The organism is Clostridium frigidicarnis (assembly GCF_900111985.1).
GTDB classification, from domain to species: domain Bacteria; phylum Bacillota; class Clostridia; order Clostridiales; family Clostridiaceae; genus Clostridium_Z; species Clostridium_Z frigidicarnis.
In genome coordinates this window covers 1-57671 of the sequence record NZ_FOKI01000017.1, presented here as the reverse complement: position 1 = coordinate 57671, position 57671 = coordinate 1, and the positions used below count along the sequence as shown (strand labels likewise).

Genomic DNA, 57671 nt, shown 5'->3' with positions numbered 1-57671 from the left:
TTAGAGCATAATTTATAGCTATTTCAGTTTTTCCACTTCCAAAGTGTCCTGCAAAAATCCTTATTCTACTCATAAATTACTCCTTCCAACAAATGTAATTTTTTTAGTATTTACAGTTTAATTATATATCATACTCACTGCTTTTTGAAAGGTAAAATATCATATTTTTTTAATTATTTAATTAACTTTTTTAACGCTTCTATATTAAAATTTTAATAAACTGTGAAAACGTTTTTTATTTCACAATCTATTGCGACAAATTCTCTTAAATCTTCTGAAATATCTATGTTTTTTTATATAAGAAAAACCGTATTTAAGATTTTTTTATTTCTTAAATACGGTTAATAATTTTAATTATTTATATTCTCTTGCAGTCTCTTCTCCATTAAGAACTCTTAAAGCACCTTCTGCTAATGCAAGAAGTTCATCTTCTCCTGGATATACAACAACATCGCTGATAAATTTAACTCTTTCAGTTATGTAATTTACCATAGCTTTAGAATATGCAATTCCACCAGTTAGGATTATAGCATCAACCTTTCCTGCAAGTACTGCTGCTGCTTTACCAATCTCTTTTGCAGTTTGATATCCCATTGCTTCAAATATTAATTTACACTCTTTATCTCCTTCAAGTGCCTTATCTCCAACTTCCTTAGCATTATTAGTGTTTAAGTATGCTACAAAGCCACCTTTTCCATTTATCAATTTCTTAATTTGATCATGAGTGTACTTTCCACTAAAACAAAGTTTAACTAAATCTCCTGCTGGTATTCCACCTGATCTTTCTGGTGAAAAAGGACCATCTCCATCTAGAGCATTATTTACATCAACAATCTTTCCATTTTCATGAGCTCCAACTGAAACTCCCCCACCCATATGTGCTACTATAACATTTATATCTTCATATTTTTTTCCATTTTCCTTAGCATATCTTTTAGCAACAGCTTTTTGATTCAATGCATGAAATATGCTTTTCCTTTCAATCTCAGGCATACCTGATATTCTTGCAACATCAGTCATTTCATCAACAACTACTGGATCTACTATAAATGCTGGTATATTAAGTTCCTTTCCTATTTCATTAGCTATTATTCCACCTAAGTTAGATGCATGTTGTCCTTGAACACCAACTTTTAAATCTTCTAACATTGTTTCATTAACAGCATATGTTCCACCTTCAATAGGTTTTAAAAGACCACCTCTACCAACTATTGCATTTAATTCCTTTATATCAAAATTCTTTTCTTTTAAAACATTTAATATAACTTCTTTTCTAAAAGAAAACTGATCGAAGATACTTTCATATTTTTCAATTTCCTCAGATGAATGTCTTAAAGTTTCAACTAATACAGGATTTTCATCTTCATAAACACCTATTTTTGTAGATGTTGAACCTGGGTTTATTATTAACAGTTTAAAGCTCATTTTTTAATCCCCCTATTTTATATATTATTTGCAGTTAGCTACTAATGCAGCTAAAGCTATTGAATTAACTTTTGTTTGGAAACTATCTGCTCTAGATGTTACTATAACTGGAGCTTTAGTTCCAACTAACAATCCACCATTATTTGAATTAGTAGTATACGTTAATGTTTTGTACATAACGTTTGCAGCATCTATATTTGGAAGCAACATTATGTCAGCTTTACCTGCAACTGGTCCAGATATTTTTTTATGAGCTGCAGCTTCCTCTGATAATGCATTATCTAATGCTAAAGGTCCATCAACTATACATCCTTTTATTTGTCCTCTTTCATTCATTTTTGAAAGCATAGCTGCATCTAATGTTGACGGCATATCCGGATTTACAACTTCAACTGCACATATAGGTGCTACCTTAGGACAATCTATTCCAACAGCTTTTGCAACAGAAACTGAATTATTCAATATCTCAATTTTTGCTTTTAAATCTGGATACATATTAAAAGCAGCATCTGTCATAAATATTAATCTATCTATTCCTGGAATTTCAAATACACCAACATGAGACATTAGTTTTCCAGCTCTTAATCCAACCTCTTTGTTTAAAACAGCTCTTAAAAAATTAGCTGTATCAACTAAGCCCTTCATTACCATGTCTGCTTTTCCTTGTGATACAAGTTCTACAGCTTTTAATGCAGCTTTACGTGCATCAGCTTCATGAATTATCTCATAGCCTGATAAGTCCATATCTATTTTAGCTGCTATTTCTTTTATCTCTTTTTCATCCCCAACAAGAATAGCATCAGCAATCCCATTCTTTTTACACTCCATTATTGCATGTAATACAGGCTCATCTTGAGCAACTGCTACAGCTACCTTTTTCATTTCAAATGATTTAACCTTTTTTAATACTTCTTCAAAATTTTTAACCATTAATTTGCACCTCGTCTTCATAGATTTTTGCATTTTCTTTTCCATTAACACATCTTAAGGCTCCTTGTGCTAAAGCTAGCATTTCATCTTCTCCTGGTACTAATTGGATTGGTGCTATAAAACCAATCCTTTCACTTACCCAAGAAGTGAGCCTTTTATTGTAAGCTAATCCCCCAGTTAAGATTATTGCATCTATTTCTCCATTCAGAACTGTTGCCATAGCCCCAATTTCTTTTGATATTTGATAGGCCATTGATTTTAATATTAACTCAGCCTTTATATCACCATTATTTATCATTTCATCTACTTTTCTGCCATCATTTGTACCTAAATAGCCAACTAGCCCTGCTTGTCCTAGTATAAGTTTCTTCATTTCTATTTGGTTATATCTATTACTAAAACACATATTAACTAAATCTCCAGCTGGTAATCCACCAGCTCTTTCTGGTGAAAATGGGCCATCTTCATTTGCATCATTAGTATCTATGATTCTTCCATTTTTAACAGGTGAAATTGATATTCCTCCTCCAAGATGGGCAACCACATATGATGAGTTGTAAAAGTCTTTGTTTAATTCTACACAAATTCTTCTTGTAACAGCTTTTATATTCAAAGCATGTACTAAGGATCTTCTAGGTATTTGAGGAAGTCCTGATATTCTAGCAACATCTTCTAATTCATCTACAGCAACCGGATCTACTATAAATGCTGGTATATTTAATTTTCCAGCAATTTCTTTAGATATAATTCCGCCTAAATTAGATGCATGCTGTCCTTGGTATCCTATCTTTAAATCTTCTATCATCTTATCCGTAACTTTATATGTTCCTCCTGGCATAGGTCTTAAAAGCCCACCTCTCCCAACTATAGCTGAAAGATCTTCTTTTCTTATGTTTTGAGTTTCCAACCACTCTAAAACGACCCTAGCTCTCATGTCCTTTTGTTCATATATAGTCTCGTAATTTTTGATTTCATCTGGACTATGAGATAGATTTTCCACAGCAATGCACTCTTCATTTTTGAAAAGGGCTATTTTTGTAGATGTTGATCCTGGATTAATAGCTAAAATATAATAACTTTTCATTTACTAAAGCTCCTCCAAAATTAATTAGATAATATAATTAGCTTCCCAGAAACTCTGAAAAGCTAACTTGATATAAGGTTCCTATTACATTTTAACAAAAATTTCAATGGAAACGGTTATTTTCAGAAAATTCATTATTTTTTTCTAAATTCTTGCATTATTTTTTCTGCAACTTTAATACCATCAACTGCTGCTGATATTATTCCTCCTGCAAAACCTGCTCCCTCACCAGCTGGATATAACCCTTTTAAACTAATACTTTGGAGCATATCATCTCTTTCAATTCGCACTGGTGCAGATGTTCTTGTTTCTATTCCTGTCATTACGCCATCCATAAATCCTTTTATTTTTCTATCAAAATCTACGAATCCTTCCTTTAATGTTTCTGAAACATATGAAGGAAGACATTGCCTCATATCTTTAAATTCATACCCTGGCCTATATGTTGGTTCTATATTTTTAATAGATTTAGTTATATTGTCATTAAGAAAATCTCTTATTAACTGTACTGGTGCTTTATAGTTTCCACCACCTAATTTATAAGCTAGAGATTCATAATGTCTTTGAAACTCCATACCACTTAAAGGATGATTTCCATCAAAATCATCTGGTCCTACTGTAACTACTACAGCTGAGTTTGAATTTTTTAGATTTCTATTATAATAACTCATTCCATTTGTAACTAATCTTTTTTCTTCTGATGCAGCTGCTACAACTTCCCCACCTGGGCACATACAAAAGCTATATACTGATCTACCTAAATTTTTAGATGTATATGATAATCTGTAATCTGATGCTCTAAGTCTTGGATGCTTAGAAAATTTTCCATATTGATTTTCATCCATCATTTCCTGAAGATGCTCTACTCTAACACCTATAGCAAATGGCTTTGATATCATCTGAACTTTATTTTCATATAACATTTCATAAGTATCTCTTGAACTATGACCTATTGCTAATACAAGAGCCTCACAAGGAATTTCATCATCATTTACTATTATGGATTTTATACTTCCATCTTTATCTTTTATATCATTAAGAGTAGAAGTAAATCTAACCTCTCCTCCTAATGATATTATTTCTTCTCTTATATTTTTTACAACATCTTTTAATATATCAGTTCCTATATGTGGTTTTCCTTTATATATTATTTCTTTTGGTGCTCCCGCATTTACTAATTCTTTTAATACAAAATCACATCTTTTATCTTTTATTCTCGTCGTAAGTTTTCCATCTGAAAAAGTTCCTGCTCCACCTTCTCCAAATTGAACATTAGAGTTTAAATCTAATATTCCTGTTTTCCAAAAATTTTCAACTGATTTTGTTCTTTCTTCAACATTTTGGCCTCTTTCTATAACTATAGGTTTATACCCATTTCTAGCTAATGTTAAAGCCGCAAACATCCCTGCTGGACCAAATCCTACCACTAATGGTCTATGATTTGGTACTCTACTACCAAACTTAAATTCATCCATGTCAGCATGTTCTTCTAGCCTTACATCTTTATCATTTAACTTGTTTACTATATATTTTTCTCTATTGCAATATACTTCTACACAATAGTTAAACTTTATTGAGTTTTTCTTTCTTGCATCTATAGACTCTTTTAATATCTTAATATCTATTATTTCATCATTAGACACTTTAAGTTTTTTGCATACTTTATCACGTAAATATTCCGTGTTTTCTTCTATATTTTCTTCTATACTTAATGTAATATTGTTTACTCTTATGGACATTAACATTCCTCCATGTTATTTTTTAGTAATTTTCACTTTTATTTTTTCTGGTGTAAATTTCACTAGGCTCGCGCCCTCCTTAACAGTAACTTTTGGTGATACTTCATGATCACCTTCTTCAAGATTTGTTAAATCTATTTCAGATACTATATCCTCTTCTTTTATTGACTTTAAAACTTCACTTTTTCCTTTTAAGGTTACCGTCAAAGTATCAACTTCTAATGTTGCATTAAATCCCTCTTTTAATCCTTTTACTTGTATTTTGCTTTGTACATCTTGTTGTTGTAATTCTTCTGTTGCAGCCTTATCCGTTGTAACCTTAATGCTTACAGTATCGGAACCATTTAATACCCTAATGTTATCTGGTATTTTAAGTTTTGCAACGAAGTCTTTGTTAGTAGTTATTTTTGATAAATCTATTGGTTCTGTGTCAATTGATGATATATTTTTTAAAACTGAATCATCACCTGTTATTTCTATTTTGCTAGGATTCGCTTCAATAGATTTTAATACTAATGAAATTCCAACTTCACCAGTTGTTTTAACATTAACATCAACTATTTTACTTTTTCTGATTGGTATAACAACATTTATACTTGATGGTTTTATATTAACATCTTTAACAGTTCTTCCAGCTTGATCTACAGCTATAAGAGGAAGTGTTAACTCTGTATCCTTTGCTACATCCTTAGCCTCACCTCTTGCTACAACTTCATTTACCATATTAACTAGCTGAGCTGGGCCAGAAACTATTGCATTAGCCTGATCAGTAACAGCTGGTGATACATAGTATCCCTGTTTCGTTCTAGTATCTACATCAATGTTAATAGGTACACTTTTCTCTATTAAATCATCTAAAATTATATTTACTTTTAACATTTCAGGTGTTCTTAATACATTTACATTGTTTGGAGATTGTATTACTTCAACCGGAAGATTATTATCTCCTTTTTTCAATGCATAAGTACTTAAATCAATAACTAATTTAAATTGATCAGATTTTGCCCTGTATACATCTGATGCTGACCCTTCAATAGACAATGTTACTTTAAAAGTTTGCCCTGGAGTCATTGATAATTTATATTGAGACAATACATCTGCATTTAATATTTCAATTGGTACATCAGTAACCTTAGTTGTAACTGTAGGATTTTCAACATTTGAAATATATAACCACAATCCAAAGGAGCATATAAGACATGCTATTTTTATTAAGATGTCTTTTTTCTGTTTTTTGTTATCCATTTCTTTATTCTCTCCTTTGCTGTAATCTTTTTACTATCCTTTTGACTTTTAATAAGTTTCAAAAGTTCAAGTTTTAATTCTTCTTTTGTAAAATTTCTTCTTAATTTACCATTTACAGCTAATGAAACAGTACCTGTTTCTTCTGAAACAACTATTATTAATGCATCTGACACTTCTGAAAGTCCCATTGCAGCTCTATGCCTAGTTCCAAGTTTTTTATTTATACTAGTATTTGAAGTCAATGGCAAAACACATCCTGATGCAATAATTCTATCATTTCTAATTATTGTTGCTCCATCATGAAGAGGTGTATTTACAACAAATATGTTACCAAGCAATGCTGAACTTACTACTGCATCTAATTTAGTACCATTTGATATTACCTCACCTAATCCCGTGTTTTGTTCTATTGCTAATAATACCCCTGTTTTAGTTTCTGCTAAATCTTCTATGGCTATGACAATTTCGCTTACAACATCCTCTATTGCATTATCATCAGCTAAAATATGCTTATCTAAAAAAGCAGATCTTCCTAAGTGTTCTAGTGCTCTTCTTATCTCTGGTTGGAAAATTATAATTATAGATAATACTCCTATTGTTATTGTTTTATTTAAAATTGCATACACCATTCGTAATTCTAATAAATAACTAATCGGAATAAGTGCAATTATAAATAAAATTCCCTTTAATAGTTGTTCAGCTCTAGTTTCCTTTATAAGAACATATCCCTTATAAAATATGTAAGCAACAACTAAAATATCTAAGACCGATAGTAAAGAAATATTCTTAACACTATTTGCAACGATTTCCCAAATCTCCATTTTAGTCACCTCTCAACCCTCTATATATCTATTATTAATTATACACCAGTTAATAATAGTTTAGTATAAGTTTAAATCCTTTAAATTTAAAATTTATTTAAAACCTAGTCATTTTCTGCATTGTCCTAAAATATATTTTAAGTATATAAGGTTAGTTCTCTAAAGAGACATACCTTTAAAATAAATCAAATATTTTGATTAGGCGGTGATACTTTGAAAAAACTATGTTTGAATTTATTTTTAAGCTTTGTAATTTGTTTATGTTCTGTTTCTGTGCATACTATGTTAATTCCAGATAAGCATTACGATTCATTGAATAAAAATTCTTCTTTAATTGAAGTAGCTAAAAATATAAATTCAACAAACAAAAAAATACTTACATTAACTGATATTTCATTATCTAATGAAACTCTTAAGTCTACTCTTCCAAATACAGTGGAAGAGCTTCAATCCATTAAAGATTCATTAGATAGCTCTGATGAAATTATCTCTAACAAAACAAATTTACTTGATGGTATTAGTAACAATATTCTTTTTTACAACCAACTTTTAGCTATACTAAATAATCCTAAGGGTACAGATGTCTCAAATAGTTTAGAGTCATTAATGTCCTATGGTGAAACAACTTCTAATTGCTATAAAACTCTGTCTCCTATAAATATATCATTCGCAGATAATGGTAAAATATTTATGAAAAATTTTGAAACTGGTATATATCGAGAGATTTCTACACTTCAAGCTAAGAGTAGCAACATAAAAAATAATAAAGAGTTCCTAAACATATTTGAAAATACTACTTCAAATTTCTTTAAAACCAATAAAAATTATATTGCCTTAATTGAAAAATGCAGAACTAATCATTTAGAGTTTAAAGAAGTTCTAAACGATTTAGACAAGACTTCTAAAGTTGTAGATTCCTTAGGTATGGAGTTATATAGTATTACTGCACCTAGTGATGGTTCTGATGTTTTTTCATCATTTAGCAAACTAGTAGATTCTTATAGTTTATACTTAAAATCTACTAGACAGGCTCTTTATTCTGAAATGTTTGCACCAAAGTCCCTAGCTTCTAATGATATAGATGAATTATATTCTACAGCTAAAGATGAGTATGAAAAACTGGAATCATCTATAAAAACTTTCTCTGAGTTGTTTAATAACTACAAAGATACCATAGGTAATTAGATTATTTTATGATATTATGCATTAATTCGTTTATTATGGGAACAATAACTTCATGAAAATTTTACATAAGGAGGCCTTTTATGCGTAAATACTCCATAATTGTTCCCATTCTTATATTTATGTTTTTTAACATTATGACTGATACAGCATTAGGAATGGAGAACTATTCAATAGGATCTATGATTCTTTTAGAACCTGAAGGAGAATATATTAAAGATGACGGTGAAAACTTATATAAAGAGGATAGTGACGTTGTTCAGGTTTTTAGCACTGGAAATAATTCAATTCCATTAACTAAAAATGACATATATTTAATGGCTCAAATAGTTCATGCTGAAAGTAAAGGTGAGCCCTACACCGGAAAAGTTGCTGTTGCTTCTGTGATTTTAAACAGAGTTACAGATCCTGCCTTTCCAAAATCTATTGAGGGTGTTATAAAACAAAGGAATGCATTTTCATGCGTTATTAATGGCAATATTACTGCTACTCCAGATTCAGATTCTGAAAAAGCTGTTATGGATGCATTATCTGGTTCAGACCCAACTAACAGGGCTGTATTCTTTTATAACCCTGAAATAGCCACATCTTCATGGATGAAAGATATAGGAAAAACTAATGTTACTACTATTGGAAATCATGTGTTTTTCCAAGTAAAAAAATAAGGAGTGGATTAATCCACTCCTTATTTTTTTATGCTATCTAAATACGATGCACAACTTAAAGATGCTATATTACCTTCACCAGCAGCTTTTATATATTGATATGGCTTACCAATACAATCTCCTGCTGCAAAACATCCAGGTAAATTAGTTTTCATCAATCTATCTACTTTTATATGGTCATCTTCAATTTGTAGTCCTGGAACCAACTGTGCTGGAGATATGCTATCCTTTAAAACAAAAACCCCATCCGTAGTAATCTCCTTTGTTGTCAGAATTAGTTTTGTAACCAATTCATCTCCAACTATCTCTACTGGTTTTCCTTTTATTATTTCAATGTTTTCATTTAATTCATATTCTCCATTGTACATTGGCACATAATATATTTTAGAAGCTACCTCTGAAAGAAAATTTGTTTCTTCCTCTGATTCTTTGTTGTATCCTATGACTGTTACTATTTTATCATGGTATAATGGTGCATCACATGTAGCACAATAGCCTACTCCCCTGCCTAAAAATTCTTCTTCACCCTTTATAGGCTTGGTATACTCTATTCCAGTAGCTAAAATGATAGATTTAGCTTCATACATTTTTTCATTAACCATTAAAACATAATAGTCTCCCATGGCATATATACTATTTATTCTTTCGTGTGTTATTTCTATACCCATGGAATCTATATGGTTTTGAAAACTTTCTTTCAATCCAAGTCCATCTATATTATAAAGTCCTAAATAGTTATTTACCTTAGGAGCTTTAACAACCTTGCTACTTAAATCTTTGTTTCCAAAAATAATAAAATCTTTCTTTCTTATTTTCGCATTTAATGCTGCTGAAAGCCCTGCTGGGCCACTGCCTACTATTGCTATATCATATCTTTTATTCACCATGAACGCTCCTCTTTAATCAAGGTTTTTACTATTATTAAATGTGTTTCTTTATAAACTGTTCTATTTCAGCTTTAGGTCTAAATCCAACTATTTTATCAACTACCTCTCCATTTTTAAATAATAGTAAAGTTGGTATACTTGCTATTCTAAATTGTTGAGATACAGCTGGATTATGATCTACATTTACTTTTCCAAATTTAACGTCTTTTAACTCTTTTGATAATTCATCAAGAACTGGAGATAGCATTTTACATGGTCCACACCAAGTAGCCCAAAAATCCACTAGTGTTACTCCATCTGATATTTCTTGATTTAGAGATGAATCATTTATTTCCTTCATTCTTATTACCTCCAAATACCCCTTATGGGTATATATTTTATTATAATTTTAGTATATTATCTTGTTTTAGTCAACTATTATAATTCTTATCTTATGGCTATCATCTGTAACAACATCTAAATGAATATTCGTTCTATTATTTGTTGCTTACATATATTTATTCAAATGTTCCTTTAACTAATACTTTATTTTCTCTCATGCATTCAATTCCTTTACAAATTACGCTTTCAATTAGTAAATCTTCCTTATTAACTATTACTAAATCGGCACATTTTCCATTTGCTATTCTACCCTTATCATTTAATTTTAAGCAATCTGCCACATTACATGTTATTGTCCTTATTGCCACTTCTAAATTTACCCCATGATTAAGTACACTATCTCTTACTTCTCTATATAATGATGATACTGAGCCTATACCTAATCCAATAAATTCTCTATTTTTATTAAATCTTGGCAAACTTCCCTGTCCATCTGAAGAAAATGTGATTTTTTCAATGTTAACCCCATTATCTAGTAATATTTTCAACCCATTACTTGCCCTTACTTCATTTTCATCTAAATAATCTGGATCAGAACTTGTAGTTAAATCCACAAATCCTCCACCTTTTCCATACTCTATTGCATCATTAAATAAATTAAAACTTCTATTACAATGTGTTGGAACAATTTGAGTTGACGGTATTTCAGTTGTTTCTAACAGTTTATTTAAGTACTCAAATTTTCTTTTACCATCACCTAAATGCACATGAACTATACCAGCCTTACCACTTAAAAGACCAGCTACTCTTGCTTCTGCTGCAACTCTTGATATATCATCAAACTTAGGTTGGGATGACCTATGATCAGATAATGCAACTTCTCCCACTCCTATAATCTTAGGTATTAACATTATATCCTCTTTTATTGAATTTGTTATTGTTTTTACAGGAATTTCATAAGAACCCGTATAAAGATATGAACTCATGCCTTCCTCTTCTAATGCATATGCTTTTGCAAGCAGTGCCTTCATATCTCTACATACCCCATCAGTCCCTAGACATCCAACCACTGTAGTTATTCCTGATTTTATAAATTCACTTATACCTATTTCTGGAGTTCTAGTTTTAAAACCACCTTCACCACCACCGCCAATAAGATGTACATGTGCATCTATAAATCCTGGCATAATAATTTTATCTGTTCCATCAATTTCTCTTACTGGCACAAAATTTTTAGGAATATCTATATCATCATATATTCCTTCAATCTTATCTGAAACTATAACAATATTTTTCTTACCTAAATATTCTGGAGAGTATATTTCTATATTTTTAATAACTGTTACCATACCTCATAACCTCCCTAATTATAATAAATATCTAATTTATTATGTTCTTTATAACCGAATTATTATACATCGAATCTGGAAAATTATTTTCTAACTCTTCAGCATACTTCTTTGCCATGTTCTTGTCTATCTTCTCATAATTAACTACTAATCTATACAATACCTCTCCTTTATACTCACCCTTAGTATACTTATTTATATAATTCTTATAAAATTTAAGAGATTCCTCTATATTTCCAATTTTCTCATTACAATTTCCTCTAAAATATATTATATGTTCCATTAAATAACTGTTATCAGCATATTTTTCTGCAATACTAAGTAATTCATCTCCCTCAACAAAATTTTCGTCTTTTATCTTTTCAGTTGCCTCCTTATAGCACAAATCCACTCCATACTCTTTCATAAAATCAATAGCTGAATTATATGCTACCTTCTCATTAACTGAAAGTTTGTTTACATCATATTCATTGATAATATTATTTATAAATTTATAATCTCTATCTTCTATCTTTTTAATTACTTCTTCTCTACTAAATGATTTTTTATCACTTTCTTTTTCTGATGCAGGTTTATTGTTTGATTCACTAACTTCTTCCTGTTTAGGTATTTTATCTTCTTGAATAATAACTTCTTCATTAATACTTTCTTTTCTTGAAAGTAAATCTTTATTTTTTATTAAAGGTATAGTTTTTACCATCCCTATAACTAAAGCTAAAGTCAATACAGATATAAGTGATACCTTTAATGCAGTTTTACTACTTCCATTTTTTATTACGCCTAATTTCACCAAACTTTTCTTTAAATATATAGCTTCTTTATTATTTTTATCTATACTTAAAACTTTTTCTATGGCTAGCTTTGCTTTATCATATTCAGCTAATTTTATTGCACAATTAGCATATAAATTATTTACATCTAACGTATTAAAATCACTTTCTAAGCATAGTTTCAAATCATCAACAGCTAATCTTACCTTGTTTTCATTAGACAACTTTAATGCCTTTAAATATAATTTTTCTTTTTCATCATCTCTACTTATGCTTGCCAAATATTTTTGAGATATAGAGTCATTATTTACCTCTGCATTTAATTTCCAAACCTGTTTTGCTTCATTTAAATTTCCTTTTATATATAAAATTAATCCTTTGAGGTTTATTATTGCACTATTATTTATGTTATCTGAAATTTCGTCATCACAAATTTTTAACGCTTTATGTATTTGCCCTTTTTCATAAAAATCTAAAGCCTTTTTATATGCCTTTTTACTATTTTTTTTCATCCCCAAATTTCCTCCTTGAAAATTCATCCTTATCTCATTTCTAATATTTAAGTAGGATTGCTACATTTACCACTTTCAAAATAAGTTTTTCGAAATTTTATACCAATTACTAATTGATTTTAAATAAACCCATCTTATATAATCAATAATCGATTCCTATTCACTTTACTTTTAGATTATATTATTAATTACAATATAAAATCTAAAATTTATATAAACTTCTTTAAATACCATTAAAATTTAATCAATTGATTATTAGATTCATTAGATAAGTTTCAAAACAATTTCAGTAAATTTTATTACCATAATAATAACATATATTTCTACTTTTCTTTACCTAAATTCATATATATTTCCAAAATAAAAAAGACAAGCTATTACACTTGCCTTTTAAATAAATACTAGTTTTGTTCTATTATTAATTGTTTAGCTTTTAAAATAGAAGATGCACTCATTGAGAATTCATCTAATCCCATTTCAGTTAATGTTGGTATAGCAGTTTCATCTCCTGCCATTTCTCCACACATTCCTACCCACTTACCTTCTTTATGTGCTCCATCAATTGTCATCTTTATTAATCTTAATACTGCTGGATGCATTGGGTTATATAAGTAAGATACTTTTTCACTCATTCTATCTGCAGCTAATGTATATTGTATTAAGTCGTTTGTTCCTATTGAGAAGAAATCAACATGCTTCGCTAATTCGTCTGCACAAACTGCTGCTGCTGGAATTTCAACCATTATACCCCATTGGATATTTTCAGAGTATACTTTTCCTTCTTTCTTTAATTCAGCTTTACATTCTTCAGCTACTTCCCTAGCTTCTTCAAATTCTTGTAATCCTGAAATCATAGGGAACATTACTGCTAAGTTTCCATATATTGAAGCTCTTAACAAAGCTCTTAGTTGAACCTTAAATATTTCTTTTCTATCTAAACATAATCTTATAGCTCTGTATCCTAAGAATGGATTCATTTCTTCTGGTAAAGGTAAATATGGAAGTGTTTTATCTCCTCCAATATCTAGAGTTCTTATAACAACTTGCTTACCTTCCATTTTCTCTAAAACATATTTATATGACTCAAACTGTTCATCTTCAGTTGGTGCACTATCTCTATCCATGTATAAGAATTCTGTTCTAAATAAACCTATTCCATCTCCACCATTATCTAAAACCTTATGAACATCTTCTGGCTTACCTATGTTTCCACATACTTCTATTCTCTTACCTGATTTAGTAGTAGTCTTAACTTCTATAAGTTTTTTTAGTTCTTCTTGTTCTTTTAAGAAGCTTTCTCTTTTAGCTTTATATTCATTTAAAGTAACTTCATCTGGATTTACTATAACAGTACCTTCTATACCATCAACTATAACTAAATCTCCATTATTTACTGAAGTAGTTATACTATTTAATCCAACTACTGCTGGTATTTCAAGTGTTCTAGCCATTATAGCACTGTGTGAAGTTCTTCCGCCTATGTTAGTTAAGAACGCAACAACTTTATTTTTATCAAGTTGTGCTGTATCCGATGGAGTTAAGTCATTAGCTACAACTATTGTATTTTCATTTTCAACTTCTACTCCTACCATTTTGCCTGCAACATTAAGCATTATTCTATTAGAAACGTCCTTAATATCAGCAGCTCTTTCTCTCATATATTCATCTTCCATACTTTCAAATATCATTAAGAAAGTTTTAGAAACTGAGTCTACGGCTTTTAATGCATTTATCTTACTATTTTCTATTTCCATTTCCATAGCTCCAGTAAATTCTGGATCATCTAATAACATTATATGACTATCAAATACAGCAGCCTTTTCTGGTCCCATATCCTTCAAAGCCTTTTCCTTTATTTTAGAAAGTTGAGCTTTAGCTAATTCTAATGCCTCTTTAAGCTTTCCTTTCTCACACTCTATATCTTCAACCAATGTCTCGTTAATTACTAATTCTTCATCCTCTTTTATTATAACATTACCTATTGCATAGCCTTTTGATGCTGCAATTCCTTTTTTCATACTTATTCCTCCTACTATCATAAAAACATTTAAACACTAGAAATACTACATAGCAAAAATCGTACCATATTTAAATTCTAGTTAGTTATTTGTCTTCTTTAATTTTTTATAAATCATGTTAACCCTTAATATTACAAGTTTTTCACATTTATTAATTTAATAATATGATTTTTAATAATATTATTAAAATTCCCCTTAAAAATTACTTCTTATCATTTATATAGTTATATTTCTATAATTCTGATAAAAAATATCAACTTTATATTATATTATATGTTGGATTTTAATATTTAGTAAAATGTTATAAAAAGACTTCATTTTTCTGAAAACATTTACCTACCTATATTATATAACTTTTTTTGATTTTTTATAGATATTTTTGATTAAAGTTGTATAATATAGGTATATATGTGGTTGATAAAAAATATCAACTCATGGAAATTAGTTGATATTTTTTATCAAATTAAGGATGGATATCTATGATACAAAAAAATGTTTTAATAAAATCACCTTATGGTATTCACACTAGAATATCTGCAACCCTTGTGAATAAAGCCTCTGAAATAAAAAGTAAGTACAATGTAGATTTACTTATAAAAAGGCAAACTGATAGTAGTTTTATTGCCATAAGCATGTTAGCACTTATATCTTTGAAAATTCAACAATTTGAGACTATTACTGTCTCAACAAATGACAATAATATTAATTCTTTGAAGGCAATTGATGAATTTTGTACTTTTATAGAAAAAGATTTGTCTACATCTACCAACAAAGAAGCTAAACTTGATGAAATACTAGAAGAAAATACAATTGCAAATGAACAAATTTTAGACAATTTACCTGTTGGTATAATAGTTATAGATGTAAATTGCTCTGTAATAAAAATAAACAAATATGCATTACAAATAGTCAATATGTCCCATAAATTTGCCATTGGCAAATACGTAAAAGATGTTATTCCTTCATCAGAACTTCATAACGTAATAATTAATGGCAAAAAACAATTAGGTAAAATTCAACATATAAATAATAGAATTCTTATGGTCAACAGAAGTCCCCTTTATAACGATAGTGAAGTCATAGGAGCCGTTGGTGTATTCCAAGATGTTTCTGAGTTAGTTGGAATGAAGGAACTAAATGCAAATTTCAAGAAAATATTAGAAACTTCTCATGATTTAATCTGTTTTGTAGATGATGATAGACATATATCCTATATTAATCCCTCATACGAGAAATTTTTTCATATAAATGCCGATGATATACAAGGTAAGGATTTAATTAATGTAGCTCCTGATGGATTAAGAATGAAGGTTTTTAATACTCGAAAAAAATTAGAAAATGTCATTTGGCAAAAAGATGGTGTTGAAATAATTTCAACTTTAGATCCTATTTTTATAGATAATGAATTTAAAGGCGTCATTTCAACTTCAAAAGTTATAAGTGAAATGAAAGATATAATGAGTCAGCTAGCACAATCAAAACAAGAACTTTCCTATTATAAAAAAGAACTTATGAAACATACAAAAGGAAATCCAAACTTTAAGGATATTATCGGTAAAGACACAACCTTAAAAAGCGTACTTAATATCTGTGAAAAAGCTTCAAAAAGTACTTCTACAGTTCTTATACGAGGAGAAAGTGGTACTGGTAAAGAACTAATAGCTAAAGCTATTCATTATAATAGTGACAGAAAAGATAAACCTTTTGTAAGAGTAAATTGTGCTGCTATACCTGAAAACTTAATAGAAAGTGAACTTTTTGGATATGAAAAAGGTGCATTTACAGGTGCAATAAAAAATAAACCTGGTAAATTTAGTATAGCTAATGGTGGCACAATATTTTTAGATGAAATTGGAGATATGCCTACTTCTATGCAAGTAAAACTCTTAAGAGTTATTCAAGAAAAAGAGATTGAAAGTCTTGGTGGATTATCTCCTCAAAAAGTAGATGTGAGAATAATAGCTGCAACTCATAGGCATTTAGAAGAAATGATAGAAAAAAGTACCTTTAGAGAAGACTTATATTATAGATTAAATGTTTTATCTATTAATTTGCCTCCTCTTCGTGAAAGAAGAGAAGATATAAATACTTTAGTTGATCATTTTATTGATAAGTTTAATAAGGAACTCAATAAAAATATAATAGGAATAGATAAGGAATCTTTAAATTTACTTGAAGCTTATGATTGGCCTGGTAATATAAGAGAGCTACAAAACATAGTAGAAAGAGCTATAAATTTATGCGATGAAGACATAATATCAAGTATAGATATTCCTCTTTATATTCAGGGTTTTAAATCATCAGCTAAAGATCCTCTCGATTTTAATGATGATAATATTCTTACCTTTCAAGAATATGAGAAAAAAATAATAGAACTCGCTATGAAAAAATATAAAACTTTTAATAAAGCCGGTAAAGCTCTAGGATTAACTCATAGAACTGTATCTTTAAAATGTAAAAAATACGGAATAAATAATTTTTAACTTTAAAATAATAATTAATATGTAAAAGTTATTTTTGAGTGATAAGCTACAATATAAATGTTAATCGTTAATTTAAATTTGCTACTTGTCACTTATAGAGTTTTCAATTTTAAAAAGGAGTGTGTTAAAAATGGTTAAACTTAATAATGATTGGGATAATTTATTACAACAAGAATTTGAGAAATCATATTACTTAAACTTAAGAGAATTTCTTATAAACGAATATAATTCTAATATTATATATCCAGATAAACATAATATATTTAATGCTTTGAAATTAACACCTTATAATAAAGTTAAAGTTGTTATATTAGGTCAAGATCCTTATCATGGACCTAACCAAGCTCATGGACTTTCTTTTTCAGTTAAAGCTGGAGTTGCTACTCCACCTTCTCTTTTAAATATGTATAAAGAATTACGAGATAACTTGGGTTGTTTTATACCTAACAATGGATATCTTGTACCTTGGGCGGAACAAGGGGTTCTACTTTTAAATACAGTTTTAACTGTTCGTGCTGGAAATGCTAATTCTCATAAAAATAAAGGCTGGGAATTTTTTACTGATAAAGTTATTTCATTATTAAACGAAAGAACAGAACCTGTAATATTTTTATTGTGGGGTAATAATGCAAAAGAAAAGAAAAAGCTTATAACAAATAGACATCACTACATTTTAGAAACAGTTCATCCAAGTCCACTTTCTGCTTCAAGAGGTTTCTTTGGATGTAAGCACTTTTCAAAATGTAATGAAATATTAAAATCTATGGAATCTACCCCAATAAATTGGCAAATACCAAATTTATAAATTGAACTTTATAAAAAAAGGCTTCGCCCTTTTTAAATTGAAAATTGAGAATTAACAATTGACGATTATTGTTGGAAGTCACAGACTTCCTAAATATAAAGTTGGAGGTTGAGAGTGGAAAGTTGAAAGTTCAGGTTGAAAATCACAGATTTTCTTTAATTATATTCTTAAAATTTTAAAATCTTCCTAAGAATATTTACCCTTCAATCGTCAATTGTCAATTCATTTCAATCTTCCTAAAAAGATTTCATCCTTCATTGTCAATCATCAATTCTTAATTTAAAATTCCTCTTATCTATTATTTCATCATCCTTTTGCTTTATACTTTCAATATTCAATTCTTAACTTAAAAATCTATACTCACTAAAATTACATATTTATTCTGATATCAACTCTTTAAATCTAGAATCATTTCTTATTTTATCAAATTCCGATTCTTTCTTTAACAGTTCTTTGATATTTGGCTTTAACTCTAGTGCTTTTTTTAGCCATTTAACTGAATTTTCGGCATCACCTAATTTTGCATATATTGCACCTTTTCCATAATAACTCCAGTGATAGCTTTCTATCTCTAGTGCATTATCATACCACTTTAAAGCATTCTCATAGTCACATAAAATGGCATAAGCCAGTGCTTTATTAAATCTACCATATCCATAGTCAGGTTTTATAGATAATGCTTTGTCTATGTCCATAAATGCATTTGTTTTAAAATCTAAATTTATAGGTGTTTTATATGCATATGCTATTCCTCTAAGACTGTATGCTCTATAACTATCTGGATATTTTTTAATTATTTCTGTTGTCATTTTTATAACTTCATCATACTTTTCATCTTTGTTACTAAATAGCATATCTTCTGCTGCCTGGCAACGTACCTTCATGTTATCTTCTTGCTGTTTTAGTTGTGTATCATTATTTTTTTCTTCTTGAGCCTTTTTTTCATTTTCCTCTATTTCCTCTATTCTTTTATTATCTAATTCTGCAATACTATTTTTATTAGACATAAAGTTATAAATTATAACACCCACTGCCACCAAAGATAAAATCAAAAATATAATTATCTTTTTTTTAAGTTTCTTATCCATTAACCCTCCTAATTAAAAATAATTTTTTCTACATCACTTAAGAACATTGTTAAAGCTAATAAATCAGCGCTTCCACCTGGGCTGATTCTATGTACTGATAGTTCTTTATCCAATTCATCTATGGATAGTCTTCCACTAGTTGAATTCATTCCTCCAATGTTTAATATGTTTTTACAGCATTGTTTAATATAGTATAGCATATCTATATCTTTCCTATGAAGAACCGTTGTATCATCATTTACAGCCATAATAGATATTAGTGTTTGTACTAATCTATCATTTATATTTAAATTACTGCTTTCTTTAAAGGTTTTAAGTGCAACATTAAAAATTATTGGTAATCCCTCTTCAACTTCTCCTCTTATTCCCTTTAGATTATATTTAATAAAAAGTTTTTCTCCATAAGTTAGCTTTTTTTTCTCATCCAATTTATCAAAATCTTTTTTACTTAAATCCTTAGTAAGATTCTTTATTTCATCTCTTATGTTTATAAACTTTCCATGCTTCTTTATATTTATAATAATAGCACTTATTGTCACTATCATAATAAATATCATTCCTTTGTGTGTGTTTACACCATTTGTTCTTTCTAACATATCTGTTTCCGCTTCTATTCCAATATCCCTAAGCTTATTAAAGATTACATCATAATCACAATTCTCTAAAGAAACTATGCAAGTTTTTAAAAAATACTTATTTAAACTCATAGTACTATCTATAAAAGTATAGAAATTCATATCTGTATGACATCCATTAGAAACTGGTGATACAAGCCCTGGAGTTGGATAACTAGATACTTCATATAAAATCGCTTTTTGTGCTAATTCTACTATTCTAAATATTAATTCTTCGCTTACTATTTTATCTTCTATTTTTAACAAATTTTTCATTTACCTCTTCCATATATTTTATTATTTTTTCTATGTCATGAGTTCTATTTCGAACACATTCTTGGGCAATATTATCGCATAAATAGCATTTCCTTGGACTTGCACCAAACCCTGTTCTACTTAAACTTTTCCTTGTAAAACCGTCATAAACATCAATATCCACAAATCTTCCTATGGGATGAGAATCCTCTACTTTCATACATAATTGTTTTATAACTTTACTGTTTCTGTTTACAATAAATATCCCTACTGGACCTTCTGCCGTAATTCTAAAGAACGTTAACCTTATATAATATTTAAATATATCTAGTATTATTTTTTCTATTGCAAAATATATATTCCTACTTAAAGCAGTATTTTTTTTCAGACCTGGATAATTAACCCTTACTGAAATCAAAGTATTATTTTTATATCTATCCATAACCTCTTCTTGAAAACACACTCTTTCTTCTCTTGCATTTAAAATGTCCATTGCTGTTTCATTCATAGTTTAGTGTGGAGAATTAGACAATTTTATTTTCTCCATAATCTCCTTTCCTGTATTAGAATTCAAAAATTCCCATGTTACTATTGGAACAATTTCCTTTACATATTCTAATTTTTGTTGCTTTATAAGATCTCTTACTTTTGATGCACTTATAGGCACATCATCATATTTTAATCTTTTTATAACTTCTAATTTAACATTTAGTTTAGAAAGTTCTTCTTTAAGCGTTTCATTATATTCCCTAGTAACATTACAATAAGGCTCTTCTCCAACATATCTAGTTGTTATATTAAGGCCTTTACATAGGTATTTGCCAAAAATACCTGCGTCAATTTTTGTATATTCTTTTAATTTATCGTCTTCTTTTCTTAAAAAATAAGATGGAAATGTAGCTTGAGATATTATATATTCTCCACCTGGTACTACCTTTACATTCTTTAGATGACTTACTCCTTGTTTTACTAATTCTAATCTGTGTTTAAAAGAGAAAAGAGATTTATCTTCTTCAACTATAAAAACTAAAACTTCATCATGTTTTTTTGCGGCCTCTTCAATTAGATATAAATGACCATTAGTAAATGGATTGCAGTTCATTACTAATGCTCCTTTTTTACTTTCTACATTAATATTATTTTTCTGTATAAGCTTTTTTATATATGAATTTACATCATACATCCCATGTTCTAATAATGCTGTTTTATCTGCTGTATATAACAATTTAAAATTTAATGAGCTGAATATTTTTGTATTTTCTATCTTTGTGAATATAAAACTATGATATATACCTTCTTCAAATATTCTGTCTATAAGAGCTGTTATTAATTTAGCTGTTATCCCTTCACCCCTATATTCTGAATCTATTGCAAAACATTTAAGAACATTTTTTGCTTTAGAACATGTGGCTATTATTTTTCTATCTTTTCTCATAACAATAGTATAATCTATATCTTTTTCATAACCTAAATTAAATTCACTTAAAAACTGTTTAACTTGTGAAACTAATAGTTCATTTTCTAAATTAATTTTTTCTATTGGAAAATCATACATAATATTCACTCCCTTATGGTAAGTACAAACAACTCTTAGCAAAAACTAAGAGTTGTTTAATCATTATAATATTATTTAACTTTTTTCACTAAATCTATAACTGTTCCATCTCTATATTCTACTACCGCAACTACTTTATCTTCACATTCTATTTTTCTTGGTTTTCCAGTCATGTTTTCTGCTAATTCTTTTAATTCATCTATTGTCATTACTGGAAGGTTAGTTTCTTTAAGTTTCTCTAATAAATCAACTCTTCTTGGGTTTATTGCTATACCTCTTTCAGTTACTAAAACATCAATACTTTCACCTGGAGTTGTAGCTGTTGTAACTCTATCCTTTATTACTGGTAATCTAGCTTTTATTAAATTTGATACTATTACAGTAAGCTTCGCTCCTGCTGCTGTATCACTATGTCCACCAGAACCACCCATAATAACTCCATCTGATCCTGTAGTTACATTTACATTAAAGTCTGTATCAATTTCTGTAGCTCCTAAAATTACTATGTCTAAGTTATTAACTACAGCACCTTTATTATGAGGATTCCCATACATAGATGCAGACATACCTTGATGAGTTAAATTTTTTCTATATGATTCTACAGCTTTTAAGTCAAAGCACTGAACATCCATTAATCCTTGGAATAATCCTTGTTCTAGCATTTCAACTATATATCCTGTTATTCCACCTGAAGCAAAGCTTCCTTTTATTCCTTCTGTAATCATTATATTTTCAAGCTCTTTTGCAACAGCTAATGATATTCCACCAGCCCCTGTTTGAAAAGACATACCATCTTTAACTAATCCTGATACCTTCATTACTTTAGATGCCATTTTAGCTATTTTTAATCCTATAGGATCTTTTGTTATTTGTGTAGTTCCTGAAACTATACCTGCTGGGTTACCAATGCATTCTACATTTACTATATAATCTATATATGTTTGGTCTATTTCTATTGGGCAAGCAGGATATGGTACAAGGTTATCTGTTATTGCAATAACTGTATCCGCGTATTGGCAATCAGCTACTGCATATCCTAATGCTCCACATGCAGCATTTCCACTTACACCATTTATATTTCCATAAGTATCAACAGTAGGAGCTGCAACAAATGCAACATCTATTTTAATGTCTCCACTTTCTATAGCTCTTCCACGACCACCGTGTGTTTGCATTATGGCTGGTTTCTTCAACTCTCCATTTGATATTGATTCTGCTACTGGTCCAGATATATATGAAGCTATTATACCTGTTACTATCCCATCTCTTATATATTTAACTAATGGTTCATGAACTGGAAATATAGAACTTGCAGCTATTGTAATATCCTTAATTCCTCTAGCTACTATTTTTTCCATAACCATATTTAGTATATAATCACCATTTCTCAAATGATGATGGAAAGATATTGTTATTCCATCCTTAAGTTCTATCTTATTAAGAGCTTCATCAATTGAATTTAAAACTTTATTATCCCCTGGTAAAACAACACTTTCTTTAACTTGTGTTTTAGGTTTTAATGTTGGATTTTTTCTTTCTCCCTGAAATGGAACAACTTCACCATATCCATCTATAAACTCTGGTAACTCAATGCCTAATGCATTTTTCATAACCAATCCCACCTTTTTGCTAAATTAATCCTAGAGTTTTTGCTAAACTAACTGTACTTATTGCTCTATTTATTATTGGAGCATCTACCATTTTTCCGTCCAATGAGAATACTCCCTTTCCTTCTTTTTTAGCTTCTTCCATAGCTTCTAAAACTCTTTGAGCATGAGTTATTTCTGCTAATGTTGGAGCATAAACATCATGTATTTTATCTATTTGTCTAGGATTTATTGATGACTTACCAGTCATACCTAAACTCTTAGCCTTAGCTGTATCTTTTACTAATCCTTCATAATCGTTTGTATCAGTAAATGGAGTATCTATTGAGCTTATTTTTAATGCCTTACATGCAGTTGCTATTTTTGTTCTAGCATAGAATACTTCTTCTCCTTCTTTTGTTCTTTTTATTCCTAAGTCAGAAGTTAAATCTTCTCCGCCTAATAAAACACCATTAACTCTCTTAGATGCTCTTATTACAGATGATACAGTTTCTAGTCCATAAGCTGTTTCTATTAAAGCAATAAGCTTTATACTTCCAGCTTCAAAACCTTCTTCTTTTTCTATTTTTGTTAATACTTCATCAGCTGTCTTTATTGATTCTTCATTAGCTTTAGGTATAAGTATTGTATCAGGCTTAACCCTAGCCATTACGTCTAAATCAATAGGTCCAAACTCTGTGTCTAAAGGATTTACCCTTATAACAACTTCAACTTTTGAATAATCAACATTTTTAACTGCTTCTCTAACTAATACCCTAGCACTATCTTTTTCTGTTAAACTTACTGCATCCTCTAAATCTAATATAACTGAATCTGCTCCCATTATAGGTGCATTTTGTAGCATGCCTGGATTATTTCCTGGCATAAATAACATAGTTCTTCTTAAACTTTTCATTACCTTCACCTCGCTGGTCAATCTATACTATTTATTGAGCTCTCATAATTGCAGTTTCTATTCTTGCTGCTATTGTATAATCCAATGCTCCCTTATCTTGTGCTTTTATTGTAACTGACTCAACATTCAATTCCTTAAGCTTATCTTCTATAATTTTCATTATTATATGTCCAAATTGTTTCATAACAATACTTTCAAGTTCTATTTCTACTTTTCCATCTTCATTAGGAAAAATCATTACAAGTATATCATTTGATTCTAATGTTCCTGCTTTAGAAGGTTTATTTATCTTCACTTAAACCACTCCTTAAAATTATTTCAAGCTATCTAAATACTGTTTTTGTCCTATTTCATATAGATTATTTCCTTCACAATCTATAACTACAACTACTGGTAAATCTTCAACTACAAGTCTTCTTATAGCTTCTGCACCAAGATCATCATATGCAATAACTTCTGCTTCTTTTACAGATTTTCCTATTAATGCAGCAGCTCCTCCTATTGCAGCAAAATAAACACAACAATTTCTTTTTATTGCATCTATAACTTCTGGTGATCTTAATCCTTTTCCTATCATTCCTTTTAAACCTATATCTAAAAGTCTTGGAGCATATGGATCCATTCTATAGCTTGTAGTTGGACCTGCAGAACCTAATGCCTTACCTGGTTTTGCAGGAGTTGGTCCAACATAGTATATTACTTGATCTTTTACTTCTAAAGGCAACTTTTCTCCCTTATCTAAAAGATCTACTAATCTCTTATGAGCTGCATCTCTAGCTGTATATATAACTCCACTTATTAAAACACTATCACCAGCCTTTAAGTCTTTTACTTTATCTGCTGTTAATGGTGTTGTTATTTTCTTTTCCATAATAATTATCCCTCCATCTTATAATTCAACCTCAGCATGTCTTGTAGCATGACAGTTTATGTTTACCGCTACTGGAAGACCAGCTATATGAGTTGGATAATATTCTATATTAACTGCAAGAGCTGTTGTTTTTCCACCAAAACCTTGTGGTCCAATTCCCAACTTATTTATTTCTTCTAATAATTCTTTTTCTAGATCTTCATAATACTTATTTTCGTTTCTCTTATCTGTTGGTCTAAGTAGTGCTCTTTTAGCCATATTAGCAGACTTATCAAAAGTACCACCAATTCCTATTCCTACTATTATTGGAGGACATGGATTAGGTCCAGCATTTTTAACTGTTTCAAGTACAAATTTTTTAACACCCTCAACACCATCTGCTGGTTTTAACATTTTTAATGCACTCATATTTTCTGATCCAAATCCCTTAGGTGCAACTGTTATTTTCAACTTATCTCCTGGTACTATGTCATAAAAGATAACTGCTGGAGTATTATCCTTTGTATTTACTCTATCTAACGGATCTTTAACTACAGATTTTCTTAAATATCCATCAGTATATCCTTGTCTTACACCTTCATTTATTGAGTCTTCTAAAGTTCCTCCAACAATATGAACTTCTTGACCCATTTCAACAAATATACATGCCATTCCTGTATCTTGGCACATTGGCATTCTTTCATTTTTAGCAATATCTACATTAACAAGTATTTTATCTATTATATCTTTAGATATTTGCCAGCTCTCCTCATTTTTTGCCTCTATTAATCTATCCTTTATATCTTGTGACAAAAAATAGTTAGCATCTATACATAAACTTCTTACCGCTTTTGTTATATCTGATATATGAATATCCTTCATTGTTTAATCCTCCTAATAAATTATGCTCATATAAATATATCTAATAGCACTTTCAAAAGAGGCAGTGTTTATACTGCCTCTAAATGAATTCATTATTTTCTTCTATTTACTAAAGCTATTACTCTATTCATTTCATTATTAACTATCATGTATCCTTCATCAACGCCCATTCCTGGTTTTGCTAAACATTGATCAGCTCCACATGCTATAGCTATGTTAGTACATACTTCAGCAGATCTATTTGTTTCATTACAAGTTCCACCACAGTATGCTCCTATTTGTTTTTTCTTGCAGTATAGTATAGCTTCTATTATATTGTTAACGCCTCCAAGATCTGGTGTTTTTATTTGAAGCATGTGTCCTGATTTATTATCAGCAAATAGAACAACATCATCATAAGTGTTACACCATTCATCGGCAACTAATTCAACATCTATATTTTTCTTTTCAAGAGCTACTCTTAAGTCTCTTAAAGCTTCCATTTGTCTTTCTCTATGCTCTACATCCATTGGTCCTTCTATTCTTAATTTAAATGGTTTAGCAGCTTCTTCAAGTTCTCCGATATATTGCGCCATTTTCTCTATATCGTTGTTGAATGCAACTCCTATTGTTCCATAAACATCTATATGGAATACAGGGCTGTAACTTTCGCAAGTTCTAAGTTTTAATACTCTATCACTTAACCATTTAACATATGTTAATAGTTTTTCACCCTTTAATCCTAATTTCTCTTCAACATTGTTTATTAGTGCATGAGGCATTACATCTGCGCCTTTTATTATCATTTTATCTGAACTATCATATCTGTCATCACCAGATTGAGTGAATATTGGAATTCTCTTTATTTCAACTCCAGTATTGTATTCATCTCTAACAATTTCAGCCATAGTAACTTTCTTAGCCTTAGCAACTCCATCTAGTATAGCTTGTGTTACACCATATCTTATTGCTGTATGAAGTCTTTTTCCACCAACTAACATCTTATCAAACTCTTCTGCTAATTCTTTGAAAGAATTAAGTTCTCTTCCTATTAGCTTAGGAGCTATTTCTTTTTGTATTACTGGTATAAAATCTTCTGCTAAGAAAAGTGGATCTCTTCCGCCTGCACCAGAATATTGAACTGCTGCACAATCTCCATGAGCAACTTGACCATCCTCTAATACTAACATTACTGATATAGATTCTCCTGCTTGTCTTACTGATTTAAATCCTTCAGTAACAGCTTCTCCAACATAAGTGAAACCATCATGAGCAGCACCTTTTTTTATTGCTCTTTGGTCGTCGAAATAGAATCCTGTTCTTCCTGCTGAACAAATAACATCAATAATTTTCATTTAAATGCACTTCCTTCTCAATTTTTAATTATATGTTTATTAAAACTATTTAAAGTATCGTACTAAACTATTTTTTTCTCTGGTCTTCCAACTAATTTACCTTTTCCAACTGCGAAGATATCATCTACAGTCATTTGGAAACAAATATCTCTTGCTTCAAACTTAGCTCTATCCTCTAATTTTTTATGATTAAAATCTTGTAACTCTTTAGTTAGTGGAATATTACCAAATTTCAAGTATCTAACTGCTCCATTATTGTCTCTAGCTGGCATCATTTTTCCAGCATTAAATTTAGATGGTGCGAATGGTACATCAACAACACCTGCTGCAAATCCTTTAACTGATCCTATAGCAAGATCTCCTTTTCCAAGTTCAAATAGCTTGTCTACCATACATTTTGTCTCAGCTTTTATTATAGATATTTCAAGCTCTAATTCTTTTGACATAGGCATTCTTTGACCTCTTAATAGGTTTAATGTCATTTTAGTAGCCTTTATACCTTGAGCATTAGCTTCTTTTGTAGGTATTCCTATAGCTTCATGTGGAGTCTTAACTATAACTTTAGTTGCTCCTGCAAGAGCTGCTGCTGCTGCTCCAGTTGATATAACACCAAAAGCTTTAGCTTCATCAGCTGGGAATCCACCCATCCATTGATGGAATACAGTTGTTACATATACATCATTGTATCCATTTAATTTTAAATATTCATAAGTTTGTTCTTCTAATGCTCTTATTGCTGCAACGTCTTGGATTAAGTTACCACATTGTCCATATCCAACAGTTATATTTTTTACACCTTGCTCTGCTGCTAATAAAGCTTCAACTATTGCAACCGCATTTGATGTACTTGGTGGAACTAAAGTACCTGTTAATGGTCCAAATGGTTCTCTATTGATAGATATTCCTTGTTCTTCATAGAATCCAACTAATCTATCACAGTATTGCCAATCTAATATTGTTTTCTCAATACTTACACTCTTAGCATATGGAATATTGTAAGATATTCCGCCACCTTCATTTGATGTCCAACCTGATGCATGTGTTATTTCAGCTAACAATCTACCATCTGGAGTACCATGTCTTGATTCTAGAGGTACATCAACAGCTTCAAATACTCTTCTACATCCTTGAATACCATGGTTAACCCCTGGGAATCCATTAAGTAATGATCTACCTGCTGCTCTACTTTCTTTTATACCTCTTTCACATTCATCATATCTATTTTGTCTTGTGTATGAATCTATTGTTGAAGGTAATAAATCAGCGCCACCTTCGTTTTGAAGATGTTGTAATAATTCAATATGCTCATCTAGTAGTGCAACACCCGCTCTAGGTTGAGCTAATGTTATTCCCTCTTCTTTAGCTTTAACAAGTTTCTTAGCAAAGTTTTTGTGATCTGGTACCTTTTTTAAATATTCTACAGCTTCCTTTAAATCAACATCTTTTCCTGTTGGCCATTGATTTAAAACTAATTCTCTCTCTTTAAAAAATTCCTCTTGAGTCCATTTTCTGTTCTTTAACTCCACTTTTATTACCTACCCTTCTACTTTTATAGATATTAAACATCAAATTTCTATAACCCTTAAATTTAAACTTCTACTAAATACTTTTTCATTATTCTAACAGCCATATCTGGATTTTCTTCACTTAGTAATCCCATTGCTGATAATATATAGGTTTTATCTATCATAAAGTTAGGATGTTGAGGTTTTAATGAGTTTAAGTTTTCTACTGTAAAACATCCTGCTTTCAATATTCCATTAGGATTCTTACTATGAACCAAAACTCCCCCTGTACCTATAATCCATTTAACATCTAATAAATCTTTTCCATGTTGAGCATAAATCACTCCTAATGGAGAGTATACTGGTTCAACAAATCCACAATGTCTTTCCATTGCTATATCCGTTGCAACCTTTGCCATGGCTTCATCAAATTCTATTTCTTCATCAGTTTGTGGAACCATCATAATGTCTTCGCTTCTTTTTTTACAAATTGCTTCAACATCTTTGTCCTTATCCTTAAGATATTTTCTTAACTTTCTAGTTCCTGCAGCTTCCCATAATGAAAGTGCAGAATATCTCATTCCAAGGTCACCTTCTACAGTTCTCTTTGCAAATGGTTCTTCAAGTCCCCTAAAAGTTACTCCTGGTTTACTTGGTTCTCCATTAGCTAAAGAATGAATATCTGTAGTAGCTCCACCAATATCTACAATAACAATTTCACCTATACCTTCTTCCTTATCGCTACCTCTACTTAAAACCTTTGCAGCTTTTAAAACAGCAGCTGGTGTAGGCATTAATATACCATTAACAAATGACTCTGCATTGTTTAACCCTTTAGCATCAACAATGTTTTTCATAAAAACTTGTCTTATTTCTTCTCTTGCAGGTTCTACATTCAATTCATTTAATTTAGGCATAACGTTTTCTGTTATTGAAAAATTAATATTATTTTCTTTAAATAGTGGTTCTATATAATCATTAGAAACTTTATTACCAGCTACTATTATTGGCATCGTAAGTTTGTTTTCTACTATCATTTTTGCATTGTGTAGTATACAGTCCTTATTACCGCCATCAGTTCCACCAGCAAGTAAGATTATATCTATATTAGAATTTTTTATTTCTTCTAATTCTCTATTTGTAAGTTCATAGCTATATGTTTTTAAAATTCTAGCTCCAGCTCCTAAAGCAGCTCTTTTAGCAGCTTCTGCTGTTAGTTCTGGTACCAATCCTATAGCTATCATTTTTAATCCACCTGCTGCTGAAGAGCAAGCAAGCTTTTTAATAAAATTAACTTCTTTATTCTTTAGTTTGTCCATTATTTTTTCATATGCTTTATTGAAACCTATCATTATATCATCTTCAATAGTTGTTATATCCTTAGATGTTGCAATTATCTCTTCACTGTCCACATCTACAACAGTAAGTTTAGTATACGTACTACCAAAGTCTATCAATAAATAAGCATTTATCATTTTAAACACCACCAAAACTCGAATAAAAATTTATTATTTTAATTTTAGGTCTTTTTTCAAATCAGCTATTGTAGTATCAACTGATGTTCCAGGTGGATAAATTCTATCAAATCCCATTGATGTGAATCTAGCATGTACATTTTCCCAGTTTTGCTTTCCAACAACAATGTTTCCTCCAACATATAAAAGTATTCCTTCTAGTCCTGCTTCATCACATTTTTCTCTCATACCTTGGCAATCTAACTCACCATGTCCATATAAAGAAGACACTATTATAACATCAGCACTTGTTTCTTTTGCTGCATTTATAAAGTCTTCTTGAGGTGATAACACACCTATGTTTACAACATCGAATCCAGCTTCACTTAATGCATAATCTAATATTTTATTACCAACTGCATGACAATCTGAGCCTATAACTCCTAGGACTAATTTTTTCTTTTCCATCTTTAATTGCCTCCTTAAAAAAATTTAAGTATAATTTTATCTTTAATAGCATACTAGCTAAGTTAAACTACATTTGAAATTCTATTAATTTAGATTTTAAAGCCTTAACAGACCCATCATCTAACGAATATATAAATTTAATAATCTCTTTATTATCTCTGTTTAATTCCATTATGTTTTTATATCTTCCTGGAGATACTATTATCACATCAGAATTATCTATTATTTTTTGTATTTCACTTACATCCCTTGTATTAGAATAAGTTATATTTATTCCATCAAGTCCTGCACTTTCTAATGCACCTTGTATTTTAAACATAAACTCCTCTGATATACAAAAGAATCCAAACTTTGTATCATTAGGATACCTTGCTACCTTAACTATGGTGCCTAAATCAGCATTAATTGCTACTCCTAGCACGTCCTTATTAAATTCACTTGTCAACCTTATAACTTCGTTTACATGATTGAATGTTGATATTATTAATTGACATTCATCCAATGCAACTCTAGTTTCATAACTCATGTTTCTTATATCAGTTAGGGTTAATGGTTTTACATTCATATGTGTATCATTATGAAGTTCATTTGCAAACATTTTTGCTTGTTCTATATTACATTCGACATATATAGCTACCATTTTATTCATTTGTTCTACTTTTTCTCTTACTCTACTTTCAACTATATATATAAACTCATCTATACTCATTCCTGTCTGTAAAGCCTCTTCCAAAGCTAAATCAGCAAACTTCATTATTTTTTCTTTTATATTATGATTTTGCCAAGTTTTGCCCTCTTCTGCTATAAAAGTTCCTTTTCCTTGATAAGATTTAAGAACGCCTTCTTTTTCAAGTTCTTTATAAGCTGTGCTAACTGTATTTCTACTTACACTTAGCTTTTCAGCTAACTCCCTTTCAGTAGGCATTTTATCTCCAACTTTGAGAGAGCCACTTCTTATTTGATGCATTATTTGTTTTTTAACCTGCAAATATAATGGAATACCGTTATTTTTAGTAACTATTATTTCCATAAACATGCCTCCCAAAGATTAATGGATTAATGGATTGATCCATTGACTTTATGATAGCATAGGATGAAAACATTATCAATGTAAGATACAGAATTTATAGATTTATATAAATTTACACAAAATTTCATTTATTTTTTTGTAAATCCTCATTCTAAGACGATTTTTTAGCTAATTTTTTTAATAATTCATATTTTTCATTCCTAATTTATATAATTATATAAGGCCTATTTTTTAATTGTGTCAATTTATATTGGATCACTTAAAAAGTCCAATTTATATTTAATAGCGAGGTGAATATTGTGATTAAAAATCATTCATTTTTTTCTAAATCTATAGTTCATTATTCTCTTAGTATATTGTTGTTAGTCCTATGTTTCACTGTAATTAGACTATTTTTGTCAAATTACACCAATAAATCTAATAATGAATTAAATAATGATAAATCTAGCATTTCATCACATAATTTAGTAGAGTATACTTATGTAGATGATTATGATCCTAAGTCACTAAGTGGACTAAATAATTCCACTTTAATCTATGAATACATGGATTATAACTTTAATCATATATACAAATCACTTGTTGAAACACCTATGGACAAAGAGTCTAGCTATAATAAAAGCATAAAACTTAACAACACTTTTGATTTACCTAGATTTAAAATTTTAGACTTAAATGACCTAGAAAAGGCTTCAGCTAATAAAGCCAATTCTATCTTTGTTTCATTTAATGGAAATATTTCAACAAATTTTATATATAAAAATGGTGAATATTTTTACTATAAAAACAAAGAACCATTTATTGATTTGTCTAATAACTCTTATTTAAAAGTATCTAACATACTAATTCAAATGTGTGATGAAGAATTTCCAAATAATCATACTGTTGGAAAAGGAAATGCTTTATTATTTCAAGGTGGAAAATTTATTGAAATTAAATGGGATAATGAGATTCCCCCAATTAGATTTTATGATAAAAATGGAAATGACATATCGCTCCTTAATGGTAAGACTTGGTGGTTAATAACAAACAAAAACACCTCTATAATATATAACTAAGGCATCTAAAAGTAATATGTCATATATTTAAGGTATATTCAATATAATAAAAAAAGTTAAAAGTCATTCATAGTAGTACTATGGATGACTTTTGACGATGAAGTCTTATGCAAAATAGAGAATAATACTGGTCTATTATTTTTGGGAAATTATCACTTAAAATAACAATAAGTAAGATATTACTTCCTATTTATTGTTATTTCCCAGGAATTATTCTTTATTTGATGTATTATAGTAGCTTTTTACACCTTTTGTTATAGCTTCTGCTATTTTATCTTGATATTCATCCGACTTAAGTAACTTTTCTTCTTGTGGATTTGATAAAAATCCACATTCTATTATAAGACATGGTGCTTCATATTTGTCTCTTAATATTTTATACTGACTCAAAGCTGGTTTAGGTTGTCGATTATTATCTTCAGCAAGATTTTGTTTAAAACTTAACTGAATTTCTTCTGCCAATTTCTTACTTTCAGGAAAACCAGAATACCAAACCTGTGCACCTCTAGAATTTGGTTTTGTAAACATATTTAAATGAATACTTAGAAACATATCACATTGTGTTTCTTTTTTTAACTCACATCTTTTATTTAAATCCTGAACTTTTCGATTTTTTACAGCTCCACTTCCTTTATCTAGACTTATATCTTCCTCTCTAGTCATATGTACAGTATAACCTTCATTCTCTAATTGTGTTTTTAACTTACTAGCAATATCAAGATTTATTCCTTTTTCAACGGTTCCACTTTTAGATACAGCACCACCATCAAATCCTCCATGTCCAGGATCAATTAGTATAACTTTATTTTTAGATTCTAATGCCTTTTCCTCTGTTGCTATTGCGTTTGTATTTTCAAAAAATAATAGTGTAGTTACTAAATATATAATAAATATAAATATAACTTCAAATTTTAGTCTATATATTTTCACATCTATTTCCTCCTAACAATTAAATTTTAGTAGCTGTAATTTAACTGCACATATTTCTATTTTGCTCATTTTCTTATAAAATATAAGTTCAAACAGAAAAAAGCCCTGAGAAATATCTCAAGACTTTTATGTTATTTATATTTATTTAATACAACCTCACCTATATTCATTGCATGGTCGCCTATTCTTTCAAAGTTACTTATTAAATCTAAATATATAGCTCCTGCTACTGCATTACACATACCATCATTTAATCTCTTTATGTGATTCTCTCTTAATTCCTTTTCAAGAACATCAATTCTAGCCTCTACAGCTATTAATGATTCTGCCTTAATTTTATCACCTGTCTCATAGCTTTCTATAGCTAATGTTAAAGAATTTAACGTGTAATCAAATATATGCTTAGTTTCACCATCTGCATCTTTAGTATACTTTACATTTTTAGATATCTTCTCTAAACTAAGCTCTGCAATATTTTTAGCATGATCTCCAATTCTTTCTATATCGTTAACTATATGGAATGTAGAAGCTACTATTCCTCTTTCTTTATCTGATAACTCACTCTTAGAAAGTTTTACAAGATAATTTGTTATATCATATTCCAAAGCATTTATTATTTTTTCATTTTCATAAACCTTTTTTATAAGATCTTCATTATTATCTGTAAATGCTCTCATTGCTATTTCTAAATTTTCTTTTGACTTATTTGCCATTCTTATAGTTTCTTTTATAACCTGACCACTTGCTATAACTGGAGTTTCTAATAATCTATCATCTAAGTAAGTAGCTCCAATCTTTTCAACTTCACTATCTCCAGGTATTAACTTATTAACTATTATAATCAAATAATTTATAAGTGGTACCATAACTATTGTGTTAGTTATATTAAATACTGTATGAGCATTAGCTACTTGTCTAGTTATATCTCCTGGGCTTACGCTTTCAACTAAATGAATTAACGGTCTCATAAGTGGTAAGAAAATAATTGTTCCACTAATATTAAATATTAAATGTATAAGTGCTGCTTTTCTAGCGGTCTTATTTGTACCTATACTTGATATAAGTGCAGTTACACAAGTTCCTATGTTACATCCAAAAATAACAGGAAGTGCTACTGTCATGTTTATTGCTCCAGTGGATGCCAACGCTATTAGTATTCCAGTAGTTGCAGATGAACTCTGAAGTACTGCTGTCATTGCTAAACCTGTTATAATTCCAAGAACCCAATTGTCACCTATCATTAAAACAAACTCTCTAAACATAGGAGAATTTTGCATAGGCTCCATTGCATGAGACATGTTTCCAAGTCCTAAAAATAATATACCGAATCCTAATACTATATTTCCAAAATCTCTTTTCTTCTTGTTTTTAGAAAACATTATTACTGCAGCACCTACTGCTATAAAAATTGGTGCTATATCTTCTAAATTAAATGCAACTAATTGTGCCGTTACTGTAGTACCTATATTAGCACCTATTATAACACCAGCTGCTTGAGCTAAATTCATTAGTCCTGCATTAACAAAACCAACAACCATAACAGTGGTTGCACTACTACTTTGAATAATTGCTGTAACAGCCGCTCCAACTAAAACAGCCATTATTCTATTAGATGTTACTTTTTCTAATATAATTTTTAATTTTTCACCAGCAACATTTTCAAGTCCATCGCCCATTAGCTTCATTCCATATAAGAATAAACCTAATCCTCCAACTAACCCAATAATCATATTAAAAGTATCCAAACTATACTCCTCCATCTTAAGAAAAATTCAATTTGACCACTATCTATATTACCTAATTATTTTATAAATGTTAAGTTATTAAATATATTTTTAACCTAATCTTAATATAGAACGTATAAAGCTATTATATATTTGTTAATTTAATGATATTATGTATTTTTTAACTATATACAATATATTATTCTCTATAGAATATTTTTGGTTTAATAAACGATATTTACTCCTTAAAGTATTGTTTATTATAAAAATAAGCTTAATTGATGAAAAATATATATTATTTCAAACTATAAATTTTAACTATAACTAATTAATATTTTTGTGGTCTCCTAACTAACAAGTTAAGATTACAAAATGCAAAATAAAGTTTTCTTTTGTCTTATTTTCTATTAAATGGAATTAAAGAGTTTCTTTTACCCTTTGTATTTTATCCTTTGAAACCTAATTAAATCCCACATAGTAAATGTTTTATAATTCTATTTATTAATTTCTTTATTTAGTAAAATTCTATATTAATATAGTTTTTGATAAACTAAGAATTATTTAATATAATCTATATGATTTTTAATGATACATTTTCCTTAGTTTAAAACATAAAAAAATGGCTATCGCCACAATTTCAGAAATATAATTTAAATTATATTATAATTAAATATTTTTATTATATAGCCTAATGTTTATTTTCTAAAATTAATGCCCTATAAACTTATAATTTAGAACAATAGTATTAATATTTAAACTACTTTTAGATTGATACATTGTGTAACAATAATATAATCTTTCAAATTTTTTATAAAAATAAAAGAGAGGCAATGCCTCTCTTGAAATATTATCTCTTTGAGAATTGAGGAGCTCTTCTTGCTTTCTTAAGACCGTATTTCTTTCTTTCTGTCATTCTTGGGTCTCTTGTTAAGAATCCGGCTTTCTTTAATTCTGCCTTTAAGCTCTCATCAGCCATTACTAAAGCTCTTGTTATTCCGTGTCTTATAGCTCCAGCTTGACCTGTGAATCCACCACCATTTACGTTAACTAAAACGTCAAACTTTTCTTTAGTTCCTGTTAAGTTTAATGGTTGGTTAACTATTAGTCTTAGAGTTTCTAATCCAAAATAGTTTTCAATATCTCTGTTATTTATTTTTACATTTCCTTGTCCTGGTACTAATCTTACTCTAGCTACAGATTTTTTTCTTCTACCTGTTGCCATATACTGAACCTTAGCCATTTATATTCCTCCTCCCAGTTACTCTTAGTACTTTAACTCAAGTACTTCTGGATTTTGAGCTGCGTGCTCGTGGTTAGCGCCTCTATAAACTTTTAATTTCTTTAACATTTTTCTTCCTAAAACACCTGTTGGAAGCATTCTTCTTACTGCTTCTTCAAATGCGAATTCAGGTTTCTTTTCAAGAACTTCTCTATATGGAGTCTCTTTTAATCCACCTGGATAAAATGAATGTTTTCTCATGAATTTTTGGTCTAATTTCTTACCAGTTAAAACAACTTGCTCAGCGTTTATAACTATAACGAAATCTCCCGTATCAACATTTGGTGTAAATGTTGGTTTATTTTTTCCTCTTAATATTGAAGCAACCTGGCTAGCTACTCTTCCTAGTGGCTTACCAGCAGCATCAACTACATACCATTTTCTTTCAACTTCTTGTTGCTTTGCGATGTATGATTTCATCCTATTTACCTCCCTGAACTGATCATTAGGTTTTAACCCAGTTTTCCATATATGTCAAGATCCGGGGCACTGGATCTTTTACACTATGATACACTTTAAAAACAAACTTATTATATTACATTTAGCCGGGTGTGTCAATGTATTTCTTTAAATTTAATAAAATACATTTTCAAGTTTCAATCCCATTGGGGGCATTACCTTCCCTGCTTTGTTTCTATCCTTACTATCAATAATTTTTTTAACATCTTCTGGCTCTAATTTTCCTCTTCCTACTCTTATTAAAACTCCAACCATTATTCTAACCATATTGTATAGAAATCCATCACCAGATACATATATCTTTATAAACTCGTCTTGTTTTTCAATTTTCACTTCATATATTGTTCTTACTGTAGTTTTAACAGAGCTTCCCAATGTTCTAAATGCCTCAAAATCATGAGTACCTTTAAAGTAATTGCACGCTTCAGCCATTCTATCCACATCCAATTTCTCTTTAACAAGGTAACTACAATTTCTATATATAGCTGACGGTACCCGTCTATTTAAAATAGTATAGCAATATGTTTTACCTGTACAACTATACCTTGCATGAAAATCACTCTCTGCTTCCTGAGATGATATAATAACTATATCCTTAGGCAATTTATTATTTATTATATAAGTAAATCTATCTCCAGGTATAGTTGATTCAATGTTAAAACTAGCAACATAATTAGTTGCATGAACACCCTTATCTGTTCTACTACACCCTATAAGATCTACCTCTTCACCTGTTGTTTTTTTTATAGCTTTTTCTATTTCAGCTTGAACTGTATTGGCATTTTTTTGTTTTTGCCAACCTGAATAATTTGTTCCATCATATTCTATTATAAGTTTTATATTTTTCATTAGTCCACCCTATATCTTTATAAATATAGATGCAGCTGCAAATATAAAATATGCTCCAAATCCAACAGCATCCCTTGATTCCATACTTAATTGTTTCATTCTTGTTCTACCACTTCCCCCTCTATAGCATCTTGCTTCCATTGCCATAGCTAATTCTTCTGCTCTTCTAAAGGAAGATATAAATAATGGTACTAGTAATGGAATTAAACTTTTAGCCTTTTTTATAAGATTACCACTTTCAAAATCAGCACCTCTTGCCATTTGCGCCTTCATTATTTTGTCTGTTTCATCCATTAAAGTAGGTATGAATCTTAAAGCTATGGTCATCATCATAGCAAGTTCATGAGCTGGAACCCCTATTTTTTTAAAGGGATTAAGAAGCTTTTCTATTCCATCTGTTAATTCAATAGGTGATGTAGTTAATGTTAGTAATGATGATCCAGCAATTAAAAATATTAATCTTAGAATCATAAATAGTGCAGTCCTAACACCCTCTTCATATATCTTTATGAATTTCCATTGGAAGATAAGTTTATCTCCTTCTATCATAAAAATATTCAATAATGCAGTTATTATTATTAACATAAATACAGGTTTTAATCCATTATATAAATATTTTGGGGATAATTTAGCCACATATACTACTGTTGCTAAAAATCCTACAACAAATATATAACCAAAAAAGTTTTTTATTAAAAATAACTGTATTATAAATAATAATGCAGTTATTATTTTTGTTCTAGGGTCTAATTTATGTATAAATGAATCACCTGGAACATATTGTCCTATGGTTATATCTTTAATCATTTGATTATGGCCCCCTTAGTAAAATATTTTATAAGCTCTTTTTTAGCCTCTTCTATTGTAAATATCTCATCTGATATAGGTATACCCTTCTCTTTAAGAGCTTTAACTAAATATGTAACTTGTGGAGCTGCAAGACCAACTTTTTCAAGTGTATCTATTTCCTTAAATACCTGTTGTGGTTTTCCATCAAGTATAATTTTACCATTTGCCATAACAAGGATTCTATCAGCAACCTTTGCTACATCCTCCATACTATGGGATACTAAAATTATTGTCATTCCATATTCTTTATGTAGCTGTTTTATCTGATATAATATCTCATCTCTTCCTTTGGGATCTAATCCAGCTGTAGGTTCATCTAATATTAAAACCTTAGGTTCCATAGCAACTACTCCTGCAATTGCAACTCTCCTTTTCTGACCACCACTTAATTCAAATGGTGATTTATCTTTAAAAGTCTCGTAGTCAAGTCCAACTATTTTCATAGCTTTTTTTACTCTAACAGTTATTTCACTATCAGTTAATCCTAAATTCCTTGGTCCAAACTCTATATCTTTTTCTATGGTCTCCTCAAATAGCTGATACTCTGAATACTGAAATACAAGACCAACCATTTTTCTTATACTACTTAACTTTACATTCTTATCTAGAATATTTTTACCATCAACAATAATATTACCCGATGATGGTTTTAATAATCCATTTAGATGTTGTATTAATGTTGACTTACCTGAACCAGTATGCCCGATTATTGCTACAAATTCACCATCTTTAAATTCAACTGAAACATTATCTAGAGCTACTTTCTCAAAAGGAGTTTTAGGCATATAAACTTGTGTTAAATTCTCTACTTTAATTGACATAACGCATTCACCATCTCATCTATACTTAATATTTCTTTACTTACATTTAATCCAACCTTATTTAATTCATATGCAAGTTCTGTTACCTGAGGAACATCTAATCCTATTTTTTTCATAAGTGGTACTTGACTAAATACCTCCTTAGGAGTTCCCTCTAATATAACCTTTCCGTTATCCATTACTATAACCCTGTCAGCTTTGATTGCTTCTTCCATGTAGTGAGTTATAAGTACTATTGTTATTCCAAATTCATCATTCAACTCTTTTACTGTATCTATAACTTCCTTTCTTCCTAGAGGATCTAACATAGCTGTTGGCTCATCTAAGACAATACATTTAGGCATCATTGCTAATATGCCAGCTATAGCTACTCTTTGTTTCTGACCACCTGAGAGCAAATGGGGTGCATGTTTTCTATATTCATACATTCCAACTCTTTTTAAGCTGTTATCTACCCTCTGTCTTATTTCCTTTGGCTCAACGCCTAAGTTTTCTGGTCCAAAAGCTACATCTTCTTCGACTATTGTTGCTACCAATTGATTATCTGGATTTTGAAAAACCATTCCAGCTGTACTTCTAATATTCCATAAGTTTTTTATATCAGAACTATCCATTTTGTCTATGTACATTTTACCTTCTGTAGGCAACAATAACGCATTCATATGCTTTGCTATAGTTGACTTTCCTGAGCCATTGTGACCTAATACAACAACAAATTCACCTTGATTTATTTCTAAATCAACACCATCTATAGCCAATTTTTCTTCTCCATCTTGGTGATTAGTGTACTTATATGTAAGGTTATCACAAAAAATCATTTTATCCTTCATCATTAACGAATCCTCCCTAGTTAAATCTAAGAATTATTTAATAATCAATATCTGTTCTATTCTCATAGTATTTAATCTAAATACTTTTATCTGATGGCTACCAACTGTAACGTTCTATTTAGACACTAATCAACAAATTTATATAAGATGTGTAATTAAATTTTTAGACTAAATTCTTAAAATTAATTTTAAGAATTAGAATATACTAGATACGACTAAAAAGATAAGTACTAGAAACTAGCCATAAATCCTTTTCATGACTTTTTTCTACTACTTATCTTATTATAAAAAACTTTGTTATCTATTACAACAATATTCGAAAATTATACTTCTATTAAAACGGGGACTAAGTTAAACTTAATCCCCTTATAATGCATACCTAGTATAAATTATACTAATTCAAGTATAACTACTTCAGCTGCATCTCCTCTTCTTGGACCCACCTTATACATTCTAGTGTATCCACCATTTCTCTCAGCATATTTTGGAGCTATGTTCTCAAATAAGTCAGTTACTACACTCTCTTCTGTAACGAAAGCAAGTACTTGTCTTCTTGAATGAAGATCTCCAGCCTTTGCAAGAGTTATCATTTTTTCAGCTATTCTTCTTGTTTCTTTAGCTCTCGCCTCAGTAGTTTCTATTTTTCCATGCTTTAAGAAACCAGTAACAAGACTTCTAAGCATAGCTCTTCTTTGGTCAGTTGGACGACCTAGTTTACGTTGAACTGCCATGACTTTACCTCCTTACTCTTCGTTTAATCTTAGGCTTAAACCAAGATCTTTAAGCTTTTTTTCTACTTCTTCAAGAGATTTTTTTCCTAAATTTCTAACCTTCATCATATCATCCATAGATCTTTGAGCAAGCTCTTGAACTGAGTTGATACCTGCTCTCTTTAAACAGTTATATGATCTAACTGATAAATCAAGCTCTTCGATTGTCATTTCTAGTACTTTCTCTTTTTTGTCTTCTTCTTTTTCTATCATTATCTCAACGTCATCAGCATTGTCTGTTAATGTTAAGAACAGTTTAAAGTGTTCTATTAAGATTTTAGCCGATAAACTTATAGCTTCTTCTATTTTAATTGTTCCGTTAGTCCACACCTCTAAAGTTAATTTATCATAGTCAGTTATCTGACCTACTCTTGTGTTATCAACAGTAAAATTAACTCTTTTAACTGGTGTGTAAATAGAATCTACTGGAATTGCAGCTAATGGAAGATTCTCAGTTTTATTTTTAGTTTGAGAAACATATCCTCTACCTCTGTTAACTGTTATTTCCATATATAACTTAGCACCTTCATCTAAAGTGGCTATATGTAGATCTTTGTTAACAACTTCAATATCTCCATCAGTTTTTATATCTGCGCCTGTAACCTCACAAGGTCCTTGTGCATCTATATAAATAGTTTTTGGACCTTCTCCTGTCATTCTTAATGCAAGAGTTTTAATGTTAAGTACTAATTCTGTAACATCTTCCTTAACACCATTAACTGTTGAAAACTCATGTAATACACCATCAATCTTTATAGAAGTAACTGCTACTCCTGGTAAAGATGATAATAATATTCTTCTTAAAGAGTTTCCTAAAGTTATTCCATAACCTCTTTCTAGAGGATCTACTGCAAACTTTCCATAAGTCCCATCTTCGCTAACTTCAACACATTCTATTTTTGGCTTTTCTATTTCTAACATTTATAAACCCTCCTTAAAATTAAAAAATGGCAACCTTATTATGAGGGCAACTGATTCTATAAATTTGCTTAGGTAGAACAAATCTACCTAAAACAAATTCTATAAACTATTACTTGCTGTATAACTCAACAATTAGAGTTTCATTTACTGGTACATCTATATCTTCTCTAGTTGGTTCTGATATAACCTTACCTTCGAAGTTTTCTGGGTTAGATTGTAACCATTTTGGTAAAGTCTTAGGATTTTCAGCAAATACCTTAAACTTTTCCTTTGATTTACTCTTTTCACATACAGTTATAACATCATTAGCTGATACCTTGTATGAAGGAATATCAACTTTCTTTCCGTTTACTAAGAAATGTCCGTGAGTAACTAATTGTCTAGCTTCAACTCTAGAATTTCCGTATCCTAATCTATATGTTACGTTGTCTAATCTTAATTCTAAAAGCTTTAATAAGTTTTCACCAGTGATTCCTCTCATCTTTTCAGCCTTTTCATAGTAAGTTCTGAATTGACCTTCTAAAACACCGTAAATTCTCTTAGCTTTTTGTTTTTCTCTTAATTGTGTTCCGTAGTTAGATATTTTCTTTCTACTTTGTCCGTGTTGTCCTGGTGCATAGCTTCTTCTAGCAAATGCACATTTATCTGTATAACATCTATCGCCTTTTAAGAATAGCTTCATGCCTTCTCTTCTGCAAAGTCTGCAGGTAGCGCCAGTATATCTTGCCATAAAATTACACCTCCTATTAAACTAAATTACACTCTTCTTCTCTTTGGTGGTCTACAACCATTGTGTGGTATTGGAGTAACGTCTTTTATTAGAGTAACCTCTAATCCAGCAGCTTGTAATGATCTTATAGCTGCTTCTCTACCTGAACCAGGTCCTTTAACATATACTTCAACACTCTTTAAGCCATGTTCCATAGCTGCTTTAGCTGCAGTTTCGGCTGCCATTTGAGCTGCAAATGGAGTACTCTTTCTTGAACCTTTGAATCCTAATCCACCAGCACTTGCCCAAGATAAAGCATTTCCTGCTGTATCAGTTAAGGTAACGATACTGTTATTGAAAGTTGACTGAATATGAGCTGCTCCGTGCTCAACATTCTTTCTTTCTTTTCTTCTTCTAGTCTTTTTAACTTTTTGAGCTGCCATTACATTCCCTCCTTACTTATTACTTCTTCTTATTAGCCATAGTTTTCTTAGGGCCTTTTCTTGTTCTAGCATTAGTCTTAGTCTTTTGACCTCTTACTGGAAGACCTCTTCTATGTCTTATTCCTCTATAGCATCCGATTTCTATTAATCTCTTTATATTAAGAGCAACATCTCTTCTAAGATCTCCCTCAACTTTTAAGTTCTTAACATAATCTCTTATAGCATTAACTTCTTCTTCAGATAAATCCTTAACTCTTGTATCAGGATTTACTCCTGTAGCCTTAAGGATTTCTTTAGAAGTTGGTAGTCCTATACCAAATATATATGTTAGACCTATTTCAACTCTTTTTTCTCTTGGTAGGTCAACACCTGATATTCTTGCCATTACAACTTACACCTCCTGATGATTGAATTACACTTAAAACATGTGTGAAATAAAAATTTCTTTATGTTCATTTTCTACAAATTATTATAGAAAAATTTATATGAAACTTTAGGTCCCAATAGTATGGTTAAATACTATTGGCAGCCGCACCTAAAGTTTAATAACTTTATTTTTTATAATGTTAGCCTTGTTTTTGCTTGTGCTTAGGATTTTCACAGATAACCATTACTCTTCCTTTTCTCTTTATAACTTTGCACTTTTCGCAAATAGGCTTAACTGACGGTCTTACTTTCATAGCTAACCCTCCTTATTACTTTGCTCTCCAAGTAATTCTTCCACGAGTTAGGTCATATGGAGATAATTCCACAGTTACCTTATCTCCTGGAATTATTCTTATGAAGTTCATTCTTAACTTTCCTGATATATGAGCTAATATCTTATGACCACTTTCTAATTCTACCTGAAATGTTGCATTAGGTAAAGTCTCTAAAACTGTACCTTGCATCTCTATAACATCATCTTTTGACATAAGGTAATCAAACCTCCTTCAACAATGCCTTTAAAAACTTTCTTATCATAATGTCTAATTCATTATTATTAGACATTAAAGCCTCTTTCAAATTCAAAGCAACCTCATTTGTAATAACTAAATGCTTAAGCTTTTTTCTCTTAGGCTTCTTTACTGTCTTAAGTCTTCCGTCAGCAAGTAACACGTAGTTCTCATTTATTTGCTCTATGACAATGTAATAATTACTTTTGTCTCTTCCTGCGTTAGAAATCACAATTGTGCCTTTTAAGCCATTGTCTTGCAAATTATTCACCTCTATGATTACCCTAGCCATAAATTCATGTGTATAATTTACACACATTGAATTTATAACTAAGCAGCATTACCTATTTCACTAATGTTAATATCTCTGGACCATCTGGTGTTATAACTACAGTGTTTTCATACTGAGCTGATAAACTTCCATCAGCAGTTACTACTGTCCATCCATCTTGCTTAGTTCTAACATGAAAACCACCTATGTTAACCATAGGTTCTATAGCCAATACCAATCCTTCAACTAACTTAGGTCCTCTTCCTGGTCTTCCAAAGTTAGGTACTTCAGGATCTTCGTGTAGGCTTTTTCCTATACCATGACCTACAAAATCCCTAACAACTGAAAAACCATTAGCTTCAACATATTCTTGAATTTCATGAGATATATCAGTTAATCTATTTCCTATAACAGCCTTTTCTATACCTTTAAAGAAACTTTCTTCAGTAACTTTAATAAGCTTTGCTGCTTCATCAGAAATATTTCCTACTGCATATGTTCTAGCTGCATCTCCATGAAAGCCGTTAATAAGTGCTCCACAGTCTAATGTTACTATGTCACCATCCTTAAGAACAGTTTTTCCTGGTATGCCATGAACTACTTGATCATTGATGCTTATGCATAATGTAGCTGGAAAACCACCATAACCTTTAAAAGAAGGTTTTGCTCCTTGCTTAGTTATAAATTCTTCTGCAATTTTATCTATCTCAGCAGTAGTTATTCCTGGCTTAATAATATCTTTAAGCATTAGAAGAGTTTCTCCAACAATTCTACCTGCTTCCCTCATATAATCAATTTCTTGACTGTTTTTTATATAAATCATTACTTAATGCTCCCTAGGATAGAACATATACTTTCAAAAACTTCATTAATAGCCTTTGTTCCTTGAACTACTTTAAGTAAATTCTCTTTTTCATAGTATTCGATTAAAGGTTGTGTTTGATTTTCATAAACCTCTAATCTTTCATTGACAGTAGCCTCATTATCATCCTTACGTTGTATTACATCCTGACCACATAAATCACATTTTCCTTCATTAGTTGGAGGATTGAATTTTATGTGATAACTAGCTCCACAAGCTGGACAAACTCTTCTTCCTGTCATTCTATCTAATATGAAATCTCTAGGAACATCTATTAATAAAGCACAGTCTATATTTTCTCCATTGTTTCTTAGAAAGTTTTTCAAAGCTTCTGCTTGATTAACTGTTCTTGGGAAACCATCAAGTAAAAATCCACCTTTACAATCTTCATGTGATAATCTATCTTTAACAAGATCTATTGTTAAAGAATCTGGAACTAACTGTCCATTATCCATGTATCTTTTAGCTTCAACACCAAGGGGAGTTTTCTCCGTAATGTTTTTTCTAAAGATATCACCTGTTGATATATGAGGTATATCATATTTACTACTTATTGATTTAGCCTGAGTACCTTTTCCTGCACCTGGAGGCCCTAATAATATAATTTTCACCGGCATCATCTCCAATTTTACTATTTAAGAAATCCTTGATAATGACGCATTACTAACTGTGACTCTATTTGTCTCATTGTGTCAAGCGATACACTTACCAATATTAGAAGCATAGTTCCACCGAACTGAAATCCTGTAAAAGGTGTGTACGTACTTAAAATGATTGGGAATACTGCAATTATAGCTGCATATGATCCTCCCAAAACAGATATTCTGTCTAATACTTTTTCTATGAACCTAGCAGTAGGATCACCTGGTCTTATTCCTGGTATAAACCCTGCAGATTTATGCATATTTTCAGCCATTTCTTCAGGCTTAAATGTTACCTGTGAATAGAACCATGTAAAAAATATAACTAATATAGCATATGCTACAATGTATATAATAGTATTTTGTTTAAATATACTAAATGTACTTGTATTTACCCAGTTAGCAAAACCTGATCCTGGGAAAAATTGTGCTATAGTTGGAGGAAACTGCATTACTGATAATGCAAATATTATAGCTATAACAGCTGATCCATTCATTCCTATTGGGATATGAGTTGATTGACCACTATAATTTTTGTTTCCTATAGCTTTACCAGCATATTGAACAGGTATTCTTCTTTCTGATAAAGTCATTATTATTACTGATAATAATAACAATAATGAAATGACAACTAAAAGCGCAACTGCAACTACATCTACATCTTTCATCCCTGTGATTTGATAAACTAATGTAGGAAATCTAGAAATAATATTTACAAATATTATTAACGATACACCATTTCCTATTCCTTTAACCGTGATTTGATCTGCTAACCACGTAAGGAATGTTGTGGCTGCGACTAATGGAACTATAACCAATAAAGCACTCATTGGAGACGGATTTCTAACAGCTCCAGAGCCGCTATTTATTAGTGCATATGAACCATAAGCCATGAAGATTGAAAGTGGAATAGCTAAATATCTAGTGATATTTTGTATTTTCTTTCTTCCTTCTTCGCCTTCCTTAGACAATTGCTCTAAACTAGGAATTGCCATTGTTAAAAGTTGCATTATAATAGAGGCATTTATGTATGGTCCAACTGCTAATGCAAAGATACTGAATCTACTGAATGCCCCTCCTGCCATCAAATCATAAAAATTAAGCAAACTACCCTCTTGATTAAGATTTTGTAGTTTTGAAGCATCAATTCCAGGAACAGGAATAAAGTTTCCTATCCTGAAAATTGCTACTAAAAATATGGTGTATAAAATTCTTTTTCTTAAGTCTTTAACCTTCCAAGCATTTCGTAGGGTTGATAGCATTTTATACCACCTCGACTTTTCCTCCAGCTGTTTCTATTTTCTCAGCTGCAGATTTTGAGAACTTTGTAGCCTTAACTGTTAATTTTTTTTCTAGATTTCCGTTTCCTAATATCTTAACTCCATCTAGCACCTTACTTACTACTCTTCTTTCTAGTAATAATTCAGGAGTAACAACAGTTCCGTCCTCAAATACATTTAATCTGTCAACATTTATAGCAACATATTGTTTTGCAAATATGTTTGTAAATCCTCTTTTAGGAAGTCTTCTGAATAATGGCATCTGACCACCTTCAAAACCTGGTCTTACTCCGCCACCTGATCTAGCGTTTTGACCATTTTCACCTTTTCCAGCATTTCTTCCTGTTCCTGATCCAGTTCCTCTACCAAGTCTCTTAGGAGCTTTTCTGCTTCCTTCTGCTGGTTTTAAATCATGAAGTCTCATGCTACTTACACCTCCTCTTTATTAAGCTTCTTCTACTTTTAATAAGTATTCAACTTTTTTGATCATACCCATTACTTGAGGTGTTCCCTCATGTAATCTAGAATTATTTATTTTCTTTAATCCTAGTGCGTTTACCGTAGCAATATGATCCTTTTTTCTACCTATTAAGCTTTTTACTAAAGTAACCTTTATTTTAGCCAAGGCAAATCCCTCCTTAACCTAAAATTTCTTCAACAGACTTGCCTCTTAGCTTAGCTATTTGCTCAGCTGTTCTAAGACTTGCTAATCCGTTGATAGTAGCATTAACCATGTTTCTTGGATTGTTTGAACCTAGAGATTTAGCTCTAACGTCCTTTAATCCAGCTAGCTCAAGAACTGCTCTTGCAGGTCCTCCAGCGATAACTCCAGTACCTTCACTTGCAGGCATTATTAATACCGTACCAGTTCCGAATTTACCATATATTTGATGAGGAACAGTTGTTCCAACTAATTCAACCTTAACTAGGTTCTTCTTTGCATCTTCGATGCCTTTTCTTATTGCTTCAGGGATCTCTATAGACTTACCGATTCCAACGCCAACGTGTCCGTTCTCGTCACCAACAACGACTAAAGCGCTGAATCTGAAGTTTCTACCACCCTTAACAACCTTAGTAACTCTATTTATGTGTACAACTTTTTCTTTAAGATCTAGAGTGCTAGGATCGACTCTCATTGCATTCCCTCCTTATAAATTAGAATTCTAAACCTGCTTCTCTTGCACCAGCAGCAAGTTCTTGTATTCTTCCATGGTATATGTATCCACCTCTGTCGAATACAACGTTCTTTATGCCATTATCTAAAGCTTTTTTAGCAATTAATTCTCCTACTAATTTAGCAGCTTCTTTGTTTCCACCTAACTTACCAGTGAATTCTTTGTCTAAGCTAGAAGCAGCAACTAAAGTTTTTCTAGATACATCGTCTATTATTTGAACGTATATGTGCTTTTCACTTCTGTATACACATAGTCTTGGTCTTTCAGCTGTACCAGAAACTTTTTTACGAACTCTTAAATGACGTCTAGTTCTTTGCTCTTTTTTATCTTGCTTCTTTATCATCTAGATTCACTCCTTTCTATTACTTCTTACCAGTCTTACCTTCCTTACGTCTGATTACCTCACCAGCGTATTTAATTCCCTTGCCCTTATATGGCTCTGGCTTTCTCCATTTTCTTATATCAGCAGCAACAGCTCCAACTTTCTCTTTATCTATTCCTTTTACTACAACTTGTGTAGTTGCTGGAACTTCAAAATTAACTCCTTCAACTGCTTCTACTTCAACTGGATGAGAGTATCCAAGGTTCATAACTAACTTCTTACCTTGTAATTGAGCTCTATAACCAACTCCAACAAGTTCTAAAGTCTTTTGGTATCCTTCAGTTACTCCAATAACCATATTATTTACTAGTGATCTTGTTAAACCATGTAATGATCTATGATTCTTGTTATCACTAGGTCTTGTAACAACAACTTGATTGTCTTCAACAACTATGTTCATTTCGTTACACATAGCCTTTGTTAATTCTCCCTTTGGTCCTTTTACTGTAACAACGTTGTCTGGTGTTACTGTAACTGTTACACCATTAGGAATGGCTACTGGTAATCTACCAATTCTTGACATAATAGCACCTCCTGCATTCCTTGTTCTATGCGGATATCTATATCACGCTAATCTATATTCAACTACTACTAACTTTCAATCTTACATTATGATTAAATTACCATACGTAACAGATAACTTCTCCACCAACTCCAAGCTTTCTAGCTTCTCTGTCAGTAACTATTCCTTTAGAAGTAGATATTACGGCTACTCCTAATCCGTTTAATACCTTAGGAGTTTCTTCCTTTTGGCAATAAACTCTTAATCCTGGCTTAGATATTCTCTTTAATCCAGTTATAACTCTTTCTTTGTTAGCACCGTACTTAAGAGTTAATCTTAACATAGGAACTACTCCATCTGAATAATCCTCTATCTCTTTTATATATCCTTCTTGTAATAATATATTTGCTATAGCCTTCTTAACATTTGAAGAAGGAACTTCTACTACTTCGTGTCTTACAGCATTTGCATTTCTTATACGTGTTAGCAAATCTGCGATAGGATCTGTTAAAACCATGTTATGTGCCTCCTTTCTTTATCCAATAACAATATATTACCAGCTTGCCTTTCTACATCCAGGTATTTCACCTTTGTAAGCTAATTCTCTAAAGCATATACGGCAAACTCCAAACTTTCTTAAAACAGCGTGTGGTCTTCCACATAATCTACATCTTGTGTATGCTCTACTCGCATATTTAGGTGTTTTGTTCCACTTCTCTATTAAAGCCTTACGTGCCACAATTTCCCCTCCTTATTATTGAGCAAATGGCATTCCAAGGAATCTTAGTAATTCTCTAGCTTCCTCGTCAGTCTCTGCATTTGTTACAAAGATTATATCCATTCCTCTAACTTTATCTATCTTATCATATTCGATTTCTGGGAATATTAGTTGTTCTTTTATTCCTAATGCGTAGTTTCCTCTACCATCGAAAGACTTAGCTGATACTCCTCTAAAATCTCTAACTCTTGGTAGTGCTATGTTCATGAACTTATCAGCGAACTCATACATTTGGTTCTTTCTTAGAGTTACCTTACATCCTATAGCCATGTTTTCTCTTATCTTGAAGTTGGCAACAGAGTTTTTAGCTCTAGTTAATACAGGCTTTTGTCCTGCTATTAACTGAAGATCTGAAACTGCAGCTTCTAAAGTTTTTGGATTGTCTTTAGCCTCTCCAACTCCCATGTTTATTATTATCTTATCAAGTCCTGGGACTTGCATTATATTCTTGTATCCGAACTTTTCCATCATTGCTGGAACTACTTCTTTGTTATACTTTTCTTGTAGTCTTGCGATCATTGAGTATACCTCCTTTCAAATATTAGAATGTTTCTCCACATTTCTTGCAAACTCTTACCTTTGCTCCGTCTTCTAATAATTTATGGTTTATTCTTGTAACATTTTTGCATTTTGTGCAATATAACATTACCTTAGAACTATTTATAGATGCTTCCTCTTTAACGATTCCGCCTTCCATGTTTGCTCTGCTAGGTTTTTTATGTTTAGTTACTACATTAACGTCTTTCACAAGAACTTTTCCTGCTTTAGGCGTTACTGCTAAAACTTCACCAGTTTTTCCTTTATCTTTTCCAGATATAACCATAACCGTGTCATTCTTTCTTACATGAACTTTCATTATTTAGACACCTCCTTATCTTATAGAACTTCAGGTGCTAGCGATAATATTTTTGTAAACTCTTTATCTCTTAGCTCCCTTGCAACTGGTCCGAAGATACGAGTTCCTCTTGGTTGCTTGTCGTCTTTTATTATAACTGCTGCATTCTCATCAAATCTGATGTAAGAACCATCTGCTCTTCCTAAACCTTTAACTGATCTAACTATAACAGCCTTAACAACGTCACCTTTTTTAACAACTCCGCCTGGTGTTGCACTTTTAACGCTGGCAACTATTATATCACCGATGTTTCCATATTTTCTCTTGGATCCACCTAGTACTCTTATGCACATAATTTCTTTAGCACCTGAATTATCTGCAACCTTTAGCTTGGTTTGTTGTTGAATCATACCGATATCCTCCCTTCAGCTTTAAAGACTACTTAGCCTTTTCAACTATTTCAACTAATCTCCATCTCTTATCTTTAGATAATGGCTTAGTTTCCATTATTAATACTTTATCGTTCATTTTAGCTTCATTATTTTCATCATGAGCTTTGAACTTTGTAGTTCTGTTTATTGTCTTTCCATATAGGGGATGACGAACTTTTGTTTCAACAGCTACTACTACTGTCTTATCCATTTTATCTGAAACAACTTTTCCGATTCTACTTTTTCTATTTGCTCTTTCCACCGGCTATACCTCCCTTCAGATTACTGCTCGAAAACTCTTAGCTCTTCTTCTCTAATTATAGTTTTTATTTGGGCAATAGATTTTTTAACTTCTTTAATTCTCATTGGATTCTCTAATTGGCCAGTAGCTAATTGGAATCTTAAGTTGAATAGCTCAGCCTTAAGATCGTTTAGCTTTGCCTTTAAATCTTGAGGGCTGTTTGTTCTTAATTCTTTTAACTCTCTAGCCTTCATTATTTTCACCACCCATTTTTTCAAAGTCTCTTCTTGTAACGAACTTAGTCTTTACAGGAAGTTTATGTGAAGCAAGTCTCATAGCTTCTCTAGCTATTTCTTCATTAACTCCAGATAATTCAAATATAACTCTACCTGGTTTAATTACTGCTACCCAATACTCTGGTGAACCTTTACCTGAACCCATACGAGTTTCAGCTGGCTTTTGAGTAACTGGCTTATCTGGGAAAACCTTTATCCAAAGCTTTCCTCCTCTTTTTATATATCTATTTATAGCTATTCTGGCAGCTTCTATTTGGTTGCTTGTTAACCAGCCACATTCTGTTGCCTGTATAGCGTAATCTCCGTATGCGATAAAGTTACCTCTAGTAGCTTTACCCTTCATTCTACCACGTTGTACCTTACGATGCTTTACTCTCTTAGGCATTAACATAATTAATTCCTCCTTTCTTACGCGTTAACTTCTACATCCTTCGCAACTTTTTTTGTTGGAAGAACTTCGCCTCTATAGACCCAAACTTTAACTCCGATTTTACCATAAGTTGTATCTGCCTCAGCAAATCCATAATCTATGTCAGCTCTTAAAGTTTGTAGTGGAATTGTTCCTTCATGGTATTGCTCTGTTCTTGCGATTTCAGCTCCACCTAATCTTCCAGAACATGCAGTTTTAACACCTTTAACGCCGTTTTTCATTGATCTTTGAATAGTTTGTTTCATAGCTCTTCTAAAAGATATTCTCTTTTCTAATTGAGCAGCTATATTTTCGGCCATTAATTGAGCGTCGCCTTCTGCGTTTCTAACTTCAACTATATTTATTAATATGTGTCCATTAGTGATTATTTTACTTAACTCTTTCTTTAGAGCCTCTATTCCTGATCCACCTCTTCCGATTACAACACCTGGTTTAGCAGTGAATATGTTTAATTTAACTTTTTTTGCAGCTCTTTCTATTTCAATCTTAGATATTCCAGCAGAGTATAATCTCTTCTTTACGAATTCTCTAATCTTATTGTCTTCTACTAAGTAATCTGCAAATTTGTCTTTATCAGCGTACCATTTTGAATTCCAACCTTTGATAACGCCAACTCTTAGTCCGTGAGGATTAACTTTTTGACCCACTGTGTATACCTCCTTCTTATTAAGCTATTTCTTTTACAACTAGTGTTATATGACTAGTTCTTTTATTTATTCTATATGCTCTACCTTGAGCACGTGGTCTAAATCTTTTTAATATTGGTGCTGGACCTACATGTGCTTCAGCAACAACTAATCTTGCTGGATCTAAGTTGTTGTTGTTTTCAGCATTTGCTACAGCTGACTTTAATAACTTATATAATACTTCAGCAGCATCTTTTGGAGTATATTTAAGTATAGCAAAAGCTTCGTTAACGTTCTTACCTCTTATTAAGTCTAGTACCACTCCAACTTTCATTGGAGACATTCTTATATATTTAGCTACAGCTTTAGCTTCCATTTATGTTTCCTCCTTTCCAAGGTTATTTTCTCTTTGAAGTTTTTTCGCTATTAACGTGTCCTCTGTAGGTTCTTGTTAATACAAACTCTCCAAATTTATGTCCAACCATGTCCTCTACTACGTAGACTGGAACATGTTTTCTTCCATCATGAACAGCTATTGTATGGCCTATCATTTGTGGAAAGATTGTTGAACTTCTTGACCAAGTTTTTATAACCTTCTTTTCACCATTTTTATTCATTTCATTAATTTTGTTTAAAAGACTTTCATGGACGAATGGTCCTTTTTTTAATGATCTACTCATGCAATTGGCCTCCCTTCATACAACTTTAAGGTTAGTGTCAGAAGAGAATTCTAGATTCTCTTCGTTAACTATCTACCGTTTCTTTTCTTTATTATTAATCTATCAGAATATTTCTTAGTCTTTCTAGTCTTATATCCAAGAGCAGGTTTACCCCAAGGAGTTACTGGACTCGGTCTTCCTACTGGACTCTTACCTTCTCCACCTCCGTGTGGATGGTCACATGGGTTCATTACAGATCCTCTTACGGTTGGTCTTACTCCCATATGTCTTTTTCTACCTGCTTTACCGATATTAACTATATCGTTAGTTAAGTTAGAAACTGTTCCTATTGTAGCTCTACACTCAATTCTTACATATCTCATTTCGCCAGATGGTAATCTTAAAGTAGCATATTTTCCTTCTTTAGCCATTAATTGAGCTGAAGAACCTGCTGCTCTTACTAACTGAGCGCCTTTTCCTGGTGCTAACTCTACATTATGAACAACTGAACCTACTGGTATGTTTCTCAATGGTAGAGCATTACCTGGTTTTATATCAGCATCTACTCCAGATACTACTACATCCCCAACTTTTAATCCAACTGGAGCGATTATGTATCTCTTATCTCCATCAGTGTATACAACTAAAGCTATATATGCTGTTCTGTTTGGATCATACTCTATTGAAGCAACCTTTGCAGGAACTCCATCCTTATTTCTCTTGAAATCTATTAGTCTATATTTTCTCTTAGCTCCACCACCTTGGTGTCTAACAGTTATTTTTCCTTGTGCGTTTCTACCACCGTTTTTCTTTAAAGAAACTAAAAGAGATTTTTCTGGTGTGCTAGTAGTTATCTCCTCAAAAGTTGACATAGTCATGTTTCTTCTTGATGGTGTAATAGGTCTAAACGTCTTAACTGCCATTTAAATTCCCTCCTTTTTCAGCTTTTCTGGCCTTAACGCCAATACTTGCTTTATTTATTTTATGTTAATTATTGCATTCCCTCAAAGAACTCTATTGCATTGCTTTCTGTAGTTAGCTTAACAACAGCTTTTTTTAAGTCTGCTCTTTTACCAACATGTACGCCGACTCTTTTAGTCTTTCCTAACATGTTAATAGTTTTAACATCTTCAACTTTAACACCAAATACTTCTTCAACAGCTCTCTTTATTTGAACTTTGTTTGCACTGCTGTGTACGATGAAAGTATATTTCTTTTCTGCCATTGCAGCCATAGACTTTTCAGTTATAACTGGTTTTCTTATTATATCATGGCTAGTTAACTTCATTATGCGTACACCTCCTCAATCTTAGATACAGCGTCCTTAGTTATCATCACTTTTGGGAATTTTAATAAATCATAAACATTTATGTTGTTTGCAGGCATAACCTCAACACCTTCAATGTTTCTTACTGATTTAAATATATTCTCATTAGACTCTGCTGTAATTATTAATGTTTTTTTAGCTTCAAAAGCGTTTAAAATATTAATCATTGTTTTAGTTTTTGGAGCTTCTATTTCTAGACTCTCAAGAACTACTAATTGGTTGTCTTGAACTAAGCTTGTTAAAGCAGATTTCATAGCAACCTTTCTCATGCTCTTAGGTATTGACATTCTATAGTCTCTTGGCTTTGGAGCGAAAACAATTCCTCCATGTATCCATTGTGGAGCTCTTATAGATCCTTGTCTTGCTCTACCTGTTCCCTTTTGTCTCCAAGGCTTTACTCCGCCTCCAGAAACTTCTGATCTTGTCTTAGCTGATTGAGTTCCTTGTCTCTTATTAGCTAAAAGAGCTACTACTACTTGGTGCATTACATGAGTTTTAACCTCTGCTCCAAATACTACCTCTGATAATTCTATCTCACTTACTTGTTTTGCTTCTGTATTAAATAATCCTACCTTTGGCATTCTGCATCCTCCTTTCTACAAAAATTTAAGCTTTAATGCTATTTCTAATTATTACTAGACCCTTATTTGGTCCTGGTATTCCGCCCTTTATTAATATTACATTCTTTTCAGGCATTACCTTAACAACTTCTAGGTTAATAACTGTTTTTCTAACAGCTCCCATGTGTCCTGGCATTTTTTTGTTTTTGAAAGTTCTTGATGGATCTGAAGAAGCTCCCATTGAACCTACACCTCTATGATACTTAGAACCATGAGACATTGGTCCTCTGCTGAAATTCCATCTTTTTATAACTCCAGCAAAGCCTTTTCCTTTTGAAGTTCCAGTTATATCAACTTTCTCTCCAGCTTGGAATAAGTCAGCATTTAACTCTTGACCTACTTCATATCCTTCTATGCTTTCTAATCTTAACTCTCTTATATATCTCTTGAAAGTTACACCAGCCTTATTAAAATGACCTTGTCTTGGCTTGTTAACTAACTTTTCTCTTATTTCTCCGTATCCAACTTGGATTGCTTCATATCCATCATTTTCTATTGTCTTCTTTTGAAGAACAACACATGGACCTGCCTCTACAACTGTTACAGGAACAATTTTTCCGTTTTCGTTGAATATTTGAGTCATTCCAACTTTTTTACCTAATATAGCTTTTTTCATTACCTGCACCTCCTAAACATATTAGCGGACTACCCCTCTTAGAGGAAATCATAATAGTTCGTAATAGTTATCTATTACGCGTACACCTTATGTACGTTTTATAACTTTATCTCTATGTCTACTCCTGATGGTAGATCTAATCTCATTAATGCATCAACAGTTTTTGGTGATGGATTAACTATGTCTATTAATCTTTTATGAGTTCTTATTTCGAACTGCTCTCTTGAATCCTTGTACTTATGAGGAGCTCTTAATATAGTAATTATATCTTTTTCTGTTGGTAGAGGAACTGGTCCTGATACCTTTGCTCCTGTTGATTTAGCAGTTTCAACTATTTTTTCAGCTGATTGATCTAATATTGTGTGATCAAAAGCCTTTAGTCTTATTCTTATTTTTTGTTTTGACATGCTTTATTCCCTCCTTTTCATGTACGCTTTACTTATTTACGCACAACAGCGGACGTTCTATAAACTGCTCCAGGTGTTTCATGTTTTAGAACAACCTTTAACAGTATTTAGAATTCCCGACGTCGGATTCTAAGATCCTGACATGCTCAACAAGAATTCCCCGTAAGTTCGGCAACCTCTTGTCTCATCACTGTTATAGCTTCACAACTATTTCATTATACTATGCTTTTATTTTTTTTTCAACACTTTTTTATTAATTGTATATTTAAAAGTTTTTTAACCCGTAATTAGATAATACTTTTTTTATTATATATTTTTTTTTATCCAATTTCAATATATAAATTTTGTAAATACTTATATGCAAAAAAAGCATGAAAGGAATATAATCTTCCCCCCATGCTTTTTTAAATAAGGTACCTTAAAACTTTATCTAATATTTAATGCGCTTTTAAATATTAAATACATTTAGTATACTAAAACTTTTTTCTCACTTATAGGTGAAAGCTTTTATTTGCGCTATAAAAACTTTCCCCTATAATTAGAGCTTAAATTCCCGATAGTTTAATTCGGTACTAATTTATATACATATACATATTTTTATATTTATTACTCAACTATTGAAGTAACAACTCCTGAACCTACAGTTCTTCCACCTTCTCTGATAGCGAATCTTAATCCTTCATCCATCGCTACTTGAGTTATTAACTCAACGTTCATGTCTATGTGGTCTCCAGGCATTACCATTTCCATTCCATCTGGTAATTTTATTGATCCTGTAACGTCTGTTGTTCTAAAGTAGAATTGTGGTCTATATCCATCAAAGAATGGAGTATGTCTTCCACCTTCTTCTTTTTTAAGTACGTACACTTGACCTACAAACTTTTTGTGTGGAGTTATTGATCCAGCTTTTGCTAGTACTTGACCTCTTTCGATGTCTGCTCT

General features: G+C 31.0%; 72 protein-coding genes (1 of these 72 running past the window's edge). 5 read left to right on the top strand and 67 right to left on the bottom strand.

The features are described 5' to 3' along the window. The 7 genes from BM119_RS11490 to cdaA all read right to left on the bottom strand — a co-directional run. Positions 1 to 73, bottom strand: partial view of a nucleotide-binding protein gene (locus tag BM119_RS11490; RefSeq protein ID WP_090041602.1) — the start only. The gene continues 593 nt to the left of window position 1, outside the view; the window shows 73 of its 666 coding nt (coding positions 1–73); it begins with the start codon at positions 71 to 73; its stop codon lies beyond the left edge, outside the window. A gap of 281 nt (positions 74 to 354) precedes the next feature. After that, positions 355 to 1425 carry a butyrate kinase gene (gene buk, locus BM119_RS11485; RefSeq protein WP_090041601.1) on the bottom strand — a complete coding sequence of 357 codons (1071 nt, stop codon included), beginning with the start codon at positions 1423 to 1425 and terminating at the stop codon, positions 355 to 357. 24 nt (positions 1426 to 1449) lie between these two features. Next, complete coding sequence (gene ptb / locus BM119_RS11480; protein WP_242948418.1) at positions 1450 to 2355, bottom strand: phosphate butyryltransferase; 906 nt, start codon at positions 2353 to 2355, stop codon at positions 1450 to 1452. Then, on the bottom strand, positions 2348 to 3439 hold the full coding sequence (gene buk / locus BM119_RS11475) for a butyrate kinase (RefSeq protein ID WP_090041599.1): 1092 nt from the start codon (positions 3437 to 3439) through the stop codon (positions 2348 to 2350). Before buk (BM119_RS11475) ends, ptb begins: the two co-directional genes overlap by 8 nt. Before the next feature lie 134 nt (positions 3440 to 3573). Next, the gene (locus BM119_RS11470) at positions 3574 to 5178 is read right to left on the bottom strand and encodes an NAD(P)/FAD-dependent oxidoreductase (protein WP_090041597.1); all 1605 of its coding nucleotides are present in this window, start codon (positions 5176 to 5178) and stop codon (positions 3574 to 3576) included. A 15-nt stretch (positions 5179 to 5193) separates the two neighbouring features. After that, entirely contained in the window at positions 5194 to 6423 is a 1230-nt protein-coding gene (locus BM119_RS11465; RefSeq protein ID WP_090041595.1) for a CdaR family protein, read from the bottom strand. Then, on the bottom strand, positions 6390 to 7244 hold the full coding sequence (gene cdaA / locus BM119_RS11460; RefSeq protein WP_090041594.1) for a diadenylate cyclase CdaA: 855 nt from the start codon (positions 7242 to 7244) through the stop codon (positions 6390 to 6392). Before cdaA ends, BM119_RS11465 begins: the two co-directional genes overlap by 34 nt. 213 nt (positions 7245 to 7457) lie before the next feature. Between cdaA and BM119_RS11455 the strand changes: the two genes are divergently transcribed. Then, positions 7458 to 8429, top strand: coding sequence for a hypothetical protein (locus tag BM119_RS11455; protein ID WP_090041592.1), 972 nt, complete (start codon positions 7458 to 7460; stop codon positions 8427 to 8429). A gap of 179 nt (positions 8430 to 8608) precedes the next feature. Further along, a complete protein-coding gene (locus BM119_RS11450) occupies positions 8609 to 9091 on the top strand; it encodes a cell wall hydrolase (protein WP_242948419.1) in 483 nt (160 codons plus the stop codon). Positions 9092 to 9111: 20 nt separating this feature from the next. On the opposite strand, the gene BM119_RS11445 is transcribed toward BM119_RS11450, so the two are convergent. From BM119_RS11445 to ptsP, 5 genes are all read right to left on the bottom strand, one after another. Continuing rightward, positions 9112 to 9975 (bottom strand): NAD(P)/FAD-dependent oxidoreductase, encoded by an 864-nt coding sequence (locus BM119_RS11445; protein WP_090041640.1) that lies wholly within the window; start codon positions 9973 to 9975, stop codon positions 9112 to 9114. Positions 9976 to 10012: 37 nt separating this feature from the next. Further along, a complete protein-coding gene (trxA, locus tag BM119_RS11440; RefSeq protein WP_090041588.1) occupies positions 10013 to 10318 on the bottom strand; it encodes a thioredoxin in 306 nt (101 codons plus the stop codon). A 157-nt stretch (positions 10319 to 10475) separates the two neighbouring features. Further along, positions 10476 to 11648 carry a beta-aspartyl-peptidase gene (gene iadA, locus BM119_RS11435; protein WP_090041586.1) on the bottom strand — a complete coding sequence of 391 codons (1173 nt, stop codon included), beginning with the start codon at positions 11646 to 11648 and terminating at the stop codon, positions 10476 to 10478. Positions 11649 to 11679: 31 nt separating this feature from the next. After that, the gene (locus BM119_RS11430; protein ID WP_090041584.1) at positions 11680 to 12930 is read right to left on the bottom strand and encodes a tetratricopeptide repeat protein; all 1251 of its coding nucleotides are present in this window, start codon (positions 12928 to 12930) and stop codon (positions 11680 to 11682) included. 401 nt (positions 12931 to 13331) lie between these two features. Then, the gene (gene ptsP / locus BM119_RS11425; RefSeq protein ID WP_090041582.1) at positions 13332 to 14948 is read right to left on the bottom strand and encodes a phosphoenolpyruvate--protein phosphotransferase; all 1617 of its coding nucleotides are present in this window, start codon (positions 14946 to 14948) and stop codon (positions 13332 to 13334) included. 479 nt (positions 14949 to 15427) lie between these two features. Here ptsP and BM119_RS11420 point away from each other — a divergent pair, with 479 nt between their 5' ends. Continuing rightward, a complete protein-coding gene (locus tag BM119_RS11420) occupies positions 15428 to 17431 on the top strand; it encodes a sigma 54-interacting transcriptional regulator (RefSeq protein ID WP_090041581.1) in 2004 nt (667 codons plus the stop codon). A 130-nt stretch (positions 17432 to 17561) separates the two neighbouring features. Beyond that, a complete protein-coding gene (locus tag BM119_RS11415; protein ID WP_090041579.1) occupies positions 17562 to 18236 on the top strand; it encodes a uracil-DNA glycosylase in 675 nt (224 codons plus the stop codon). Between the two features lie 377 nt (positions 18237 to 18613). On the opposite strand, the gene BM119_RS11410 is transcribed toward BM119_RS11415, so the two are convergent. The 14 genes from BM119_RS11410 to BM119_RS11345 form a co-directional block, all read right to left on the bottom strand. Beyond that, positions 18614 to 19324 (bottom strand): tetratricopeptide repeat protein, encoded by a 711-nt coding sequence (locus BM119_RS11410; RefSeq protein ID WP_090041577.1) that lies wholly within the window; start codon positions 19322 to 19324, stop codon positions 18614 to 18616. Positions 19325 to 19332: 8 nt separating this feature from the next. Next, positions 19333 to 20214 (bottom strand): triphosphoribosyl-dephospho-CoA synthase CitG, encoded by an 882-nt coding sequence (gene citG, locus BM119_RS11405; protein WP_090041575.1) that lies wholly within the window; start codon positions 20212 to 20214, stop codon positions 19333 to 19335. Then, complete coding sequence (gene citX, locus BM119_RS11400) at positions 20186 to 20701, bottom strand: citrate lyase holo-[acyl-carrier protein] synthase (protein ID WP_090041573.1); 516 nt, start codon at positions 20699 to 20701, stop codon at positions 20186 to 20188. Before citX ends, citG begins: the two co-directional genes overlap by 29 nt. A 3-nt stretch (positions 20702 to 20704) precedes the next feature. Beyond that, positions 20705 to 21748 carry a [citrate (pro-3S)-lyase] ligase gene (citC, locus tag BM119_RS11395; RefSeq protein WP_090041571.1) on the bottom strand — a complete coding sequence of 348 codons (1044 nt, stop codon included), beginning with the start codon at positions 21746 to 21748 and terminating at the stop codon, positions 20705 to 20707. Positions 21749 to 21819: 71 nt separating this feature from the next. Further along, a complete protein-coding gene (citF, locus tag BM119_RS11390; RefSeq protein WP_090041570.1) occupies positions 21820 to 23358 on the bottom strand; it encodes a citrate lyase subunit alpha in 1539 nt (512 codons plus the stop codon). A 19-nt stretch (positions 23359 to 23377) separates the two neighbouring features. Next, positions 23378 to 24250, bottom strand: a complete 873-nt coding sequence (locus BM119_RS11385; protein ID WP_090041568.1) for an HpcH/HpaI aldolase/citrate lyase family protein — start codon at positions 24248 to 24250, stop codon at positions 23378 to 23380. 31 nt (positions 24251 to 24281) lie between these two features. Then, positions 24282 to 24545 carry a citrate lyase acyl carrier protein gene (citD, locus tag BM119_RS11380; protein WP_090041566.1) on the bottom strand — a complete coding sequence of 88 codons (264 nt, stop codon included), beginning with the start codon at positions 24543 to 24545 and terminating at the stop codon, positions 24282 to 24284. Positions 24546 to 24563: 18 nt separating this feature from the next. Continuing rightward, positions 24564 to 25121 (bottom strand): Fe-S-containing hydro-lyase, encoded by a 558-nt coding sequence (locus BM119_RS11375; RefSeq protein ID WP_090041564.1) that lies wholly within the window; start codon positions 25119 to 25121, stop codon positions 24564 to 24566. 18 nt (positions 25122 to 25139) lie between these two features. Beyond that, positions 25140 to 25982: a fumarate hydratase gene (locus tag BM119_RS11370; RefSeq protein ID WP_090041561.1), complete on the bottom strand. Its 843-nt coding sequence runs from the start codon at positions 25980 to 25982 to the stop codon at positions 25140 to 25142. A gap of 92 nt (positions 25983 to 26074) precedes the next feature. Then, positions 26075 to 27316: a methylaspartate ammonia-lyase gene (locus BM119_RS11365; RefSeq protein WP_090041560.1), complete on the bottom strand. Its 1242-nt coding sequence runs from the start codon at positions 27314 to 27316 to the stop codon at positions 26075 to 26077. A gap of 62 nt (positions 27317 to 27378) precedes the next feature. Further along, a complete protein-coding gene (locus BM119_RS11360) occupies positions 27379 to 28842 on the bottom strand; it encodes a methylaspartate mutase subunit E (protein WP_090041558.1) in 1464 nt (487 codons plus the stop codon). A 62-nt stretch (positions 28843 to 28904) separates the two neighbouring features. Continuing rightward, entirely contained in the window at positions 28905 to 30293 is a 1389-nt protein-coding gene (gene glmL / locus BM119_RS11355) for a methylaspartate mutase accessory protein GlmL (RefSeq protein WP_090041638.1), read from the bottom strand. Between the two features lie 36 nt (positions 30294 to 30329). After that, positions 30330 to 30743 (bottom strand): methylaspartate mutase subunit S, encoded by a 414-nt coding sequence (gene glmS, locus BM119_RS11350; RefSeq protein WP_090041556.1) that lies wholly within the window; start codon positions 30741 to 30743, stop codon positions 30330 to 30332. Positions 30744 to 30810: 67 nt separating this feature from the next. Further along, positions 30811 to 31773, bottom strand: coding sequence for a GntR family transcriptional regulator (locus BM119_RS11345; protein ID WP_090041554.1), 963 nt, complete (start codon positions 31771 to 31773; stop codon positions 30811 to 30813). A gap of 395 nt (positions 31774 to 32168) precedes the next feature. On the opposite strand from BM119_RS11345, the gene BM119_RS11340 reads away from it, so the two are divergent. Then, a complete protein-coding gene (locus BM119_RS11340; RefSeq protein ID WP_143087320.1) occupies positions 32169 to 32831 on the top strand; it encodes a DUF3048 C-terminal domain-containing protein in 663 nt (220 codons plus the stop codon). A 210-nt stretch (positions 32832 to 33041) separates the two neighbouring features. On the opposite strand, the gene cwlD is transcribed toward BM119_RS11340, so the two are convergent. From cwlD to BM119_RS11135, 41 genes are all read right to left on the bottom strand, one after another. Further along, the gene (gene cwlD / locus BM119_RS11335; RefSeq protein WP_090041551.1) at positions 33042 to 33761 is read right to left on the bottom strand and encodes an N-acetylmuramoyl-L-alanine amidase CwlD; all 720 of its coding nucleotides are present in this window, start codon (positions 33759 to 33761) and stop codon (positions 33042 to 33044) included. Between the two features lie 131 nt (positions 33762 to 33892). Continuing rightward, positions 33893 to 35506, bottom strand: a complete 1614-nt coding sequence (locus BM119_RS11330; protein ID WP_090041548.1) for a Na/Pi cotransporter family protein — start codon at positions 35504 to 35506, stop codon at positions 33893 to 33895. A gap of 826 nt (positions 35507 to 36332) precedes the next feature. Further along, positions 36333 to 36725 carry a 30S ribosomal protein S9 gene (gene rpsI / locus BM119_RS11325; RefSeq protein WP_090041547.1) on the bottom strand — a complete coding sequence of 131 codons (393 nt, stop codon included), beginning with the start codon at positions 36723 to 36725 and terminating at the stop codon, positions 36333 to 36335. Positions 36726 to 36749: 24 nt separating this feature from the next. Further along, complete coding sequence (rplM, locus tag BM119_RS11320) at positions 36750 to 37184, bottom strand: 50S ribosomal protein L13 (protein ID WP_090041545.1); 435 nt, start codon at positions 37182 to 37184, stop codon at positions 36750 to 36752. A gap of 153 nt (positions 37185 to 37337) precedes the next feature. Next, positions 37338 to 38072 (bottom strand): tRNA pseudouridine(38-40) synthase TruA, encoded by a 735-nt coding sequence (gene truA / locus BM119_RS11315; RefSeq protein ID WP_090041543.1) that lies wholly within the window; start codon positions 38070 to 38072, stop codon positions 37338 to 37340. A 9-nt stretch (positions 38073 to 38081) separates the two neighbouring features. Next, complete coding sequence (locus BM119_RS11310; RefSeq protein WP_090041542.1) at positions 38082 to 38879, bottom strand: energy-coupling factor transporter transmembrane component T family protein; 798 nt, start codon at positions 38877 to 38879, stop codon at positions 38082 to 38084. Then, positions 38876 to 39742 carry an energy-coupling factor transporter ATPase gene (locus tag BM119_RS11305; RefSeq protein ID WP_090041540.1) on the bottom strand — a complete coding sequence of 289 codons (867 nt, stop codon included), beginning with the start codon at positions 39740 to 39742 and terminating at the stop codon, positions 38876 to 38878. The genes BM119_RS11310 and BM119_RS11305 overlap by 4 nt, the downstream gene beginning before the upstream one ends. Then, positions 39727 to 40572 carry an energy-coupling factor transporter ATPase gene (locus tag BM119_RS11300; protein ID WP_090041636.1) on the bottom strand — a complete coding sequence of 282 codons (846 nt, stop codon included), beginning with the start codon at positions 40570 to 40572 and terminating at the stop codon, positions 39727 to 39729. The genes BM119_RS11305 and BM119_RS11300 overlap by 16 nt, the downstream gene beginning before the upstream one ends. A 389-nt stretch (positions 40573 to 40961) precedes the next feature. Next, positions 40962 to 41303, bottom strand: coding sequence for a 50S ribosomal protein L17 (gene rplQ, locus BM119_RS11295; RefSeq protein ID WP_090041539.1), 342 nt, complete (start codon positions 41301 to 41303; stop codon positions 40962 to 40964). A 12-nt stretch (positions 41304 to 41315) separates the two neighbouring features. Then, positions 41316 to 42263, bottom strand: coding sequence for a DNA-directed RNA polymerase subunit alpha (locus BM119_RS11290; RefSeq protein ID WP_090041537.1), 948 nt, complete (start codon positions 42261 to 42263; stop codon positions 41316 to 41318). A 109-nt stretch (positions 42264 to 42372) separates the two neighbouring features. Next, positions 42373 to 42993: a 30S ribosomal protein S4 gene (gene rpsD, locus BM119_RS11285; protein WP_090041536.1), complete on the bottom strand. Its 621-nt coding sequence runs from the start codon at positions 42991 to 42993 to the stop codon at positions 42373 to 42375. 26 nt (positions 42994 to 43019) lie between these two features. After that, the gene (gene rpsK / locus BM119_RS11280; protein ID WP_090041535.1) at positions 43020 to 43415 is read right to left on the bottom strand and encodes a 30S ribosomal protein S11; all 396 of its coding nucleotides are present in this window, start codon (positions 43413 to 43415) and stop codon (positions 43020 to 43022) included. A 19-nt stretch (positions 43416 to 43434) separates the two neighbouring features. After that, positions 43435 to 43800: a 30S ribosomal protein S13 gene (rpsM, locus tag BM119_RS11275; protein ID WP_090041533.1), complete on the bottom strand. Its 366-nt coding sequence runs from the start codon at positions 43798 to 43800 to the stop codon at positions 43435 to 43437. 181 nt (positions 43801 to 43981) lie between these two features. Beyond that, the gene (gene rpmJ / locus BM119_RS11270; RefSeq protein ID WP_003373491.1) at positions 43982 to 44095 is read right to left on the bottom strand and encodes a 50S ribosomal protein L36; all 114 of its coding nucleotides are present in this window, start codon (positions 44093 to 44095) and stop codon (positions 43982 to 43984) included. A gap of 15 nt (positions 44096 to 44110) precedes the next feature. Beyond that, entirely contained in the window at positions 44111 to 44329 is a 219-nt protein-coding gene (infA, locus tag BM119_RS11265) for a translation initiation factor IF-1 (RefSeq protein ID WP_090041531.1), read from the bottom strand. Positions 44330 to 44336: 7 nt separating this feature from the next. Continuing rightward, positions 44337 to 44669, bottom strand: a complete 333-nt coding sequence (locus tag BM119_RS11260) for a KOW domain-containing RNA-binding protein (protein WP_242948417.1) — start codon at positions 44667 to 44669, stop codon at positions 44337 to 44339. 25 nt (positions 44670 to 44694) lie between these two features. Continuing rightward, positions 44695 to 45444 (bottom strand): type I methionyl aminopeptidase, encoded by a 750-nt coding sequence (gene map, locus BM119_RS11255; protein WP_090041528.1) that lies wholly within the window; start codon positions 45442 to 45444, stop codon positions 44695 to 44697. After that, positions 45444 to 46094, bottom strand: a complete 651-nt coding sequence (locus tag BM119_RS11250) for an adenylate kinase (RefSeq protein WP_090041526.1) — start codon at positions 46092 to 46094, stop codon at positions 45444 to 45446. Before BM119_RS11250 ends, map begins: the two co-directional genes overlap by 1 nt. A 20-nt stretch (positions 46095 to 46114) precedes the next feature. Continuing rightward, positions 46115 to 47386 (bottom strand): preprotein translocase subunit SecY, encoded by a 1272-nt coding sequence (secY, locus tag BM119_RS11245; protein WP_090041524.1) that lies wholly within the window; start codon positions 47384 to 47386, stop codon positions 46115 to 46117. Between the two features lies 1 nt (position 47387). Beyond that, positions 47388 to 47828 (bottom strand): 50S ribosomal protein L15, encoded by a 441-nt coding sequence (gene rplO / locus BM119_RS11240; protein ID WP_090041522.1) that lies wholly within the window; start codon positions 47826 to 47828, stop codon positions 47388 to 47390. A 21-nt stretch (positions 47829 to 47849) separates the two neighbouring features. Then, positions 47850 to 48029, bottom strand: a complete 180-nt coding sequence (gene rpmD, locus BM119_RS11235; RefSeq protein ID WP_090041520.1) for a 50S ribosomal protein L30 — start codon at positions 48027 to 48029, stop codon at positions 47850 to 47852. A 13-nt stretch (positions 48030 to 48042) separates the two neighbouring features. Beyond that, complete coding sequence (gene rpsE / locus BM119_RS11230) at positions 48043 to 48540, bottom strand: 30S ribosomal protein S5 (RefSeq protein WP_090041519.1); 498 nt, start codon at positions 48538 to 48540, stop codon at positions 48043 to 48045. Between the two features lie 19 nt (positions 48541 to 48559). Next, positions 48560 to 48922 (bottom strand): 50S ribosomal protein L18, encoded by a 363-nt coding sequence (gene rplR, locus BM119_RS11225; protein ID WP_090041517.1) that lies wholly within the window; start codon positions 48920 to 48922, stop codon positions 48560 to 48562. 19 nt (positions 48923 to 48941) lie between these two features. Then, positions 48942 to 49484 (bottom strand): 50S ribosomal protein L6, encoded by a 543-nt coding sequence (rplF, locus tag BM119_RS11220; protein ID WP_090041515.1) that lies wholly within the window; start codon positions 49482 to 49484, stop codon positions 48942 to 48944. 97 nt (positions 49485 to 49581) lie between these two features. Continuing rightward, on the bottom strand, positions 49582 to 49980 hold the full coding sequence (gene rpsH / locus BM119_RS11215; RefSeq protein WP_090041514.1) for a 30S ribosomal protein S8: 399 nt from the start codon (positions 49978 to 49980) through the stop codon (positions 49582 to 49584). A 36-nt stretch (positions 49981 to 50016) separates the two neighbouring features. Continuing rightward, a complete protein-coding gene (locus BM119_RS11210) occupies positions 50017 to 50202 on the bottom strand; it encodes a type Z 30S ribosomal protein S14 (protein ID WP_090041512.1) in 186 nt (61 codons plus the stop codon). A gap of 15 nt (positions 50203 to 50217) precedes the next feature. Beyond that, positions 50218 to 50760 (bottom strand): 50S ribosomal protein L5, encoded by a 543-nt coding sequence (gene rplE / locus BM119_RS11205; protein WP_090041511.1) that lies wholly within the window; start codon positions 50758 to 50760, stop codon positions 50218 to 50220. Between the two features lie 22 nt (positions 50761 to 50782). Next, on the bottom strand, positions 50783 to 51097 hold the full coding sequence (gene rplX, locus BM119_RS11200) for a 50S ribosomal protein L24 (RefSeq protein WP_090041509.1): 315 nt from the start codon (positions 51095 to 51097) through the stop codon (positions 50783 to 50785). 20 nt (positions 51098 to 51117) lie between these two features. Next, a complete protein-coding gene (gene rplN / locus BM119_RS11195) occupies positions 51118 to 51486 on the bottom strand; it encodes a 50S ribosomal protein L14 (protein ID WP_090041507.1) in 369 nt (122 codons plus the stop codon). 28 nt (positions 51487 to 51514) lie between these two features. Next, the gene (gene rpsQ, locus BM119_RS11190) at positions 51515 to 51769 is read right to left on the bottom strand and encodes a 30S ribosomal protein S17 (protein WP_090041506.1); all 255 of its coding nucleotides are present in this window, start codon (positions 51767 to 51769) and stop codon (positions 51515 to 51517) included. Positions 51770 to 51789: 20 nt separating this feature from the next. Beyond that, positions 51790 to 52002, bottom strand: coding sequence for a 50S ribosomal protein L29 (gene rpmC / locus BM119_RS11185; protein WP_090041504.1), 213 nt, complete (start codon positions 52000 to 52002; stop codon positions 51790 to 51792). After that, complete coding sequence (gene rplP / locus BM119_RS11180) at positions 51992 to 52435, bottom strand: 50S ribosomal protein L16 (RefSeq protein WP_090041502.1); 444 nt, start codon at positions 52433 to 52435, stop codon at positions 51992 to 51994. Before rplP ends, rpmC begins: the two co-directional genes overlap by 11 nt. A 17-nt stretch (positions 52436 to 52452) precedes the next feature. Then, positions 52453 to 53121: a 30S ribosomal protein S3 gene (rpsC, locus tag BM119_RS11175; protein ID WP_090041500.1), complete on the bottom strand. Its 669-nt coding sequence runs from the start codon at positions 53119 to 53121 to the stop codon at positions 52453 to 52455. Between the two features lie 19 nt (positions 53122 to 53140). Then, positions 53141 to 53476, bottom strand: coding sequence for a 50S ribosomal protein L22 (gene rplV / locus BM119_RS11170; protein WP_090041499.1), 336 nt, complete (start codon positions 53474 to 53476; stop codon positions 53141 to 53143). 22 nt (positions 53477 to 53498) lie between these two features. After that, positions 53499 to 53780: a 30S ribosomal protein S19 gene (gene rpsS / locus BM119_RS11165; RefSeq protein WP_090041497.1), complete on the bottom strand. Its 282-nt coding sequence runs from the start codon at positions 53778 to 53780 to the stop codon at positions 53499 to 53501. Between the two features lie 68 nt (positions 53781 to 53848). After that, positions 53849 to 54682, bottom strand: coding sequence for a 50S ribosomal protein L2 (rplB, locus tag BM119_RS11160; RefSeq protein WP_090041496.1), 834 nt, complete (start codon positions 54680 to 54682; stop codon positions 53849 to 53851). 68 nt (positions 54683 to 54750) lie between these two features. After that, positions 54751 to 55047, bottom strand: a complete 297-nt coding sequence (gene rplW, locus BM119_RS11155; RefSeq protein ID WP_090041494.1) for a 50S ribosomal protein L23 — start codon at positions 55045 to 55047, stop codon at positions 54751 to 54753. Next, on the bottom strand, positions 55047 to 55667 hold the full coding sequence (gene rplD / locus BM119_RS11150) for a 50S ribosomal protein L4 (protein ID WP_090041493.1): 621 nt from the start codon (positions 55665 to 55667) through the stop codon (positions 55047 to 55049). Before rplD ends, rplW begins: the two co-directional genes overlap by 1 nt. A 25-nt stretch (positions 55668 to 55692) precedes the next feature. Then, positions 55693 to 56322: a 50S ribosomal protein L3 gene (gene rplC / locus BM119_RS11145; RefSeq protein ID WP_090041491.1), complete on the bottom strand. Its 630-nt coding sequence runs from the start codon at positions 56320 to 56322 to the stop codon at positions 55693 to 55695. Positions 56323 to 56420: 98 nt separating this feature from the next. Then, positions 56421 to 56729, bottom strand: coding sequence for a 30S ribosomal protein S10 (rpsJ, locus tag BM119_RS11140; RefSeq protein WP_090041490.1), 309 nt, complete (start codon positions 56727 to 56729; stop codon positions 56421 to 56423). 606 nt (positions 56730 to 57335) lie between these two features. Further along, a partial coding sequence (locus tag BM119_RS11135; RefSeq protein WP_479723133.1) for an EF-Tu C-terminal domain-related protein occupies positions 57336 to 57671 on the bottom strand: 336 nt, incomplete at its 5' end.

What these genes read in the sequence shown, in the direction of transcription:
- BM119_RS11370 (WP_090041561.1), bottom strand. Translation starts at nt 25,982, where the DNA reads ATGAAGGATATTCATATATCAGATATAACAAAAGCGGTAAGAAGTTTA.
- ptb (WP_242948418.1), bottom strand. Translation starts at nt 2,355, where the DNA reads ATGGTTAAAAATTTTGAAGAAGTATTAAAAAAGGTTAAATCATTTGAA.
- BM119_RS11430 (WP_090041584.1), bottom strand. Translation starts at nt 12,930, where the DNA reads ATGAAAAAAAATAGTAAAAAGGCATATAAAAAGGCTTTAGATTTTTAT.
- rplF (WP_090041515.1), bottom strand. Translation starts at nt 49,484, where the DNA reads ATGTCAAGAATTGGTAGATTACCAGTAGCCATTCCTAATGGTGTAACA.
- rplW (WP_090041494.1), bottom strand. Translation starts at nt 55,047, where the DNA reads ATGAAGTTAACTAGCCATGATATAATAAGAAAACCAGTTATAACTGAA.
- citX (WP_090041573.1), bottom strand. Translation starts at nt 20,701, where the DNA reads ATGAATGAAACAGCAATGGACATTTTAAATGCAAGAGAAGAAAGAGTG.
- BM119_RS11260 (WP_242948417.1), bottom strand. Translation starts at nt 44,669, where the DNA reads ATGTGTGTAAATTATACACATGAATTTATGGCTAGGGTAATCATAGAG.
- rplM (WP_090041545.1), bottom strand. Translation starts at nt 37,184, where the DNA reads ATGAAATCATACATCGCAAAGCAACAAGAAGTTGAAAGAAAATGGTAT.
- ptsP (WP_090041582.1), bottom strand. Translation starts at nt 14,948, where the DNA reads ATGAAAAAAGGAATTGCAGCATCAAAAGGCTATGCAATAGGTAATGTT.
- BM119_RS11465 (WP_090041595.1), bottom strand. Translation starts at nt 6,423, where the DNA reads ATGGATAACAAAAAACAGAAAAAAGACATCTTAATAAAAATAGCATGT.
- citC (WP_090041571.1), bottom strand. Translation starts at nt 21,748, where the DNA reads ATGTATGATTTTCCAATAGAAAAAATTAATTTAGAAAATGAACTATTA.
- truA (WP_090041543.1), bottom strand. Translation starts at nt 38,072, where the DNA reads ATGAAAAATATAAAACTTATAATAGAATATGATGGAACAAATTATTCA.
- BM119_RS11450 (WP_242948419.1), top strand. Translation starts at nt 8,609, where the DNA reads ATGATTCTTTTAGAACCTGAAGGAGAATATATTAAAGATGACGGTGAA.
- BM119_RS11305 (WP_090041540.1), bottom strand. Translation starts at nt 39,742, where the DNA reads ATGTCAATTAAAGTAGAGAATTTAACACAAGTTTATATGCCTAAAACT.
- rplP (WP_090041502.1), bottom strand. Translation starts at nt 52,435, where the DNA reads ATGTTAATGCCTAAGAGAGTAAAGCATCGTAAGGTACAACGTGGTAGA.
- secY (WP_090041524.1), bottom strand. Translation starts at nt 47,386, where the DNA reads ATGCTATCAACCCTACGAAATGCTTGGAAGGTTAAAGACTTAAGAAAA.
- BM119_RS11290 (WP_090041537.1), bottom strand. Translation starts at nt 42,263, where the DNA reads ATGTTAGAAATAGAAAAGCCAAAAATAGAATGTGTTGAAGTTAGCGAA.
- rplD (WP_090041493.1), bottom strand. Translation starts at nt 55,667, where the DNA reads ATGCCAAAGGTAGGATTATTTAATACAGAAGCAAAACAAGTAAGTGAG.
- rpsJ (WP_090041490.1), bottom strand. Translation starts at nt 56,729, where the DNA reads ATGTCAAAACAAAAAATAAGAATAAGACTAAAGGCTTTTGATCACACA.
- BM119_RS11365 (WP_090041560.1), bottom strand. Translation starts at nt 27,316, where the DNA reads ATGAAAATTATTGATGTTATTTGTTCAGCAGGAAGAACAGGATTCTAT.
- rpsH (WP_090041514.1), bottom strand. Translation starts at nt 49,980, where the DNA reads ATGGTTTTAACAGATCCTATCGCAGATTTGCTAACACGTATAAGAAAT.
- rpsI (WP_090041547.1), bottom strand. Translation starts at nt 36,725, where the DNA reads ATGGCTAAGGTTCAGTATATGGCAACAGGTAGAAGAAAAAAATCTGTA.
- BM119_RS11470 (WP_090041597.1), bottom strand. Translation starts at nt 5,178, where the DNA reads ATGTCCATAAGAGTAAACAATATTACATTAAGTATAGAAGAAAATATA.
- rpsE (WP_090041519.1), bottom strand. Translation starts at nt 48,540, where the DNA reads ATGAGAGTCGATCCTAGCACTCTAGATCTTAAAGAAAAAGTTGTACAC.
- rplC (WP_090041491.1), bottom strand. Translation starts at nt 56,322, where the DNA reads ATGAAAAAAGCTATATTAGGTAAAAAAGTTGGAATGACTCAAATATTC.
- cdaA (WP_090041594.1), bottom strand. Translation starts at nt 7,244, where the DNA reads ATGGAGATTTGGGAAATCGTTGCAAATAGTGTTAAGAATATTTCTTTA.
- buk (WP_090041599.1), bottom strand. Translation starts at nt 3,439, where the DNA reads ATGAAAAGTTATTATATTTTAGCTATTAATCCAGGATCAACATCTACA.
- glmS (WP_090041556.1), bottom strand. Translation starts at nt 30,743, where the DNA reads ATGGAAAAGAAAAAATTAGTCCTAGGAGTTATAGGCTCAGATTGTCAT.
- rplO (WP_090041522.1), bottom strand. Translation starts at nt 47,828, where the DNA reads ATGAGACTTCATGATTTAAAACCAGCAGAAGGAAGCAGAAAAGCTCCT.
- rpsD (WP_090041536.1), bottom strand. Translation starts at nt 42,993, where the DNA reads ATGGCAAGATATACTGGCGCTACCTGCAGACTTTGCAGAAGAGAAGGC.
- BM119_RS11420 (WP_090041581.1), top strand. Translation starts at nt 15,428, where the DNA reads ATGATACAAAAAAATGTTTTAATAAAATCACCTTATGGTATTCACACT.
- rplV (WP_090041499.1), bottom strand. Translation starts at nt 53,476, where the DNA reads ATGGAAGCTAAAGCTGTAGCTAAATATATAAGAATGTCTCCAATGAAA.
- BM119_RS11300 (WP_090041636.1), bottom strand. Translation starts at nt 40,572, where the DNA reads ATGAAGGATAAAATGATTTTTTGTGATAACCTTACATATAAGTACACT.
- citG (WP_090041575.1), bottom strand. Translation starts at nt 20,214, where the DNA reads ATGAAAAATTTGTTAAAAATAGAAGATAAAATAGTAAGCGAAGAATTA.
- rplB (WP_090041496.1), bottom strand. Translation starts at nt 54,682, where the DNA reads ATGGCAGTTAAGACGTTTAGACCTATTACACCATCAAGAAGAAACATG.
- rplX (WP_090041509.1), bottom strand. Translation starts at nt 51,097, where the DNA reads ATGAAAGTTCATGTAAGAAAGAATGACACGGTTATGGTTATATCTGGA.
- trxA (WP_090041588.1), bottom strand. Translation starts at nt 10,318, where the DNA reads ATGAAGGAAATAAATGATTCATCTCTAAATCAAGAAATATCAGATGGA.
- BM119_RS11345 (WP_090041554.1), bottom strand. Translation starts at nt 31,773, where the DNA reads ATGGAAATAATAGTTACTAAAAATAACGGTATTCCATTATATTTGCAG.
- rplQ (WP_090041539.1), bottom strand. Translation starts at nt 41,303, where the DNA reads ATGGCAGTTCAACGTAAACTAGGTCGTCCAACTGACCAAAGAAGAGCT.
- map (WP_090041528.1), bottom strand. Translation starts at nt 45,444, where the DNA reads ATGATTTATATAAAAAACAGTCAAGAAATTGATTATATGAGGGAAGCA.
- BM119_RS11385 (WP_090041568.1), bottom strand. Translation starts at nt 24,250, where the DNA reads ATGAAAAGTTTAAGAAGAACTATGTTATTTATGCCAGGAAATAATCCA.
- BM119_RS11310 (WP_090041542.1), bottom strand. Translation starts at nt 38,879, where the DNA reads ATGATTAAAGATATAACCATAGGACAATATGTTCCAGGTGATTCATTT.
- buk (WP_090041601.1), bottom strand. Translation starts at nt 1,425, where the DNA reads ATGAGCTTTAAACTGTTAATAATAAACCCAGGTTCAACATCTACAAAA.
- rpmJ (WP_003373491.1), bottom strand. Translation starts at nt 44,095, where the DNA reads ATGAAAGTAAGACCGTCAGTTAAGCCTATTTGCGAAAAGTGCAAAGTT.
- iadA (WP_090041586.1), bottom strand. Translation starts at nt 11,648, where the DNA reads ATGGTAACAGTTATTAAAAATATAGAAATATACTCTCCAGAATATTTA.
- infA (WP_090041531.1), bottom strand. Translation starts at nt 44,329, where the DNA reads ATGTCAAAAGATGATGTTATAGAGATGCAAGGTACAGTTTTAGAGACT.
- citF (WP_090041570.1), bottom strand. Translation starts at nt 23,358, where the DNA reads ATGAAAAATGCATTAGGCATTGAGTTACCAGAGTTTATAGATGGATAT.
- rpsM (WP_090041533.1), bottom strand. Translation starts at nt 43,800, where the DNA reads ATGGCAAGAATATCAGGTGTTGACCTACCAAGAGAAAAAAGAGTTGAA.
- rplR (WP_090041517.1), bottom strand. Translation starts at nt 48,922, where the DNA reads ATGATAAAGAAGCAAGATAAAAAAGAGCAAAGAACTAGACGTCATTTA.
- rpmC (WP_090041504.1), bottom strand. Translation starts at nt 52,002, where the DNA reads ATGAAGGCTAGAGAGTTAAAAGAATTAAGAACAAACAGCCCTCAAGAT.
- rpsS (WP_090041497.1), bottom strand. Translation starts at nt 53,780, where the DNA reads ATGAGTAGATCATTAAAAAAAGGACCATTCGTCCATGAAAGTCTTTTA.
- BM119_RS11410 (WP_090041577.1), bottom strand. Translation starts at nt 19,324, where the DNA reads ATGGATAAGAAACTTAAAAAAAAGATAATTATATTTTTGATTTTATCT.
- rplE (WP_090041511.1), bottom strand. Translation starts at nt 50,760, where the DNA reads ATGATCGCAAGACTACAAGAAAAGTATAACAAAGAAGTAGTTCCAGCA.
- BM119_RS11375 (WP_090041564.1), bottom strand. Translation starts at nt 25,121, where the DNA reads ATGGAAAAGAAAATAACAACACCATTAACAGCAGATAAAGTAAAAGAC.
- rpsK (WP_090041535.1), bottom strand. Translation starts at nt 43,415, where the DNA reads ATGGCAGCTCAAAAAGTTAAAAAGACTAGAAGAAGAAAAGAAAGAAAG.
- rplN (WP_090041507.1), bottom strand. Translation starts at nt 51,486, where the DNA reads ATGATTCAACAACAAACCAAGCTAAAGGTTGCAGATAATTCAGGTGCT.
- BM119_RS11415 (WP_090041579.1), top strand. Translation starts at nt 17,562, where the DNA reads ATGGTTAAACTTAATAATGATTGGGATAATTTATTACAACAAGAATTT.